The following is a 57022-nucleotide window of genomic DNA, read 5'->3' on the forward strand; positions in this document are numbered from 1 at the left end:
CGGCGCATAGAAGATCGAACGCGTCACTTCGCCGATCTTGACCTTCGTGGCCGATCCGCCGCCCCCGCACCCGGCAAGCGCAACTCCGCAGACAAGGAGCAAGGATAAAGCCAGCCCCCACCATTTTTGACGCTTCATTCGATAACCCTCCATTCCCATAGACCCAATGTTTCTTTTCAGCATATGCAAGCGCCTGCCCAAAGGTTAAACGCCTAGTTAGAGCATGCCGGCAAATTTGGATTGGCTCTACTTATGCAGGGAACGAATAAAAAAGGGACCGGATTCAAAACTCTTCCAAATAAAAGAAGCGCAGCCTCTCGGGCTGCGCTTCTCGTGATCATTACAGTTTGTAGATCTCTTTATATTTTTCTTCGAGATAATCGGCCAGGTAATCCGGATTCAGTTCTTCGCCGGTGACGCGTTCGATGATCTCGGACGGCTTCTCGCTCTTTCCGTATTTGTATACCTTGTCCGTCAGCCACTCCTTGATCGGAGCCAGGTTCCCGGCTTCGATGAGTTGGTCCAGATTCGGCAGCTCTTTGCGCATGGTGTGCAGCATCTGGGCCGCATACATGTTCCCAAGGGAGTACGAGGCGAAATACCCGAAGTCCCCGCCGGACCAGTGAACGTCCTGAAGCACGCCCATCCCATCGTTCGGCGGCATAATGCCGAGGTATTCTTTATACTTCGCGTTCCAGGTCTCCGGAAGATCCTTCACCGCCAAACCTTCGTTAAAGAGTTTCTTCTCGATCTCATAACGAATGATGATGTGCAGGTTATAAGTAAGCTCATCCGCTTCGATGCGAATCAGGGAGTTCTCCACCTTGTTCGCGGCCAGGTAGAAGTCCTCTACGTCCACGTCCTTCAACTGTTCCGGGAAGTGCTGCTGCAAATCCGCGAAATAGCGGCGCCAGAACGGACGGCTGCGGCCGATCATGTTTTCCCACAGACGGGATTGGGATTCATGGATGCCCATGGAGGTACCGCCGGAGAGCGGTGTCCCCGCGAGCTCCTTATCGATATTCTGCTCGTAAAGGGCATGGCCTCCCTCGTGCAGGGAGCTGAATACCGCACTAAGCACATCGTCCGGAAGGTACATGGTCGTAATGCGCACGTCTCCCGGGTTCAAGCCCGTGGCAAAAGGATGCACGCTCTCGTCCAAGCGTCCCGCTTCAAAGTCGTAGCCCATCTGCTCCAGCAGGAACAAGCTGAATTTCTCCTGCTGTTCTTTCGCAAACAGCTGCTTCAAGAAGTCTGCTTTCGGCTTGAAGGGCGATTCCTGGATCGCATGTACCAGCGGAACCAGGCGCGCCTTCAGACGGTCAAAGATGGCATCCACCTTATCCACCGTTAAATCCGGCTCATACATATCAAGGAGCGTATCGTATCTGGTGTTTTTCACGCCCCAATAATCAATAAACTCTTGCTTGAACGCAACGATCTTCGTTAAGTAAGGTTCGAAGCCTTCAAAATCGCTGTTCTTTTTCGCTTCCTCCCACTTCGTCTCCGATTGGGCGGCGAGAATGGAATATTCCTGGAAGCGCTCAGGCGGGATGGACTTGCTCTGGTCGTATACCTTGCGCACCTCTTCAATCATGCGGCGTTTGCGATCATCCAGCTGTTCAGCCTGTTCCGGCTTGGCAAAGAAAGACAACAGCTCTCCCATCTCTTCCGATATTTGCAGTTTAAATGCTTCTGTGGAGAGAACCCCGATCGTTTCCGAGCGGATCTCGGTTCCTTTGCGCGGAGCGCCTGTCCGTAAATCCCAATGAAGTAGGCCAATAGCTTCGTAGTAACTCATGATTTTGCGAACCAATTGTTCAAATTGTTCCCATTGCTGGAAATGTTGTACTGCCATACCGGCACACCTTCTTTTTTTTATGATAGGATTCTTGTTTACTCTATTGATGATACTTTTTACAAGGTATATAATCAACTTCCAGAAAGAATAAATAACAATCTACATATAAAGGAGTGTCAGGATGCCGTGAATATTCAACTCACCCCGCAAGCCGAGCTGAAGCTGAAGGACAAACTCGGGGACAAGCCGGGCGCAATCAGGCTGATCTATGACACGGAGGGATGCGGATGTGCCGTCAACGGCGTCCCAGGCCTGCGTATTGTAGATGAGCCGGCGCCGGATGATCTTGCTGTCGAAACGGACAGCCCGGTAACGTTTATCGTGAACCGCAAGCAAGCTGTTTTTTTTGAAGAGAAGATGAAACTCGATGCCGATCCGGCCGCCTACGCCTTCCGTCTGGACAGCAGCGGACAGCATTATGGCACCAATATCCAGGTAGTGGATACCAGAGCCTAAGCAGCAGCATTCTAAATGAATAATAGATACAAAAGGAGAGAAAAAATCGATGGAAAAACACCTTAACAGCATACTGGAACACAATCGCAGCTTTGTAGAGAATAAAGAATACGAATCCTATCTGACAGGGCGTTTTCCTGAGAAGAAACTCGTGATCATCACCTGTATGGACACGCGCTTGGTCGAACTTCTGCCGAAAGCGATGAATTTCAAGAATGGCGATGTCAAAATCATCAAAAACGCCGGCGCAATCATTTCCCAGCCTTTCGGGAGCGTGATGCGGAGCGTCATGGTTGCGCTATACGAGCTTCACGCGGAAGAAGTCATCGTTGTGGGCCACTACGAATGCGGCATGGCATCCCTGAACGCAGAGGATATGATCCAGCATATGAGAGACCGCGGCATTTCCGATGAAGTGCTGTCCACGCTGGAAAACTCCGGCATCCGGTTATCCAAATGGCTTCGCGGTTTCGATAACATTACGGACGGCGTAAAAAATACGGTCAGCCTGATTAAAAACCACCCGCTCCTTCCTCCAAACGTACCCGTCCATGGCATGGTCATCGACCCCAACACCGGTGCGCTTGATCTCGTCGTGGAAGGATACGAGAACGAATAAATCAACCAAAGTCAAATGGAAGCACAAACGCGCACGCGTTTGTGCTTTTTTAGTCACAATTTTGCCAAAAGCAGAGAGAAAGCCCCCTCCCCCAGTTGTCAAACCATACAGTTTCAGTGTACACTTTTTATCAACCGGACCGATAGGCGGATTATCATTCCTGTCTTGGCGTCCACGATATGCGTTTCAAAGGGAGTTATGTCCATGAATACGTTGTCATACGGCTTGTTAGGATTACTAGCAAGAAGAGAATCATCAGGATACGATTTGATGCTTCGCATACAGCCTTTTTGGCAAGCCAAACACAGTCAAATCTATCCGCTGCTGTCCAGCATGGAGGAGAAACAGCTGTTGTCTTCCCACTGGGTTCAGCAAAGCGATAAACCGGACAAAAAAATTTATGCGATTACAGAAAAAGGCATGCAGAAGCTGCGTGAATGGATGTACCAACCGATTGCGCCTGCAGTCACCAAGGATGAGCTTTCTCTTCGAACCTTTTGCCTGTGGTTGACGGAGATCGGCATCGCCGTCGATATTTTCGAGGACCGCAGAATCGGGTATCTGGAGAAAAAGCGCTACTATGAGCAGATTCTAGCGGGAATTCCGGAGGACTCCCGCGAGATCGGAAGCAAGGCATTCAGCAATTATGTGCTCGCTACCAAAGGACTGATGATGGCTGAAACCGAGCTGAAATGGTGCGATTGGGTACTGGAATTACTGAGACAGCAGCAGCGCGCTACAGCCTCAAACCATGGTCGCACAAATTTTGAAACCTTATCGTGACTCGTCCGTATTACTCTTTATACTCTAATTTAACTGGGAGGTTCGACAGAACACGATGAAAAAAGTATTGACGATTCTAGTAGCGATTACACTGTTTTTTGTAGCGCTGACACCTGATTCCGTAGACGCAAGACGAGGCGGCGGCGGTTTTAAATCCGGAACCAAGTCATACAACAGCACTCCGAAAAAGAATGATACCAATAATGTTCAACAAACAAACAACCGTTCCAATACAGGGGCAGCCGCTAACACGAAAAAACCAGGATTTTTTAGCGGCGGCAGCTTGATGAAAGGACTTATGATCGGTGGTCTCGCCGGATTGCTCTTCGGCAGCATGTTCGCCGGCATGGGCTTCATGGGCGAAATCATGGGACTGCTCATTAACCTGATCGCCATCTGGGCTTTGATTATGATCGTTATGGCTGTTGTACGTGCCGTGAAGAATCGTCGTAAACAAAACGAGCCTCGCGACAACAACAATCACAATAACCGGTACTAATCCATGGTTCTAAGCATGGACGAAATCGTCAATGCGGTCTGCCTTCACCAAGCGGAACGCAGAGGCGTCAAACCAACGGACGTATCGCTTGAGCTTAGCTGGGACGAAGATACGGGATATACGGCCGAAGTTTGGGTCAACGGAAGAACTCAGTATTTGATTGAGGCCAACCTCATCGAGGCCATTCTCCGCTACCTTCACTCCGAGTATAATATCCGCGCATACAGCGAGCAGGTAAGACTTGAGCTGGAAGATGAAATTATCGCCATTGTTCAGCAATAAGGCTATGAATCTAATAAAGCAGCCCTTCGCCATTGTGCGAGGGGCTGCTTTTTGGATTACCAACATGAAGATCCGTTCGTACACCGCATGAAGTATCCGTCCAAGAAAAGCACTTCAACCAAATTGGCACCCCTCTCCTATTCATTATTCGAGTTATACGAACGCCATGATGATTAGCTTCGCTTAGTCTTTACCTGCGTTTCTGCCCGGATCAGGCGACTCAAGCTCGTTCCGCTTGCCCGCCTTATGCCACTGCTCATATTGTCCGCCGATCTGAAGAAAGGATTCATTGATCATGTCCTTCATTTCTTGGATCTCATCCTTGGTATACTTCAAATGGGTGGTTACATTATCCACCTTGTATTTTTCCAGAAGCTTGAGATGGGCAATGGTATGAATGGTATCCTCCAGGATCCAGAAGACCACTTCATCGGGATCCTTGGTCCTCTTGCTGAGCATTTGCACGCCTCTTTCATACATAGCGAGCTCGCAATCCTGCTCTCCGACCCGAACAACCGGACTCAAATCACCGATATATCCCTCTTCAAACGGCAGCGTGGCCACTCTCTCGTATTCAGGATCATATATGGAGGTCTTCTGAATCAGATGAAGGATTCGATCGATTAGTTCTAGTTTTGTAAGCATAATGGACATCTATTCCCCCTCAGGGTCCGCACAAACAAAGCTGGATGGTTTATGGTTTTACCAATGCAAGGGATCTCGGTACTTCCAGAATATCCAGCGTCCTGTTTCGCAAATTGGGGCTGTGCCTATACTGTATTCATCTCGGATGCCGCTTGCCAGGTTCATCCGGTGCAGCATTCCGCCATAGGTGCCGACCAGCAGGAAATTCTCAATCGCGTCGCGATCACCCCGTAAATTGTGCTTCCTACAATTTAACGCCATATTTCTTTACCTTCATGTTGGATATAACGGAGGTATATCAAATACTTTGGTGGTGGTCTGTCTTTATCTCCAGTTTCTATATCGCTCACAGTACTATTGGCTTATAATTCAATGCCTTTTCAACGATTTCCTCAGGTGTAAGATCTTCTTCCGGCCAAAAAATCAGATTGCTGATGTCAGGGTGAGGCACATTCCTTTGCAGCAGATTTATCCATTCCCCTGCCTCTTCCTCGCTGCCTTCCCCATTATACAGTCTTGTCACCAGATCAACGATTTGCGCTTTCGTTAATAATTCGTTCATGTACAGTCCTTTCTAGTAATCGATCCAGCGCCGAATAAATTCCTTCTCAGAGTTATTCAACCGCTTAAGCGAATTTTCATTCCTCTACCATTACACCATTCAAGACATCCCCCGTTTAGAGCACTCCCGTAACAGCTGATTATGGTTAAAACCGTATCAACTGCCTTCATGTTTTTGCCCGGCTAAACCGTAAAAGAAAAGCTCCATTAAGGTCTCCATGCTCCCGTTGACATATTCCCGGTTCCCCGAATCCCAGCGTCGCCCTAGCTCATTCATGAACATCGAGAAGTACTGCATCGCAACCTCTTCGGTTTGGTCCTTATGAATATAACCTTCTTGTTTCCCCAGCGCGACAAACTTCATGAAAAAATCTTTCACCTTCTCTTCACTGTACCGTTGGATGGTCTGACTAATGCCACGTTCCTCGGAGGTTTGGAAATTCCGGAACTCTTCCGACAAAAAGGTCAGATTCTTAGCCTCCAACAGCATGATTTCTCGGGCCTTCTCGGCAAAAGAGCGCGCGGAATCCAGAATGCGCTCATACACCTCCAACTGCTTGTCCGTCCAATACATGATCATTTCCAGATAGAGCTGATCTTTGGTTCCAAAATAGTTATATATCGTCGCAGGTGACACGCCTGCCTGTTGGGCGATTTCGTTAACGCTAACCTTTTGGTAACCGTGCCTTGAAAACAGCTGGAAAGCAGCATCGAAGACCTGTTCCATTTTTTTATGCTTTCTGCGCTCATACCCGTTCATGCGTTCTTCACCTCAAGTGAAGTATATATCAAGTTTTAGAGTATTTCAATGTTTTCACTATAAATCAATTGACAACCACCTATTCGAAGTTATAATCTTTTTGTAGTAAAATGATTTATTCACTACATAATTTTAAACTAAATTACGACGAAATGAGGGCGGTATGTGATGAAAGTAATGAGGATTCCTTCGATTCTGCATGAGGTATTCGGTGAGCAGCAATCCGTTGGCACGATTCTCGTCATCTTGGCGTTCGGCGGATGTCTGACCACAGCAGCAAGCCTTGTTTTTCCGGATATCCTGCATTCTTTGCCTTTATGGCGCGGTATCCTTGCTTTATTGTTTATTTTCGATATTTTCTGCGGCTGTATCGCCAACTTCACTCGCTCGACCAGTAATTTCTATGCAGCCCGTAAAAAACAGCGGATCGTGTTCATCGCCATTCACGTTCATATTCTCCTGGTAGCCGTATTGCTGGATACCGACATGGCGTATGCGGTGGGAATATGGGCTTATACCATCGCTGGAGCTGTGACCGTGAATGCGCTGATCGGGAAGTCATCACAGCCTTTTATAGGAGGCTTGCTTCTGTCGATTGGCATAGGGGTTACATTCTTGCTGTCCAACATCCAGCCCTACATGTTAATGGCCGGCACCCTGTTTATGCTGAAAGTATTGTACAGCTTTGCTATCGACCATTATGGGGGAGCTGTAGAGAAAGCATGAATACTTCATGCAGAGTATCCAAGCTGGCCCAATCGGATAAACTCTTATTTTCATCCATAATGAGCCGGGCATTTGCCCGGGATCCATTGTTCCTGCATGCATTTGGCGATCCAGAGCTTGATCGTAAATCAAGAAGCAGAGCGGCTGCATTTATCTCCTTCATGTTTGATAAAAGCTTTCTGCTGCATGAAGAAATATGGGGCTATTTTGAAAACGAAATCTTGCTCGGCACCTTCATTGTAGAGAAACCCGGCATAAGCAAGCTTAAGCGTTTGAAGGGCGCTTTTTTGCTCATTGGAAGACTCTTGCCGTTGTTATTCCAACTCCCAGTCAAAACATTGAGATTCCTGAATGCCTATATGGGCATTACAAGATCGGCTGCTCCTTCTTCTCCGCACCATTATCTCGTTATGATCGGAGTGAATCCGGAAGTCCAAGGCAGGGGAATTGGAACAGCAATGCTGCGGCACCTGCTTCAAGTGGTTAATTCGGATCACAATTCAGATGGAATCGCGCTCGATACTGAAAATAAGGAGAATGTAAATCTGTATCAAAGGCGGGGATTTGCTTTAAGGCATGAAGCATATATCAACGCCCTGACCGTGTATTGCATGTTCTATCAGAAAGACGATTTTTAATGATGAAGCCATTCTCCCATTCTATATCGGGCGTCATTGACCTGCGCTTCGAGATTGTCGATAATAGTAGAATAAGTTCACTATCTACAAGGGATTGGAGCTATGTAATGAAATATCATAATCTGGAAGAATGCATCATTGATTTGGAGAGGCATGGGCATTTGGTTCGTATACATGAAGAGGTCGATCCTCATTTGGAAATGGCGGCCATACATATGAAGGTTTATGAGGCAGGCGGCCCGGCACTCCTGTTTGAGAATGTAAAAGGTTCAAGGTTCCGTGCGGTATCCAACCTGTTCGGCACGATCGAGCGCAGCAAATTCATTTTTCGGGAAACCTTCGAATCTACGCAAGACGTTATCGCGCTGCGCAACGATCCGATGAAGGCGCTCAAAAATCCTTTTAAATATATCGGGACGGGACTGGCAGCTAAATCTGCACTGCCGATCAAAAAAACAGGTGCCCTGCCACCCGGATTTCAGGAAATCCAAATTTCCGATCTGCCACTCATTAAGCACTGGAAGGACGACGGCGGCGCTTTCGTCACGCTACCCCAAGTGTATTCCGAAGACCCGGAGAAGCCGGGCGTCATGAATTCCAATCTAGGCATGTACCGGGTTCAGCTCACAGGCAATGAATATGAACTGAACAAGGAAGTCGGCATCCATTACCAAATCCACCGGGGCATCGGCATCCATCAAGCGAAGGCAAATAAGCTGGGTCAGCCGCTGAAAGTAAGCTGTTTTATCGGGGGGCCCCCTGCCCATACGATTTCAGCGGTTATGCCTCTACCGGAAGGCATGAGCGAGCTTACCTTTGCGGGACTGCTGTCGGGACGACATTTCCGGTACAGCTATGTGGATGGTTACTGCATCAGCCACGATGCGGATTTTGTTATTACGGGGGAGATCCATCCCGGCGACACCAAGCCCGAGGGACCTTTTGGCGATCATCTGGGTTATTACAGCCTGGTCCATCCGTTTCCCGTCATGCGAGTTCACAAAGTCTATGCCAAGCAGCAGGCCATCTATCCGTTTACGGTCGTCGGGAGACCGCCGCAGGAAGATACGTCCTTCGGGGAGCTGATTCATGAGCTGACCGGCGGGGCGATCCGGCAAGAAATTCCAGGGGTCAAGGAAGTCCATGCGGTTGATGCTGCCGGGGTACACCCCCTGCTCTTTGCCATCGGCAGCGAACGGTATACCCCATATCAACAAGTAAAGCAGCCGGCTGAGCTTCTCACCATCTCCAACCGGATACTGGGCACGGGCCAATTAAGCTTGGCCAAGTATTTATTCATTGCAGCTGAAGAGAAACAGCCTTTAAGCACGCATCGCATCGAGGACTTCTTGACCTATATATTGGAACGCATCGATCTGCAACGGGACATCCATTTTCAGACCAATACCACGATCGATACGCTCGATTATTCCGGAACCGGACTCAACACCGGCAGCAAGGTCGTATTTGCGGCGGTCGGGGATAAAATAAGGGATTTGTGCCAAGCGGTGCCTGAGGCGTTAACGGATCTTCCCGGGTATGCGCCCGCAAAATGGATCATGCCCGGCATTGTCGCCATCCAGGGAGCCCCCTTTACGAGTTATTCGGAAGTGGCACAGGAAATGTCGAGGCTTAGCAATGCCATCCGGGAACGAGGTTCGCTTCCTTCCTGCCCAATGATCATTCTGTGCGATGACAGTGAATTCATGAGCGCAACGCTCAACAATTTTCTCTGGGCAACCTTTACGCGCAGCAATCCTTCCCACGACATTCACGGCGTGAACAGCCGCTATGAGCACAAGCATTGGGGCTGCGACACGGTCATTATCGATGCGCGCACGAAACCGCACCAAGCTCCTCCGTTAATACCGGACGCGGAAGTTGAACGCAGCATCCAGCGTTTGTTTGCGGACAGCGGCAGCTTAAGCCGCATTTCGCTGCGTTAAGAGCTAAGAACCGCGGGTGAGCCTGTACCAGAAGTGAAGGGATGAAATTGTAAAAGGCTGGTCCAACGTCCATTTGACTTTGCGACCAGCCCTTTATTTTTCTATGGAAACAACGCGAATTCCGTGCAATCCTCTTCTCTTAATCAATACAACTTATATAATGAAATCTAATCCATATTAGCCAATACTGTTTATCCAGGGAGGGAGATCATGTTTCCAGAACTAGAGACTCAACGATTAAGGCTGCGTGAAATCCGGCTTCAGGATGCCGAAGCGATCTACAGCTGCTTCTCGCATGAGCAGGTGACCCGCTATTACGGTCAAGACACGTTGACCAGCCCCGAGCAAGCTCGTCGATTCATTGAGCTGTTCGCTAACAACTACGCAGAGCAGCGTGGGATTCGATGGGGCCTCGAAAGGAAAGAAGCCCAAGGCCTGATCGGGACGATCGGATATAACGCATGGTCCCCACGGCATAGAAGAGCAGAAATCGGATATGAGCTTCATCCCGACTTCTGGAGGCAAGGATATGCCAGCGAAGCGGCCTCCGCCATCCTGGCATATGGATTTCAGGAGCTTGGCCTAACCCGCATCGGTGCCGTCGTTTTTATCGAGAACCAGGCTTCCCATGCACTGCTGGCCAAGCTCGGATTCGAAGCGGAAGGAACCCTGCGCCAGTATATCTATCAGAACGGCACGGCACACGATACGCGGGTGTATTCATTGTTACAAGGCTAGCGGAGCTAAGCTTGCGCGCTTCCAAACCTTATTCACCAGAGGATTCCTTCGCATCCAGAAAAGGCTTGTTCACAAAATAATACATAAAACCCATTAATAGAACGCCGCCGATCAAATTGCCGAACGTTACCGGAATCAGATTATGCAATACGCCATCAAACGAAATCGTGCCCGGATGATTCAGCACGAGCGCAATGGCAAAGGTGCACATGTTCGCAACGCTGTGCTCGTACCCGGAGATGAAAAAGCAGAAAACAAACAGCATCATGGCAAACATTTTGGCTCCGTCGCCCTTCAGGGACATGGGGATGAAAAAGGCAAGGCATACGAGCCAGTTGCACAGAATCGCTCGAAAAAACAGCTGCACCGTCGGGGTGGTCATTTTGTGTTCCACCACATTGAGCAGAAATCCGTTCACGGAGGAATCGGTGAATAATCCCGTTAAGAAAATCAACAGCGCAAACGTGCAGGCCCCCAGGATGTTTCCTGCATAACTGAAAATCCACAGCTTGACTACTTCCAGCCACTTTAATTTCTTGCGGAGAGCGGCATACGTGTAATAAAACGTATTCCCTGTAAACAAATCCCCTCCCCCGTACGCGATCAGGATAATCGCCGCGCCAAACGTTAGGGCAGCCATCGGATAAGTCAGAGGGGAATGCTCCAGATAAAAAAAGTTGCCCGTCTTAAAAGCGACAATGACGCCAAAGCCGATAAACATGCTGGCGAGCATGGAGCGGGCGATGTAGCGCAGCTGGCTTTGTTTAAAAATTTTGTGTTTTTTGAGAGCAAGCTGCTCCACCTTGAGTAAGGATTCGGTTTCCATAATTCCTCCTGAAAAAGTCGGTTCTATATAGATTACACGATTTTTCCAAAAATTCATATCACCTCTGTACTATTAACCCATTTTCCGAATAACGCTCAGGTCATCGACGGATTCATCAATGTTCGGCCGATTGGCGTACCCGATTCATCGTTCAAACCATTAGAATCAAGCAAGGCGTCTTATTCCAGGTATCAAATCTGCAATGTCATCTTCATAGAATCGTAACCCATTGCCCTTAAGCATCAACTATCATGGGAAGATAAGTTAGAATCACTTGTTTGATGCGCAGCGCATGTGGTAAGTAGTTGTTACAAAGGAGAGGATGCAACATGAACTTGAAACAACCAGCTAAAAAAGCAATCGTCACCTTGACTATGGCGGGCGTCGTCGGCCTTAGCGCATTCGGAGCAAATCATGCTGTTTTGCCACTGCAGCAGGCTGAAGCCGCCACGGCGGCAAGCGCCGAGGATTATGCTGCCGAGCACGCGCTCAAGACGCTCAACAGCTTTTATAAACCTGCATTGAAGGGACAATTCCCCGGTGCGGTCAGCGGCTTAACGATCGGTAAAAGCACGAAGCAGGACGTGTACAAGGCCATTGGCGAGCCTCCCGTGCCCGGAAAGGATGCCGATGCCTTCGACGTATACGGGGCCAACATGGGGAATCCGGGCTACGCCTTCTCCTACAAGCTGAATAAAATTCGCGAAATGCGTTATTTTGGCACCAATGTGGAACGACAGACGAACATCGGCGGCATCACCATGAAAATGCTGAAGAAGAATTGGTTTGCTCCGGATGCCACCACCACATTCAAGAACGGAAAAACGAAGCAAACCAAGCTGACTTACCATCGTGGAGCATATAAGTTGGAGTTTATCTTCAACAGCAGCACGGACCTGGATCATATTAATCTGCTGAAAAAGTAACAGTTGAATAAATTCATTTTAATTTTCTTGAATAACGGTTCGCCACATTAAGAAAAACCCCGGTCTCTTGAAGAGATCGGGGTTTTTGGTTTACATCAAATACTGTGTTAACACGTCTTCCATCCACGCCTGACTTTGCTCCAGCCGCTTCAATCCGGCTGCCAGCATATCGATCTGCTCCTGCAGCACATGGGAATCATCGGTCCCTTCCCGATAGCGGCTCAAAAAATGCAAGAAAACGTCAACCAAACGCAAGCGCAGCAGTACCGGTATGGCAGCAATCTCCTCTTCGGTCAGCCGTACGCGGCTGGCAAAGCCTTCGCAGAACTGCCGGATGGCGTCCTTCTCCTCCGCCATTCCCAAAAATCCCGAAATGACGACCGCGGGCTCCATCGCCCTGACATCCTTTGTGCAAAACTCGAAGTCAAGCAAAGCGATGACCTTGCCCGATTGTTTCGAATCTACGAGCAGGTTCGAAAAGTTCAGGTCCCCGTGGACCAGCTGCTGCGGCAGATTTTTCAGGGATTCCAGCCTGCCGGATATCTCGGTGTACGCTTCTTGAAGGGTTTGGAGCGCGTTTCCTTGTTCCTGGAACTCGACGGGCGGTCGCTTGCAGAAATCCTGAATGAACGTCCTGCTGCATAAAGGATACGATTGAAGCAGCTCGTAATAGGGCGGATACACCGGCTCCATTCCAATCGAACAAGTCGCAAGTGCACTTACCAGTTCTCCCGTTTTTTCCCCGAAGGAATAAGTCGCTCGAATGCCCTCTTCATCCGGTCGCGCTCCTTCAATGTATGCGAATAGGCAAGCGTATCGATCACTTCCGCCCTGAACCCGAACCATCTTATTGCCAGACGTTGATGGAACAGGCGTTGGGACCTTAAAGCTAAGGGGTACCCGCTGAAGCGAGTCCAAAACCGCGAACTCGAATTCGATCCTTGCCTTGTCACGATGCGTATTGTAAATGCGCATGACCGAACGCCGAAACGGGTTATGAATAAAAAGGGTCGTATTGTTCCAGCCCGTAGGGCCGTTCACCGTATCTCCGTACCACTCGGGCCAATACGATCGCAGAAGCTGCTGAATCATGATCCATCATCCCTCACCACCCGGAAACCGCAGTTGCCCGTCGAGCTGTCGGGTGTATTCCCGCTCCGCGCCGCGACTCGATACCGGTTGCAGTAGGATCTGTGGCACAGGTACGAACCCCCGCGCATCGACCTTCTGCCGGTAGGCTCCCCATAGAACGGATTGTTCGCCGAGGTCTGCTGATGATACGACGGGCTGAACCAATCGCCGCACCATTCCCATACGTTGCCGGACATGTTGTACAGTCCGTAACCGTTCGGTTTGTAGGCATCCACCGGCGCGGTTCCGATGTACCCGTCGCTGGCGTTATTTTTGACCGGAAATTTGCCCTGCCATATGTTGCATTGATGCTCTCCGTCCTGTTTCAGCAGATCTCCCCACGGATAGGTCCTGCCCTCCAAACCGCCGCGAGCCGCATATTCCCATTCCGCTTCCGTCGGAAGCCGCACGCCGGCCCATTGGCAGTAAGCCGCGGCATCGTTCCAAGATATATGTACGACCGGATGGTCCATCCGGCCTTCGATGCTGGAATCCGCCCCCTCGGGCGCTGCCCAGTAAGCCCCTTCGACCACCAGCCACCAAGGCACCTCTTGCGGCACCTGGGCTACTGCTGCCTTCGTTTTCTCCGAAGCCAGCAGTTCAAATACAAACGACCAGCCGAACCGTTCCGCTTCCGTCACATAATCGGTGGCTTCTACAAACCGCTGATATTCTCCATTCGTTACGGCATGGGGCGAGATCTCGAACCCGGAGACGGTTACGCTGCGAGCCGGACCTTCGCCGTCGCGAGGGAAGCCTTCATTCGAATACGTGCCCATCGTAAACGTCCCTCCAGGCAGCATGATCATATCGGTATGAAGATCAGGTTGAGACTGTTCATCATACTTTTCGTCTCCCATGGTGCCAATAAGAGCCTTCTGGCCGGATCCCGCCAACTGCAGGTGCGCTCTGGAGCCTGCGCAGCAGGAATGTGGTTCTCCCATGTTATTTGTTCCTCCTATCCATGAATACGGAGAACAGGACAACCGCTGTCAGAGCGGTTATCCTTCTTCACCTTGCTATTTGCGATTTACACGAACTCCCGAGGATGGCGGCGCATCAGCTCCGGAACCGCTTCTCCCCGGCCCGTGTTCTTCAAACGCTCGATATACCGGGGCAAATGACCTTTGGCGTGGTAAGGTCCCCCCTCTTTCATGACCGTCCACAATGGATCCACGTCGAACGGCATTGTCGACATCATATGATCATGCCACTCATTCAGCAGGTAGACGGCCTCCCGGCAAAGATCCGGTCTTTGAGACGCCTGGTTGTGCTGTTCATAAACGTCCTCGGTGATATGGAACAGCATTTCTTTGTCGAACAGATGAAAGCCGTCATGATAGGTACGAATGTACAGCCAATCTCCAAACCGCACGCTTCGCTGGCAGACGTGTGCACATTGGGATACCACCAGATACTCCCTGCCGCTCTCGCGTCCGCTTTGCAGGGTCTCGGCATAACTGATCCCATCCCAGCTTCTTGCCGGTGCCACGTTCATATATTCCGCCATCGTAGGCAGTAGATCCAGATGATAGTGCAGATTGCGATCCGATATCCCTTGCATGATGCCGGGCCCTCGGATAATCATCGGAATGCGGCAGGTTCCCTGATCCGCCGTGCCATGTTCGCCATATATCCCAAGCTCCCCCATGTTCTCGCCATGATCCGCCGTTATGATTACGATCAAGTCATCCATAACGCCCTTGGATTCCAACAGCTCGAAGATGGCCCCGATATGCTCGTCCATATGCCGAATGCCGCAATCATAGCCGTCCACCATCGTCCGCAAATCCTCCATCGTCCGAATCTCTCCGGGATGGCGCGGGTAATCAGGGGATACATCACTATTATACATGTTAATTTCGTTTACACCATGCGGGCCGACCTTCTTCTGATGCTCCTGAAGCACGTCTTCGGATAACCACTCCGGAAGAGGATCATGCTCGAACGGATTGCCCAGCGACTGAGGTGCACGATAAGGCGTATGCGGATCCCAGAAGTTCACATAGAGCATCCAGTTATCTTCATCGGCGTTGCGATCCAGCCAGTCCAGCACGACCGGAGACACTTCTTCAGCCGACTCCAAGCCGCCTTTGCCTGTATTATACATTTCATTGAAGCCCGCATAGAAGGTCCAGGCGGAATGGCGCTCTCCGAACGGACTGATCAGCGCGGTTTTCATGCCGGCACGGCGGAAAATGGCGGGAAAGCTCACCGAAGCCAGCTTGTCGCGGAAATCCCGCGTAATGCCTTCATGCCGCACGTCCGCTGCCGAGCCTCCATGGCCCACGACCCCATTATGAATGCCGAACTTGCCGGTCATCAGCGCGGTTCTTGATGGAAAACATGGAGCGTCGGAGGTATAGTAATTGTCGAAGCGTACGCCTTCCGCCGCTATCCGGTCAATGTTGGGCGACGTATTCCGATGGTATCCGTAGCACCCTAAATGATCCGGTCTGGTCGAGTCCAAATCCAGCAATAATACTCTCATATACGTATCGCTTCCTTCCTCATCCCTTTTCTCTTATCCTTACATGTCAGCGTTTACAAAATGTCTGCTATTGACAGAAATTATAGGCCAATGCTTCCTGTTGAGTCGATGTACATTTCGTAAATTTGTTGTACGATTCTACTTCGATTTTGGGTATCAGACCTGTAAATACCAACAAAGACCTACTCATTGGAAGCATGAATATGCTAGGCTATAGGTATAAAATCACTGCGAGGTGCTTGTCTGTGATCCAATTAATGAGCGTGAATTTTGATGATCATATCCCGAACTGGCGGACTCAGCTAGAGACGATCCGTTATAACGTGCTTGTAGTGGTAAGAGAAGGCAAAGTGAGGTATGAAATAAATGGGGAGGAGATCATTGCGGAAGAAGAAGACGTGCTCTTCATCCCGCAATCGACGAGACGAAGTGGCGGGAACTGGAATGATATCCTCCATCGGAAATACACCATTCTCTTTACGATGGATCCTCAGGTAACCACAGGCATTCCGTTTCTGGATGGAGGCCAATTCCTCAAATTCAATCTTGCGCATATTCAGTATGCCTACCGCCGCTGCGATCGATTGTTCGAGGAGATGCGCGGCGGCAAAAGCTACCGCTCCATGATCTGTCAGGGCATCATGCAGGAGCTGCTCGGCATGCTGGCCCGGGAACTCGAGAAGACCGAGCTGCCGCCAAGCAAAAGAAATTATGCGGATACCATCAAAACGTATCTGTTGGACCATTACCGCGAACCGATCGAAATCGATAAACTCGCAAAGTTAATCCATCGTTCCCCCAATTATGCCACCGCCCTCTTCAAGGAGGTGTACGGTCATTCCCCGATTCGGTACATGCACCAGCTGCGCGTGCTGGAAGCGTGCGGCCTGCTGCTTCATTCCGACATGACAATCGCTCATATCGCCCACTATCTGGGTTATTATGACACGTCCTATTTTTATCGCATGTTTAAAAAATACACCGGTCTGTCACCCTCCGACTATGTGCAACAGGGCGATCGGTCCGATGTATCCATGCTGTTCACCTAATGCTTACTCGCAAATATTTCATTTGATGGACGGCTTTTGCCCCGCAAACTGAATGACATGGGACAAGCCCTGGTGCCCCTGTCCTTCCTGCCGAACGACCTCACCCATGAAAAAATGGACAATTCGCCAATCCGCAAAAGCTTCGAGGAAATCCCCGGGCGCGTATAAATACTGAGGATCTTGCGGTCCCCCGCTTCGATAAGGAATCTGGTACGGGGAATACACTTCGGTGAGAAAATATCCTCCCGGCTTCACCGCGGTTTTCACGCCTTCCAGCGTCCTTGTTCTCAATTCCTTGGGAAAATGTCCGAATGCGCAAATGATCTCATCCCATTGCTCCTTCGTCCACTGCGCTTCCCCAAGGTCCACAAGCTCGGTGCGAATCTCAACGCCGCTGGCTTCGGCCAGCTTATTGGCTTTGTTCAGGCCGGACTCCGCATAATCCCACACGGTTACGTTCATGCCTTCGCGAGCCAGAAACACCGCATTTCGTCCTTCGCCCTCCGCGATCGCAAGCGCATTACCCGTTAATGCCAACCTCTTATGCATGTCGGCTATAAATACATTGGGCTCGGTTCCGAAGACATAGTCTTCGCCCTGAAACCGTTCATTCCATGGATTCATATTATTGGATCCCCCCTATTGATCATCAGTTACTTGGATAACATTGGGCATATCACCATATTACCATGCCTGTTTCATCCTCTGCAGCATCACGTCTTCCTTAAACGATAGAACCATCATAGAATGTCCAGCCAAATTTTGATAGCCGTTGCCAGGATCAAAACGGCCAAAATGATCTGCAGAATCTTTGTGTTCATTTTCTTGCCCGCGGCCGCACCGAGTGGAGAGGCGATCAAGCTGGCAACAACCATAATAAGGGCCGGAATATAATCCACTTGCCCCGTCGTCAGCTTGCCAACCGTCGAACCGATGGATGAGATGAAGGTAATCGCAAGCGAGGTGGCAATGGTCATCCGCGTTGGTATTTTCAATACAACCAGCATGATCGGAACGAGCAGGAATGCTCCGGCCGCTCCGACGATGCCGGCTCCGATTCCGACCACAAGAGCCAGCGCAGCAGCCAGCCATTTATTGAACTTGACCTGATCCAGGGGAATATCGTCCACCCCTTTGTTTGGGATGAACATCATCACGGCCGCAATCAGCGCCAATATGCCATAGATGAGATTGATGCCGCCTTCGCTCATCATTTTGGAGCCGAAACCGCCGATGAAGCTGCCGAGCAATATGGCCGAACCCATATAGATAATGAGTGTTTTGTTCAGATATCCGCCCTTGCGGTATGCCCACACGCCCCCGATCGTGGCAAAGAATACCTGTACGGCGCTTATGCCCGATACTTCATGCGCGGTGAAAGCCGCAAGGCCGAATAACGACGGGATATACAGCAGCATCGGGTATTTGATGATCGAGCCGCCAATGCCAACCATTCCTGATATATATGAGCCAATGAATCCGATTAAAAATATCGTTATGATGAAAGATATACTTAGTTCCATCGTGCTGCCCCCTTATTTCTCTTTAGAAAAGGGAACCTGTCCGGTTCCCTTGGATCTCTTTATATCTTGTTTCATCCGTTTATATCGATGGCCGATCTTGTTATCGACCCTTGCCATGACTCTTAATCATGAATTATCCTGGCTCTTCATCCGATTGTCATGGTCCAAATTAACGTACGGCACAGCGGTTCGGCCCAATCTCCATCTCACGCTGCCGCTCGGTGTCAGGGTTCATTTTCCCCATGTTGGTTTGACGGATCTCCTGATAGCTGTTAGGCTGCGGCGGCAGATTCTGCGTTACCAACGTTCGAAACTCAGTCTCGTCGGCGATGTTAAGGCCATGGTTTTCCCGGTACAGCTCTCCCAATTTCTTCGCGACCGTCCCGTCCTCGTTCAATTCGTCCATGATCATGAAATGCGCAGGCAGTACGGTGAGATCATCCGATAGACGGGTGTAGCGGGCATAGAGCGTCTCCCGCAAATCGCCGACCCAATCGTCTGCCAGTCCCGCCAGATCCGGACGGCCGATGGAATCGATAAACAGAATATCGCCTGTCAGCAGGTATTGATCATCAATGACAAACGAAGTGGACCCGATGGTATGGCCCGGAGAATGGAGCGCATCGATGCGGATGGTGCTCCCGCCAATCGCCACTTGATCGCCGTTCTTCAATGGCTCGTATTTAAAAACGACCTCGCTGGCATCCTCTGGCGGAAGCCAGTATACGGCTCCTGTCTGCTCAGCAATCATTCGACCGCCGGAAATATGGTCCGCATGGAGATGGGTATCAAACACGTGCTTGATTTGGGCATTCACGCTTTCGGCAAATTCAAGATATACCTCCGTCATGCGGGTAGCGTCAAACAATGCCGCTTCGCCGTTCGATACCGCCATATAAGACAAACAGCCTTTGCCGATACGAACAAACTGATAAAGCGCGCCGCCATCCGCCAAGCTGCCGATCTTCAGCGGGACAAGATGTTCGCTCCAGGCTTTCATTCCGCCTTTCAAATACGCCACATGCCGGCCATGCCCGGCCAGCATCTCGGCCACCATGACCGACGAGCCTTCCTTGGCGCATACAACCAGCACTTCTTGATCCATCGGGATTTGATCCAATATTTCTTCCACGCCGTCAATCAAATCAAAATAAGGGATATTCAAATGCCGAACTCCTTCGCCCTCAATCTTCCAATCTTCAAAATCCGAAGGGTTCCGCACGTCCAATAGAAACAGGCTCTCTTTGCGAATCACCTTCATGGCCACTTCTTGCGCCTGCATTTCTCTTACTGTCATGTTGCTCTTCCTCCTCATAAATTCAGTCATTGGATCTGAAAAGTTGCATTCCTTCCGGCTGCCCATTGTAAATACGAGGTGCTAAGCATGCTTATTGGACAGCCATACTAAGCATCTGCGCCATCCTTCAAGCCAAAAGTTTCTCCACGCCAGCCGCTCATGCCCGGCACCACGTTTATAATGCCTGCATAGCCGTTAGCTGAAAGCTTTTGTGCAGCGAGGTCACTCCTTGTCCCGGTACGGCAGATGACATAGATTTCATCCTCTTTATTCAGCTCCACCATGCGTTCATCCAGTTCGCCAAGCGGAATCGATACGGCATTGCGAATATGACTGAAAGCAAACTCCGCCGCCTCTCTCACATCCAGGACGATGATTGGCGCTCCGGACGCAAGTTTCTCCTCCAGCTGATCATTAGACGCTACATGTGGATAGCTTCGTTCTGCCGTTTCTTCCCCTGACGATTTGCGAAGGTAGTGCTTCAGCACATTCGCCTCTTCAATCGTTCCGAGATATTGATGGCCCGTGCTTTCCGCCCATGCCTGTATGTCGGCCTTGGAACCTTTGTCGGTTGCCTCTACCTCCAGAACATGACCGGCTTCCAGATCCTTCATCGCTTTTTTCGTGCGGACGATGGGCATCGGGCATGCCAGCCCCTTAGCGTCCAGCTTCATGTTCGATTCAATTGCAGCCATATCACATACAACCTCCATTACTATTTTAGTTGGATTTCTCATACCCTTAGGGGTATATTTCATTTCAAAAAAAAGGGTGACTAACACACCCATTCTTTTCACATCGACACGATTACTCTGTTTCGCCCTCCCATGCGAGCATGCCGCCCGTCATATTGATGACTTGATAGCCTTGGCCTTCCAAATATTCAGCTGCACGGCCGCTGCGTCCGCCGGAACGGCATACCATGACATATTCTTTCGACCGATCAAGATCCTGCTTGCGGAATTCAATCAAACCTAGGGGAATGTTGACGGCGCCCGGAATTTTCCCTTCCTCGACTTCTTCCGCTTCTCGCACATCAATGATATTCACGGCTGTCCCGTCACTCAACATCCGCTCTAGATCTTTTGGAGAAATTTCTCTCATAATTGATCAGCACTCCTTTACTTATACTTTTAAGTTTACGACCAGGCATTCATGCCGCCCTTCACATTCGTCACCTTTACAAAGCCTGATTTCTTTAATGTTTTGCTCGCTTTGTTGCTTCGCATACCACTTTGGCAGATCAATACCACTTCCCTCTCTTTGGAGAGCGACTCGCTGCTCGACAAGAGCTGATCCAGCGGAATATTGCGGAAACCCCGAATGTGATTTCCCTTGAATTCTCCCGGCGTCCGGACATCGATGAACTGCTTGTTCGCATTGGCATCCTTAAGCTCATGTTTTAGCTGTGCCGCGGTAATCTGCCTGACTCCTTTGGCCGGGAGAATTCTCCAAACGACAAACAGAATGATAAGTGCAATGAACAATACATTGAGAATATCCATTTTTATTCCCTCTCTTTATAACTGCAACCTTCGCCGCATTTTTCCTTAAATGAACAAGTTAACATTGCCATCCTGAGCGTCGCCCAAATACGCCGCAACGCCCGCATACTCAATACCGTCAAGCAGTTCTTCTTGCTGCAGCCCAAGCAGATCCATCGTCATCGTGCATGCAACCAGCTTCACGTCCTGCTCCTGCGCCATCTCAATCAATTGCGGAAGCGGAACGGCGTTGTGTTTCTTGATTACGTCCTTGATCATTTTGGGACCCATCCCGGCAAAATTCATTTTTGAAAGTCCCATGTGGTTGGATCCGCGCGGCATCATTTTTCCAAACATCTTCTCGATGAAGCTTTTTTTCTTGGGAAGCAGGACATCCTCATCCTTCCGCAATGCGTTAAGCCCCCAGAAGGTGTGGAATATCGTCACCTCATGGTCGTATGCGGCCGCACCGTTGGCGATAATATAGGCAGCCATCGCTTTGTCATAATCGCCGCTGAATAATACGATCGTTGTCTTTTTTGTTTCTGTCACGTCATGATCTCCCCCTGTAATGCGTTTATGAATAAATCCAACACAATGCCGCTCAAATACCCTGATGGGTATTATAACATTCAAAAAAAATTATCCCTTCCTAATCCAAAACTTCAGCACGCCGCCATCCTCTTGATGTTCCAGCATCTCGTTGCCCGTCGATTTAGCCCAAGCCGTCAAATCGCTCTTCGCGCCTTGATCCGTTGCATGAATTTCAAGCACTTGACCTTGTTCCATTTCTTTCATCTGTTTCTTTGTTTTCACGATCGGCATGGGACAGGCCAAGCCTTTAACGTCCAATAGTTTATCCGTGTTCATCATGATTCCTCCTTAAAATGAATGAGTATATGGTTTGAATAGATACCCCTAGGGGTATATTAAGCGATATCGAAGGTCCTGTCAATCTTATTGGTGGATCCTAATATTAAAATGAGGGACACTTCCCCATTATCTGCTCTTAACAAGCAGATTTACCGCTTCAACCACAAGCTTCTCCGTATCCTGCCCGGTCTCTGCGGCCTGCTGCACGCATTCCACAAGATTTGAGCTGACGACAACGCCGATCGTCCGATCGATCGCCGTCCGCGTCGCAGACAGCTGGGTAATCACTTCCTTGCAATCCTGGTTCTCCTCCATCATTTTCAGAATGCCGCGCAATTGACCTTCGATGCGTTTCACTCGATTCTTCATTTGATCATTGTAATCCATCCCGATTCCCTCCTGTCCGTGCACTATTTTTAGGAAGCATGATTTAAATCATATAGGTTTGCATGTCCTTAATATATACCCCCATGGGTATATTGTCAAGTTTCGGCTGCCGCAGCTTCATCGAGATGAGTCTAACTTGCCGCTTAACAGACATGTCTGATATTTGTCACACCTTTTTATGCTGCTCTATGCTATGATACCCCATAGGGTATATATTAATCCATACGTAATTTACACCAACTCAGGGAGGAATATTCGATGGGCAAAAAAATCGTCATTGTCGGCGGTGTAGCAGGCGGTGCCTCGGCAGCTGCCAGACTGCGGAGATTGGATGAGAGCTCTACCATTGTTTTAGTGGAACGCGGGGAATATATTTCGTTTGCCAACTGCGGTCTGCCCTATTATATAGGAGAAACTATAACTGACCGCAATAAGCTTATGGTGCAGACCGTACCCGGTCTTAGCCGCCGCTACGATCTGGATATTCGGAATCTCAGCGAAGTTACGTCCATTCTGCGTGATAAAAAAATGGTTGCGATTAAAAACCTTGCTACCGGCGAAACCTACACCGAGAGCTATAATTATCTGATCCTGTCACCCGGCGCGAAGCCTGTGGTGCCGGATATTCCCGGCTTGTCCGATGCTCGTAACGTATTCACATTGCGGAATATCCCGGACACGGACCGAATCAAGCAGTACGTGGATGATGTCCAGCCGAAGGAAGCCATAATTGTCGGGGGAGGATTTATCGGGCTGGAAATGGCCGAAAATTTGGCGGATCGCGGCGTTCAGGTGACCGTCATCGAAATGGCCAACCAGGTGATGGCTCCGCTGGATTACGAAATGGCCGCGATCATTCAGTCGCACCTTAAAGACAAAGGAGTCCGTCTGATTCTTGAGGATGGCGTAGAAGCGTTTCATGACGGCGGCCAACAAATCGAGCTTTCCAGCGGCAAACGAATATCAACCGAGATGACGTTGCTTTCGATAGGCGTTCGGCCAGAGAGCACGCTGGCGTCAGCTGCCGGACTTCCCGTCAATGATCGCGGCGGGATTCAAGTTAACGAATATATGCAGACCGCGGACCCGAGCATTTATGCCATCGGCGATGCGATTGAGGTAAAGGATTATGTCCTTCAAAGCCAGGCCTTTATCCCGCTCGCCGGTCCTGCCAATCGGCAGGGGCGCTTGGTAGCGGATCACATCTATGGTAAAAGTAATTATTACAAAGGCACGCTCGGTTCGTCGATTGCCAAGGTCTTTGATCTAACGGTTGCTGCGACAGGTGTTAACGAAAAGCGCCTGAAGCAGATGAACCTACCTTATCAAGCCATCCATATTCACCCTTCGTCGCATGCCGGGTACTACCCCGGGGCGTATCCAATCTCCTTGAAGCTGTTATTCCATCCGGAAACAGGTCAAATCTATGGGGCGCAAGCGGTTGGAGCAGATGGCGTGGACAAGCGAATCGATGTCATTGCTACGGCAATCAAGGGAAACCTCAATGTATGGGACTTGACGGAGCTGGAGCTTTCCTATGCGCCCCCTTATTCCTCCGCCAAAGACCCGGTTAACTATGCCGGATATGTTGCCGCCAACATCTTGGATGGCTTGGTTGACACGGTCCAATGGCATGAAATCGACGATCTGGTTGGAAAAGGTGCAACCCTGATCGACGTCCGCGAACCTAAGGAGAGGGAGTCAGGATATATCCAGGGTTCCATCAACATTCCGCTTAACGATCTGCGCAGCCGACTGAAGGAACTGCCTGAGAATGAAACGCTGTACGTGACTTGCCAGGTTGGACTGCGCGGATACTTGGCGGCGCGTATTTTGACAGAGCACGGTTTCCGGGTAAAGAATCTGGACGGCGGCTGGAAAACGTACTCGTCCGCGTATAAACCGTCCTAATCGGTCCCAACTGAAAATGCCTTGAATCGATGGACACAACGATTGCCATTCAGAACAGCATGCAAAAAAGCCCCGCCAAAACGGGGCTTTTCTTCTTAAAATTAAATAATGGCTAAATCAGTTTATGCGCATACCATTTCTTTCCTCGGAAGCGCCATAGGAAGACGGCTCCCCTTACGCCCCATTCGCAGTTCATGGCCAGCCATACGCCGAGAATGCCCCAGCCCAGAACGATTCCCATAATATAACCGAGAATCACCCGGAACAGCCACATGGTCAGCATCGAGGTGATCGACGTAAACCGCGAGTCGCCTGCCGCACGCAAGGCCGATGGCAGGATAAAGCTAATCGACCACAGCGGCACCTGCACAAGCGTGTTGATCAACAGCACCACGAACAGATCGTTCACGATTTCCGGCGGCGGATTGAACAGTCCCACCAACGGCCGGTAGAGCGGCATCAATATCAGTCCCATCAGGGCCAGCGAGAACGCGCCCAGCCAGAGAAAAGATTTGATGAACTTGCGGGCATCGGCAATATCTCCGCGGCCGATGCATTGACCAACAACGGTCACGATCGTTAAGGACAACGCGCTGGCCGGAATTTGGAAGACGGCCGCAAGCGATGACCCGATTGCGTTTGTTGCAATGGCATACGTGCCCAGGCTGACGATAAACACTTGGGTTAACAGCTTTCCTCCGTTAAAGAACATCTGCTCGGCCGCGAACGGAAGCCCGATAAACATAATTTTGCGCAGCATCGATATCGGAAAATGAAACAGGTCCCGCAGGCGGATATGCAGCGTCGCGTCTACTTTAAACAGATAATATAGCGCGCAGGCCGCCCCGGCAAAACGGGCGATGTTGATGGCCAGCGTCATGCCCATAACGCCCATATTCAGCAGCGTGATGAACACGATGTTCAGCAGAACGTAGAGCAGGTTCATGATCAGCGACAACGCCAGTGAGGCGCGGGTCTTGCCAATACCCCTCAGCGCGCCGCAGACCGCCTGCACAATCGCAATCCCGAGAAAGGAAGTGCTGCTTCCGATCAGATAAATCCGCGCACTCTCCAGCACTTCTGGCGACGCTGAGCCGAACAGGAGAGTCAGCACCGGCTGGTGAAGCCCGATGATCAGGAGCGCGATCGCTAAAGCGATCATCGCCACCGAAGTTACCGTGGCGGCGGATGCCCGGGATACCATCATCGCGTTGCCGCTTCCTTTATACTGCGCCACTACGACGGTACCCCCGGTTGCAACCGCCACAAACACATTAATCAAGAAGATGTTCAAGGAGTCCACCATGTTCACGGCGCTGACCGCCGATACGCCGGACGAGCTGATCATGGAGGTATTGACCAGGTTCAAACCGATAATAAACGCCTGGTCGATCAAAATCGGGAAAAATAAAGCGAAGATCTGCCGGTAGTCCATCGACTCTCCGGATAAATGATTGCTGAGCAAACCGTTCATTCGGGTTCGTAATCGAACCAACATCTGTCATCACATTCTTTTCGTTGTAATATAAAAGAAAAAACTCTTCATGCGAAGAGCTTCAGGCTTACGGTATTTAAAAATGGCTGCCGTAACCGTCGCTTGGGAGAGCTCACTCCCTCACCAAGGGGACCGATACGGATGAATTCATTTGATCCCGGATAAACCCCGTCTTTGATTGGAGGATATCACCAGACCCGGGTTCTGTCAACGAATGCAAGGCACAGGAAATGACCGTAAACCGCTGATAAACGGAGCTTCATGGAAGCTTGCAGGTGATAACCCTTTATGTTCCGCTCCCTCAGCTAACATCAATGCTGATTTGGCGGTCCCCGAGCCTTTCCTTGGTCACAACTCCATACCAACACTATCAAGCTGCATATGATATCCAATGATAGATAGGAGGAGGTCTGGTAGCATGACAACCCCAATGGAGTTCGATGCCGTGTTCAGCCTGGGGCACAACTGCCAGGTTGCCGCTCAGCTTAGAAGAAACAACCTGCGTCGCATGGCAGGTCCATGGGACTGGTTCAACTTCGCTTCAACCCGTGAATTTTGCAAAGTCATCCATCAACAATTCAGCGAATTCATGCTCCGGGAAAACCTGGACATCTACGGCAAATCCGTCAACTGTTATTATGTACGCGACAAACGATCCTCTTGTTTATCCTTCCACGACTTCCGGAACGACCCGAAGGAGCAGCCGCTATATGACTACCCTGCTTTCCGCGAACGTCTGGATCGAAGAATCGAGCGTTTTAACCGCTGCTTGAATTCGGATCGGAAGACGCTTCTCGTGCGCATCATCCCGCATAAAAAGGATGCCGAAACGATAGAGCAGGTTATTCGCGAAACATACGCCAACCCGAACGTAACGCTGTTATTTGTCCTGATTGGCGACCATGAACAAATCGTAAATCTTCCCTCGTTCTCGGATCGGGTGCTCATCAAGCAAATCCCGAAGGGGGCGACCTGGGAAGGAAATTCGGATGCGTGGAAGACCCTCCTTGGTGGGTTTTCGCTCACGACAGGGGAATAAACGTTTGACAAAATCAGATTTTTCCCGTATATTTACAAAAAGAAAGTCAAAAACCCTTACGAAGGAAGCACCCGTAAGTCTGGCGTTTATTACGCCTTTCTAACGGGTGCTTTTTGTCGTTGGGGGAGGTTCCCCAGCATGATCTTTTGGGCTGGAATGATAATGAGAGAAGGAGCGATTATGATGTTTAGAAGATTATGGTTCTCAGTCCTTGCCATGGTACTGCTGCTCACCCTTACCCCCATTCCTTTCGCGAATGCTGCAGCCATTGAGTTCACCGATTCGGTTCAAGCTCAATTGAATGCCACGGCAGACCGGGCAGGCGGAACCGTTCGTTCGAAACTGAAGAAGCAGTACGATGATTTTAAGTCGGAACGGAAACAGGCCATGGATTGGGACGATCGAATTTCTACCCTTCGTTATGCGAATGAAGCCAAAGCTTCGGAAACTCGCAAACGAATCAGCGAAATCGACAAGGACAAAATCCGCAGGCTGGAGGATCAGCTCCAAGCAGCCAAATCCAAATACCAGCCGCTGTTTGATACCTATTCCGCGCTCAATAAACAAATCGCCGCAGCCAAAAAACTGAAGGACAAATCGCTATCCAAAATGCTGAAGTCGCAGGCCGGCGGCATGAAGCTCCTGGTTGCCTTGGGACGTGAGGATATTCGAAACAAGCAGGCGGCGCTTACGGCGGCCAAGAAAGAGAGAACCTCCAAAGCGGCTAAAATCCGTTCCATCCTGTCCGAGATCGATCCGTACAAAAGCAAGATCAAAGGCGATAAAAGCGCTATTACTACGCCCAATAAACTAATGACAACCGAATGGAAAAATTTCAAAGCCGCCGTAAAGGCCAATGAATCCGCCAGAACCAGCGATACCCTGTCCAGGCTGCTGACGCTCTCAGGGCAGATCCTGACCAAGAAGAAAAGCATCTTTACTTACGAACAAAAAATCGAGTCCGTCATCGCGCGCGCTAATGCACAATTAAGGTAACGTTTTACCGAGTCCATCCTAGATATAGAGACATTTCGGCAATGCGATGATATAAGAACCCCCTTCCACCATGGGTAGAAGGGGGTGATGTTTTAAATAAAGATTCGCATTTTATAACTCATCGAGCAACCGTTTGGAGAGGGTATTGGCATCCAGCTAATCTGAATTGATCGAGCAGTGGATAATCATATAACATCCCTTCATAGATAACCTCAAACGCCGGATGCTGAAAGAAATCATTCGGCGTTACTGCCGAGGAAGGCCGATCCCATAAATGGATTCTGCTTTGCTTCATCGCTTCCGCGACGAATTGCGAACAGAAATAGGATCGTTCCCTCGTAATATCGAGTCTCATCAGCACGCCGAACATACCGATGAGATTATAGCCATAGGCTTCCTCTTCATCCTGGTAATGCCGGATCACGCGTCTTGCCGCGTCATATTGCTGAGGGGTGACTTCGAGACGAAGCAGAGCGCAGCGCGTGCCGGGGAAGTGGCGAAAAGTTCCTTCATACACATCCTCCTCCACGAATCCTCCGACCCAAGGATTGTTGGCGCACTTTCGTCCGAAACTGAACACTTCATTCAAGTTCTCGTCGAGCGCCAGCGAGGCATGATTATAAGGCGCGGCAGTGATTCGTTTGATCAATTTCGTAAACATCGTTCCCGTATCAGTCAGTAGAACATATATATTTTTGTTATCGGACATTTGGCTTTCCCCCACATACATTGATGAACTATTCATAGAATCCGGATTTCGTCAAATCCTTCGTTAACTTCATTGTAGTTGAGGCAAGCCGTTTCCATAACCGACTATAGGTGTGATTAGGACCTGGACCTAAGTCGAGTTCTTACCTGACCTGATGACGTAATCCATATAACTATACCCCATACAAGCGACGATAGGAAGATGGCGTCATGCCTTCGTGCTCCATAAATCGCTTGTTAAAGTAACTGACGCTCGGGTAACCCGCTTCCACTGCAATTTGTCCGATCGTTTTATCTTTATGATCGAGCAGCCATTGCTTAGCCATCTGAAGACGGCAGCGCGTCACAAAATCCATCGGCGTCATCTCCATGACATTGCGGAATAATTTACAAAAATAGTACGTGGATACGCCTAGCCTAGCCGCCCACTCTTCCAAAATAAACGGCTGTGCAGCTTCCTGCTGCATGATGGGCAGCAGCTCGTGAATCCGGTTCGCCGAATTGTTGGATTTATTATCCGATAAAGAGGAAGCCTGTTCAACGAATACGGCTAACAAGGAATACGTCAAGGTGGACAATTGCGCAGGCTTCAGCATGCGATGGGTTTCCGCCTCAATCAAGAGCGCTTCATGCGCTTCCTCAAAGACCGCCGGCTGCCGAATGCTCCAAAGCTGGCTTTTATGAAATCCGCGCTCGATGAAATAATTCTGCAGGCCGCTTCCATAAAAATGGAACCAGCGGACATCCCAAGGATCGTCCTCGCTGCTGTAATAATGCTGAGCTTGCATGGGAAAATACAGCACAGCTTCCCCTGGGCCGAGCGTATGAACGACATTGTCGATTTCAACATGCCCTTTTCCGGAAGCAACATAGTGAATATTGAAATTGTTTAAAGAACCGGCTGCCCGTGTCACCGTGTGATCCGGCTCATCCCGGTAGATCCCTACCGATTCCGGCAGACAGAAGAACGGCATTTGCGGAAGGGTCAGCAGATGGCTTTGTCGTTTCATCTCCATCCTCCTATAATGACAATATTGTTGTATTACACTACAAAATAATATTATATCAATTTTATTTCCTGTCTTTTATAATCGCAATATAATCTTAATAAGTTGTATAGGAGCTGATGAACATGACTCAAAAACTTCGTTGGGGGATACTTGGTTGCGCCAGCATTGCCAAACGTTCGGTCATACCAGGTCTGCAGCAATCCCGTCTCAATGAAGTCGTTGCCATTGCCAGCCGCGACCAGTCAAAAGCAGAGCAAACCGCCGAGGAACTGAAGATTCCGACTGCATACGGCAGTTATGAGTCCTTGCTTGAGGATTCTTCCATAGATGCGGTCTATATCCCGCTACCTAACCATCTACATAAAGAGTGGAGCATCCGTGCAGCGGAAGCCGGCAAACATATACTGTGCGAAAAACCGCTGGCGCTGACGGAAGCAGAAGCGGCCGAGATGGCTGACGCGGCCGCGACAGCGGGAGTGATTCTCGCCGAAGCCTTTATGTACCGCTATCATCCGCGATACGACGTGCTGAAGGAAGTGATCGACTCCGGTGCCATTGGGGAAATTCGGGGCATTCGCAGCGCGTTTACATTTAACAGCTCGGCCAATCATGGAAACGTCCGGTTTCGCAAAGATTGGGGCGGCGGTTCGATTTATGATGTCGGCTGTTATCCGATCAATGCCGCGCGCATTCTGCTGGATAAAGAACCGGAAGCGGTTACCGTTCAAGCCTTCTTCTCGCCTGAGCATGATCATGTCGACATGATGGCCTCCGGTTTGATCGAATTTGATGGCAACGTTGCCCTGACCTTTGATTGCGGCATGTGGGCGGCTTATCGGAACCCACTTGAAATTGTTGGCACGGATGGCCTGATTGAAGTCCCATACGCCTACAGCCTGCCTGAGAACGGAGCAAACTTCTTCTTAACGACCGGCGATGGACGCAAAGAAATCGAGGTTCCTCATGCAAACGCATACAGCGAACAAGGTGACCGGATAGCGGAAGCCATTATGTACGACAAGCCTCTCCGCTACTCGACGGAGGATGCGGTTCGCAACATGAGAGTCATCGATGCCTGCCTGCAATCTGCCCACGAACGTACGAGAATCGTGCTGTAAATTCACTTAAGGAGGAGATGAACATGAAATATATATCAATCAAGGGATTAAACAAACCCGTCTCTGCGCTCATGAAAGGAACGGACTATTTCTATCATGATTCGTACGAGAAAGCTGCCGCCAATATGGATGCTTACCTTGCGATCGGCGGCAATTCCGTTGATACCGCTCATATATACTGTGGCGGTCAGAGCGAAGAAGTCATCGGCAGGTACATGCAGGAAAGGGGGAACCGGGATCAGCTCGTTATTCTGACAAAGGGGGCTCATCATGACCAAAACGGCCCTCGAGTCAGCAAAAAAGACATCAGAAACGACATCACGACAAGCTTCGAAAGACTCCAGACGGATTTCATCGATCTGTACGCATTGCATCGTGACGACCCTGAGGTTCCGGCGGGGGAAGTCATCGAGGCTCTGAACGAATATATTGCGGACGGCAGTGTAGGCGCCATCGGGGTATCCAATTGGACCTGGGAACGCATTCGGGATGCCAATGCCTATGCCGACGCAAACGGCTTGGTCGGCTTTTCCTTCAGCAGCCCGAACCTCAGCCTGGCCAAGCCGAACGAACCTTTCTGGAAAGGCTGCGTCTCAGCCGATGCGGAGACGATGGCTTGGCATGAAGCCGAGCAGTTTCCGCTGCTCTCCTGGTCTTCCCAAGCGCGAGGATTCTTCACCGGGCGATTCACGCCGGAAATTCGGGACAACGCGGATCTTGTGCGGGTATTTTACAGCGATGCGAATTGGGAGCGGTTAGAGCGCGCCAAACAGCTGGCCGCTTCGAAGAATGTGACAGCCATACAGATCGCGCTCGCTTACGTACTGAACCAGCCCTTCCCTACCTGCGCGCTGATCGGCGCGCAATCGGCCGAGGAATTGAAATCCTGCGACGAGGGTTCGAACATCCAGCTGACTAAGGAAGAATTAGATTGGTTAGACCTGACGATTGATCAACGATCTTGATTCCTAACGATAAAGACGCCTTGAGCCAGGATAACGTCATCCGGCTCAAGGCGTCTTCTATTTTCAATTAACGTCATCAACTCAGGCATGGAGGCCCACTCTGTAATCAGGTGTATGAATCCGCGGTGCCGGGTTCCGCCTACTCCTTCAAACTCCGCAGATATTGTTCATATTCTGCCGTAAATTCGAGCGCCTCCCTAAAGTCCGGCGACTTCAGGGAAAGGACCGCAACGACGTCTTCCTTGCCTGTCTCATGCAAGGCTAGAATACGCGGCTGCCTTGGGACGCGAAACTGGGTATGGTCGTGATATACGATCGTGACGATGGTACCTAGCGGCTTTTCCTCCGGTGACAAAACGGTGCTCCACATCCAGCGCTGCTGGTCGGTTCCTTCCTCGCTTCCCCATTCCCTTGAAATGTCGAAGTCGCCCGGGAATTTCGGTGCGGGACGTATTCCCATTTCCTTGAGCTGCCTGTGTACCGGCAAGAATAACAGGTTTAAATACGTCCCGTACGCCATATCTCCACCCTCGTTGTATGCTCTTAGCAGTTTTTCACGGTTATCGGTAAGCACCTTTTCCCAGTTCTGTTCAATATGTTCGGAAATATAGCTTCCGATGGCTTCGATCGGGTTGTCCTGCTGTGCTTCCAAAAATGCTTGCAGCGGTTTCAATGGATTCATATTAACCCTTTTCCATTTCATGGATTTTTGGATGTACCTCTCCAGCTTACAACATTCATGCAAATTGTAAGATTTGCTGGATATCCGGCCCATATTAGGGGCGAACCTTCTCATATGCTTTAAACCCTTAAACCCTGAATCCCTGCAGCATGCCGGCAATCACATGCATGGTTTCCTCGATGCCTTTATCCGTTTCCGGCATTTGTGCCACCCACAGCGAGCATTCGTTTAAGGCTCCGGACAGGGCATGCGTCAAGGCATCCACCGGAGCGGCCTTCATCATTCCCTGATGCTGCATCGAGGCCAACTGTTCCCTCAGGTGACTCATCGAATTCTGCTCGTCCATCTCGCGCCATGACTCCCAGCCTGCGACACTCGGGCCGTCAACAAGCATAATGCGCTTATTCTGCGGTTCGACCACGGTCGCAATAAAGGCCCGACATCCAAACAGCAGCTGATCCCAAGGATCCACGTAACGGTCGGCTTCTGCCTCCACGCGCTCCCCAATTTCCGTCTGCACTAATTCGAGCACGGCGAGAAACAGCCCTTGTTTATTCTTAAAATGATGATACAGCGCTCCGCGGGTAACATTAGCTTCGTCGGCAATCTCTTCTAAAGCCGCATGGGCATAGCCTTTTTCCGTAAATTGTGCCCTGGCCACCTTTAGCAGCAGCTGTATGGTTTCGTTCGCTTCGCTTTTGGTTCTTCTCATAATTGCGTTATTCTCTCCTATGCATCATTCGGATGCCCTTCTCAAGGACGACGGCCAGCACTTACTGGTCTTACACCCTTCACCGTGGGACTTAGCGAATGCTGACGGATCCATGGTCCGTATAATCAAATGATCCCGGATGTAAAAGTCAGCGGCTTGCGGCTTTTAATAAATGCCCCCAAGGAAGCTCCGGTACATGCGGCTTACCTCGATCTGACAGAATATTCGCAAGCACTCTTACCGAAGTAATCCTTCTGCGCGGAGGATGTACTCATTCGCCAGTGCCGTCATCCTTCGTGGACCACACCTCTTCATTATACTGCTCCATAAAGGCTTGGGAAGGTGGAATGATTTTAATCATATCGATCAGCACCCCATTCGGGTCACTGATAATAAAATGCCGCTGGCCGAATTCTTCATCACGAATGTCCAGATGAAGCGGCAGCTTTTCATGGTTGACCAGCCTTTCGTACTCGGCATCCACATCCTCCACCTCAAAATTGAGAATCAACCCCTGTACACGCTGCTGATAGGCAGGGGGAACCGTCGGATGATCCTTGGACAGGATCGCCAGCTCGTAAGCGATGGGTCCCTCGATTCCCTTCTTCAAGCTTACATACCAATCCGCTTCAAAAACAACCTCAAAACCAAACAACCGTTTGTAAAAGTCTGCGCTTTCGGCAATCTGTTCTGTCATGATGACGGGATAAAATCCTAGAAGTTTCATTTGGAAAACATCTCCTTGTATATGGAATGATCCCAATTTAACATACATACAGTATGTATGTAAACATCATTTTTAAAATTTTCCATAAAAAAAAGAACCTGCGGACCGCAGGTTCTTCGTTTGCTACCACAACAAGCTGACAGCCAATAAATTGAACAATGCTAAAGGCAATATGACGTTAGGATTGGGCCCGTATGGCACAAATGGAGGGTATCCCGGGAAGAAACCTCTGTTGCCTTGTTCTACAAGAATGTACACATTCTTTGCATCGACATTGATGACGATACCTTCAATGGCTTCATCATCCATCGTATGCACTCTTACCTTGCGATTCACCACGTTTTTCATGGCCGAATGGGCGCTTTCTCTATGTTTCTTCATGGAATGCACCAACTGGTGATCGCATTGAAACAGCATTTGCGGTTGAGTTGAATATTGGTTCATGTTGCTCCTCCTTCATTCTCTTCTACCCGCATTGTATGCAATTGCCCTCTCAAGGGTGTTCGCCTATCCGGAATCCGTTTAATGCACCGCCGATACGGGTATAGTACAACCAGATGAAGGAGGTTAAACATCATGGACAAACGAAATATACAAGCGGGCCCAAGCAGCTTTTATATGGAGGACAACGGTAAAAAGGTAGCCGAAATTTCCTACTCCCCGCAAGGAAACGGAGTGATCAGCATCGATCATACCTATATTTCTCCAGGGCTTCGGGGTCAAGGCATTGCCGATGAGCTCGTTCGAAAAGTGATCGGATACGCCAGGGAAGAAAACTTGAAAATCATCCCCGCTTGCTCCTATGCCGGGCATTATTTTGATAAAAACCTCGATGATCGCGTACTACTGCACAAGTAAATATGCTGCGAAAACAACAATGGCAAACATGCATTCAAAAATGAAGCATCTGTTAGCTTGAACTTGGCCAGCCATAAGAATGCTCCCCTTATCGGTTGGCTTTCGCGCGCCCGAATTTCCAGTCAATATTTAACTTTGGTATTTTCTATTGCGATAGAGGGATCCAATCCTCTATGATCAAATGGTATAGCTTAGCTTAGGGAGGCAATTATTAACATGATGCAAACAGCGGAGAATTGGGTCTGGGAACAGATGTTTGACAAATTGCCTTTTGGGGCGATCCTGATTTCTGCGGTTGACGAGCCTGTTGCGATGGTGAACGACCGATTCTGCGAAATAACAGAAACCAAGCGTTCTAACCTGCTTCAACTCAAACCTTCCGAAATTCAAGTTCTATCCAACCTATCTATTCAACAGACTTTAGAATCATTCATATATGACCCAACGTCCACTCTCTCAAGAGATTCTTATTTTATCCGCCAAGACGGGCGCCAAATGCATGTCACTGTGAGGATCTCCCTGCTGGAGCACCCCGCCCAAGACAGGACACCGTGGATCATGTGCTGCCTGGAACCCGGAACCGTGCAGGAGGGGTCGACTTTGCCGGCGATCATCAAGAATGAAGAGCTGCTGGCACTGATTTCGAAAAGTGGACAAGACCTTATATCCATCAGCAGCGCGGACGGCATTATCGAATACATCTCACCTTCTGCCACCGACATACTGGGGTACACCCAAGAGGAGATGATTGGCCAACACCGCGGTAAATACTACCATCAAGTCGATTCCGAGCAAATGAAGGAACCAGGCAAACTATTTTCGGAGAAAGATAGTTTCGTTCGACGCATTCGCCATAAGGAAGGACATTATTTATGGTTTGAAACGTCGTTTCAGCTCATTCGGGGAGCTCAAGGTGAAATTGACAAGGTACTGGCCATAGGACGAAACATAACCAAACGAAAAACGGATGAGGATACGCTGGCCCACGCGCAGCGGATTGCCAAGATCGGTTCCTGGCGCTGGGACTTGATCACGCATACGCTTACCTACAGCGATGAAATGAGGCGAATTTACGGATATCAGATCAATGCCATCGAACCGAATCATGACACGCTGATGTCCCTGGTCATTCCGGAGGATCGCGAACGGCTGGAACAGGTTGTGCGCACAGCCATACAGGGTAAAGCAGACGAAATCATATACCGGATCCAGCTTAAAGACGGACAAACCCGGACCATCAGGGCCCAGTGGGAGGTCTCCGTTACGAACGAAGGAAGACCCATGGAGATGGTCGGCATGGCACAGGATATTACCGAACAGGTGATGATCGAGCAGCAGTCGCTGGAGAATGAGAATAAGTACAAGCTCATCACCGAAAATTCGCTCGATTTCATTTCGCGAAGCACCATCGACTGCTTTACGTTTCTTTACTGCTCGCCTTCCTGCTACGCCCTGCTCGGGTATCGCCCCGAAGAGATGGTCGGCACCAGTTCTTTTGACTACGTATACGCTGAGGATATTGCGCCGCTACAGGACTATTTAGAAAATTGCCTGGAAGGCAAAATGCTCACGCCGATCACCTTCCGCTATATACATAAGGATGGCAGGCACATCTGGTTTGAGGTCAATTGCAAGTACATCAGCACGCAGGACGGACAGAAAAATGAAATTATTTCGATTGCCCGCGACATCTCCGAACGAAAATTAATGGAATTTAAGCTGAAGGAAAGCGAGCAGCGCTACCGCTCCCTGTTCGAGTACAATCCATCCGCCGTATACTCCATGAATTTGGACGGTGATTATATAACGGCCAACCAGAATCTGCAGGAACTGACGGGATATACGTTAGACGAGCTAATCGGGATGTATTTCGGTCCGATTGTGGCGGAAAAAGACATGGCTCGCACGCTGTTTCATTTTAATCAGGCAAAGGAAGGCATACCCCAAAGCTATGATCTGACCATCATTCATAAGGATGGACGTCCCATCGAAATCAATACCATCAACATTCCGATTTTCGTGGAAGACGAAGTCGTCGGCGTTTATGGCATTACCCGGGACATCACCGAACGCATTCGGACGATGGAAGAGATCAAGAAGCTCAGCCGGGAGCTCACCCTGTTGCTGAATACGGTATCGGAGGGCATCATCGGTCTGGACATTCACGGGCAAGTCGCTTTCATCAATCCAGCCGGGGCAGCCATGCTGGATTACGAACCGACAACGACCATTGGACGGCCGTGCGACCAGATCATCAAAGAAATTCGCCATGACGGCACTTTCTATCGGGGGGAAGATTCTCCTCTCGTTCGGGCAGTCAAACAAGGCGTACCGCTGTCCAGAGCCGAAATCGTACTCTGGCGAGGAGACGGTACGAGCTTTTTGGCCGATTATCAGGTCAATCCGATTTGGGATCAAGGAGAGCGCAAAGGCGCCGTCATGGTATTCCGCGATATTACGGACGAGAAAGAGATCATCCGCGCCAAGGAGAACGCCGAACGGGCGGATCAAGCAAAGACGGAGTTTCTCACCATGATGAGCCACGAGCTCCGGACGCCGATGAACGGCATTATCGGGATGATTGAGCTGTTAAGCACGACAGAGCTCGACGAGGACCAACAGAATTATATCCATATTCTCATGGAGAGCAGCGGCTCGCTGCTGCACATCCTGAACGAGATTCTCGATTTCAGTAAAATCGAGACCGGCAATATGACCCTTAATCATGAACCGATTGATTTGCGCTCCTTGCTCGAAGTCGTCGTTGATTTATTCTCGGCCAAGGCCAAGCAAAAAGGATTGTCCTTATCGTTCATCAACAGCGCCAATGTCCCCGACGTGATTATCGGCGATGCCCTGCGGCTGCGGCAGGTGCTTGTGAATCTCATCAGCAATGCCATCAAGTTCACGCATGAGGGCAGCATAACGATGAGCGTGGAAGGACTTCGCAGGACGGGCACCCAGGAGTTCACGCTTGCTTTTCAAGTAAAGGATACGGGAATCGGCATAGCGCCTGAGCTCCAGCATCAGCTGTTCACCTCCTTCTCGCAGCTGCATCCATCCTTGAACCGTAAATATGGCGGTACCGGATTAGGGCTTGCGATCAGTAAAAAGCTGGTTGAGCTGATGGGCGGCGTCATTGGCGTCGAGAGCCGTGAAAATGCCGGTTCTTCCTTCTATTTTACGATTCCGACCCATACGCTGCAGGATGATCACACGGACCAGTGACATTCGGTCACTTTTCGTCCTCAATCTATCTACGTCAAAAAAGGTGATCCACGGCTTCTTATGCTGTGGACCACCTTTTTTTCTCGTTTTCGCACCGAGTGATCGGTTTCGTTCTATTGGTACAGGGACTCCAGTTCGTCTACCAGCCTGCCTACATAAGCCACCGCTTTGGAGATCGGCTCCGACGTGGACATATCGACGCCCGCCATGGCCATCAATTCCAGCGGGCTCTTGCTGCCGCCGGCCTTAAGCACCTCAAGCCAGCGGTCCACGGCCGGTTGGCCCTCCTCGCGGATCAGCTGCGCCGCAGCCGTTGAAGCGGTCAAGCCTGCCGCATAGGTGTAAGGGTAAAGTCCCATATAGTAATGCGGCTGCCGCATCCAGGTAAGCTTCGCGCCTTCGTCCAGTTCAACGGCGTCTCCCCAGAAATCGGAAAGCACTGCGCCTTTCAGCTCGGACAGCTTGTCTGCCGTAATCGGTTCATCGGCCATCGCATGGCGGTACACCCTTCTCTGCATTTCCGCTTCCAGAAGGTGCGTCACGTAATTGTGGTAATAGGTGCTCAGCAGCTGGAGAATGATCCAGCGCCGCATCCGCTTATCCTCGGATTGACTCAGCAAGTGATCCGCCAAGAGAAGCTCGTTCATCGTTGACGGCGCTTCGATAAAATACATGGACGGACGGGCATTGGTGATGCGCTGATAGCGTGCTGCGAGCATCAAATGGCCCGCATGCCCTACCTCGTGTGCTAACGTGAAGGCATTGCGCATATTGTCCGCCCATGCCATCAGGATATAGGAATGCACTCCGTAAACCGAGGAACAGAACGCTCCGGTAGATTTGCCGATATTATCGGCATAGTCCACCCAGCGCTTGGAGAACGCGGATTCAACGATCTCGCCGTATTCGGGACCAAGAACCGACAAGGCGCTGGAAATGGTGGCACAAGCCTCTTCATAGGTTACGCTAGGATTGAAATCTGGATCCATCGGCGCTTTCAAATCGCAAAATAGCATCTGATCCAGACCAAGCTCGCGTTTCTTCAGCTTCATCAGCCTGCGCATATGCGGAGCAAGCTCCTTCAGAATCGTATCGTGGATATGATTGTACATATCCATTGTCACTTGCTGGGGCTTGAGCAGCATGTCCGTAACGGAGTCATACCCGCGAAGCCGGGACAGCACCACCTGTTTCTTCACTTCCGTGGCATACGCCTCGGCAAAAGTGTGACGCGACCCCTGCAGCGACTTCGCAAAAGACGCATAGGCTTCGCGCCGCAGCTCCGTATCCTCGGACATTTCGTAGGAATTCTCGTACAGACGGAACGAGACCGGCTTGGTTTCATCATTCACTTGAATGTCATCAAAGGTCATATCCGACAGCTTGCTGCGCAAATAAATGCGGTAAGGGGAACCGAGCACCTCGCCCAGCGATGCAAGCACGCTCTCCGTCTCAGGACTCAAGCGGTGAGGCTTGGACTCCAGCAGCAGCGTCATGCTTCGGGCATAAGGCGCCAGCCCTTCTTCCTTCGTTATGTAATGCTCGATGGTTCCGTCCTGGAGATCCAGCAGCTCCGATTCAATAAAAGTTAAGGAGGACTGGATGCGGGACAACACATCGCCCGTTTTGGCCGAATTCGCCAGGTTGGACGGATTGGTTCCGTCTTCCGATTGACGCAGTCTGGCATATGCCCCGACTCGGCCGATGCTCTCCATCAACGCTTCCTGTTCATTCAAGCATTCGAGAAGTACAGATGCACCATCGCCTAGCCTGCCCTTAAAACGCGTCAATCGAGCAGCTTGCGATTCAAGCGCTTTGAGACCCATTTCAAATTCTTCTTGCGAGACAAACAAATCATCCAGATTCCAGGTAGCCTCGATTGGAACCTCACTTCGTGTCAGCAATTTCCCCATGGATACAGCTCCTCTCATGTCATAAGCGATCACTGGCTGCTGCACGGCTTAAGGATTAGCAGCAGCGTCACCCTTTCATCTTATCACAGTTTTTTACGGGAAACGCATCCTCATTTAAGCCTTGACTTCCGACCGTGTTTATGGATATAGTTAACCCATACTCTTATCTAAAGGAGAGATTTTGATGTCGGTGGTCGTTCTTAACTAACCCAATTTCATATGGGTCGAAATGTAAAATTCTGGGCATTCCCTGTTTAGGGATATGTTTATTTTTTGATGGATTCTCATTTCGTCCGTTGAATTAGTTAAGAACTGCGGATATCAATTGAAGCCCCTTTAGGGTTTATTCCGATATGATATGGTCATCCGTGCTGAGTTCAGCACGGATTTTTTGGGTCCCCCCTCTTTACTCAGCGGGGTATTTGGAGCTGTCCCACGCCATATCCATCGGAATAACGGTCTTTGGGCGGAAAGCGAACCTGAGTAGTTCGCTTTCCGCCCTTTTTTTGCGTTGTAGTACCTTCCACCATTTTAGTCTAAAGGAGAATGTAACCCATGAAGACATTGGCATTAAACAAATTAGAATATGAGAAAATACGCACCGAACTCGAACGCTTTGCCGTATCCTATCTGGGCATTGCGCACATTCAGAAGATGGCCCCCCTCACCCAGATGAAGGCCATCCGTAATAAGCTCAATGAAACGGAGGAAGCCAAAACCCTGCTGCAAAGCGGGGCTAGCGTGCCTATTCCCTCACTGGAGGGCGTTGAGTTGATCCTGGATTTGCTTGGCACCGGATATGTCCTGTCCGAGCGCGATTTCGGCCATTTGGTCCAGTATCTCAGAAGCTGCCGTCAGCTCATTCAATATATGGCCGCCAAGAGCAGCATTGCTCCGACGATCAGTTCCTACGCCTCTTCCATGCATGAACTGCGCCCGCTCCTGTCCGAAATCGAACGCAGCATTCATGCCGGCCGCGTTGTGGATGGCGCCAGCAAAGATCTGGCGAAAATCCGCAAAAAAATTATCGTAACCGAGGAACGGATCAAGCGTAAGCTCGACAGCCTGATGAGCCGTTACAAAGGGATCATGCAAGAGCACGTCGTCAGCAAACGCGGGGGACGTTACGTGCTGCCTATCAAGAAGGAGCACCGAAAAGCCGTAAGTGGCTCGATTCTGGATGAATCGGCCAGCGGGCAGACGGTATTCATCGAACCAGCCGATATGCAGGGGCTTCAGATGGAACTGAACCACCTGCAAGCCGATGAGGTCCGGGAAGAAACCAAAGTGCTGAGCGATTTGACGGCACTCGTCGAGCAGTATCAATACGAACTGAGAACCAACGCCGATACCGTCGGAATCTACGACTACATCATAGCCAGGGGCAAATACGCGATTTCCATCGGAGGGCGGAATGTGGATCTGAACCAGGAGGGATTCATCCATCTGAAATCCGCGGTTCACCCTCTAATCGGCTCCTCCATGGTACCGCTGGACTTCACCATCGGGAAACGATATAAAACCTTAATCATAACGGGTCCAAATACAGGAGGCAAAACTTCAGCACTGAAGACGGTTGGGCTGATCACCATTATGGTTCAGTCCGGTTTGCTGGTTCCCGTAGCGGAGGGCAGCCATTGCGCCGTTTTTGACGAGGTGTCCGTCGATATCGGAGACGGGCAGAGTTTAGAGCATGCCCTGAGCACATTCTCGGCGCATATCCGCAACATCCGCGACATTTTGCAGACGGCCGGCCGCTCCACGCTGGTATTGCTCGATGAAATGGCTTCCGGAACGGACCCGGGTGAAGGCGTCGGGTTGTCCATTGCCATTCTGGAAGAGCTGTTTCAACGTCAAGCAACGGTCGTGGTCACTACCCACTTTACCGAAATCAAAAATTTTGCCGATCGCACGGCAGGCTTTGAGAATGCCCGCATGGAATTTGATGCCGACACCCTCGAGCCGCTCTATCGCCTGCGGATTGGTGAAGCCGGTCACAGTTATGCTTTTGTCATTGCTGCAAAGCTGGGGATTCCGGAAGCGATCATAGCCAGATCTCGGGAAATCACGGAGGCGGGGACGACAAGAAGTATTGCGGCCTACAGTCATGAGGATAGCTCGGACACCGAAGAACGGGCCGCTGAACCAACCCCGGGTGAATACGATTCCTACCCTATCGAGGGTCCGGATCAACCCTTAAACGACAAGAACAAAGAAGACGAAGCCCCCGCCTCTTCCCTTTATCAGCTTGGAGATCGGGTCTATGTGCCATATTTGAACCGAAGCGGCACCGTTTATGAAACCATGGACGCTAGAGGGCATATCGGTGTCATGATTCAACAGGAGCGATTGAAAATCAACCATAAACGGTTAAAGCCCTACATTGCGGCTAAGGACCTCTACCCGGAGGATTATGATCTGGATATCGTCTTTGAAAGCAAAGAGAACCGGAAGAAGCGCAATTTGATGAAGCGCAAGCATGTTGAGGGATTGCAAATTGAAACGAAGCCGGAGTAGCAATGCCTGACTAAATAGTTTGGAACGATTATACGTACACGGATAATGAAATGAAGAACCATGAACCATATGTTGAAGGAGAGATAACGATGAACATACGTACCGAAACCGAGAATGATTATGAACGGGTCAACGAGCTGCTCACCCAGGCTTTTTCCAGTCAGGAAGAAGCGATCCTGGTACAACGATTGCGGGAAGACGGAGCTTTCGAAAGGGAATTGTCCATGGTGGCTGAAGAGGACGGGATCATCAAGGGGCATATTATGTTCAGCCGGGCCAGCCTTCTTCACGGCGGTCATACCCATCGGGTAGCTGCGCTAGGACCGCTGGCTGTGCTTCCGAAGTATCAACGCCAGGGGATCGGCGGGAAACTGATTGAAGAGGGGAAACGGCGGTGTCTCTCGCATGGCTATCCGCTTGTGTTTCTGTTCGGGCATCCGTCGTATTATCCACGCTACGGTTTTGTCCAGGCCAGAAACCATGGAATCGATATATCCCAATTCGCCGTTTCCGATGAGGTGTTCATGGTCGCCGAGCTTCAGCAAGGCGCACTTCATAACCTTCATGGCGAATTCCGTTTTCATTCCGCATTCGAAAATTTGGGGTAAACCGAAATTCATAGACCCGTATCATCCGAGTGGTTGGGCCCAGGCGGGGAATCCTTGGTGGCATTCAGCTTTCAATATGTTGTACAATAAAGTCTAAATGACTATTTGAAGGATGGTTTTCAACATGTATGTAGCTCAAGGTTGGCAAGATTACGAGGTCATCGACACCGGTGGCGGTGAGAAGCTGGAGCGCTGGGGCGATGTCATTCTAAGGCGTCCGGATCCGCAGATCATTTGGCCGATTGAACGTGAAGACGGACAATGGCGAAATGTACACGGGCACTATCACCGCAGTTCGTCCGGCGGCGGGCAATGGGACATGAAAAAGCAGCTGCCGGATCGATGGACCATCTCGTACGACCAATTGAATTTTCATATCCGACCGACCAATTTTAAACATACCGGCTTGTTCCCGGAGCAGGCTGCGAACTGGCGCTGGATGATGGACAAAATCGCTTCCGCCGGTCGTCCGATCAGCGTGCTGAACCTGTTCGCCTATACGGGTGGAGCTACCGTCGCTGCGGCCTCTGCCGGTGCTCAGGTCGTCCACGTGGATGCTGCGAAGGGGATGGTTCAATGGGCCAAGGAAAACGCGGCATTGTCCGGCCTGGCTGACCGCCCTATCCGTTATATTACGGATGACGTGTTTAAATTCGTTCAGCGGGAACAGCGTCGGGGAAACAAATACGATGCGATTATTATGGATCCTCCCTCTTATGGGCGCGGGCCAAGCGGAGAAACGTGGAAGCTGGAACAAAGCCTGTATCCATTTCTCGAAAGCTGCATGAGCATCGTATCGGATAACCCGCTGTTCATGCTGATTAACTCCTACACGACCGGCATCTCCCCGACCGTTCTGAACAACATGCTCACCATGACCATGAAGCCGAAGTACGGCGGATTGATCAGCGCAGGCGAAATCGGATTGCCGATCACCCGCTCCGGCATGAACCTGCCATGCGGCATCCTGGGCCGATGGGAGTCCTGATTCGATGAGCAGACGGGGACCAGCATCGTATCCGGCCGTGCCGATTCTATTCGAGGATAATCATGTGTTGGGCGTAACCAAGCCGGTCAACATCCCCTCGCAGGAGGATGCTACCGGCGATCCCGACATGCTGACCATTCTGAAACAGGACATCAAGGAGCGTTATAACAAGCCGGGGAACGTTTTTTTGGGATTGGTGCACCGCCTTGACCGTCCCGTGGGCGGAGCGATGGTATTCGCCAAGACGTCCAAAGCCGCATCCCGATTATCGGAGGCCGTCCGCAGCCGCAGCTTCCTTAAGCAGTATGTAGCGGTCGTTCACGGTGTTCCAGCGAAAACTTCAGGCCGGCTCGTGAACATGCTGTACAAGGATGCTAAAACCAACACCGTCCACGTTACCTCCAAAGGGACGGACGGAGCCAAGGAAGCCATTCTGGATTATACGGTGCTCCAAGCAGCGGAAGGCGTAAGTCTTGTCCGGATCGAACTGCACACGGGTAGACCACACCAAATACGCGTACAGCTCAGCCATGCGGGTCATCCGCTGTTCGGCGATCAGAAGTATGGAAGCAAGGTGAACAAGGCCGGCCAACAGATTGCCTTATGGTCCGTATTGGTCGGATTCCCTCACCCTGTTACCAAAGAGGACATCTCCATTCGTTCCATGCCGCCTTCCGTTTATCCCTGGAGTATCTTCAATATGGACCAGCTGGGATCGACATGACGAACCTATCAATAAATGTAAAAAACGAAATCCATCATTGGATTCGTTTTTTTGTATGTTTACGCCTAATGCATGACTATGTAACGAATAACAAATATTGTAATATTTTATCCCTCTATCATAATATATTATCCCTTTACTTTTAACAAAGAATGGCAAAGAATAGTAACTAGAATAGTTTAACATTTTTTAGTTTATTTGTACAATCATGGTATAATCCTCATCTTGGGGTTTATATAGATCACGGCTGCCGAGGAGGAGGATGATCAAGGATAATTCATGAATGGAGTCGCTAGCCGGTTCGGTCCTTCATGTTTTGTGCAGAGCAAGTAAACCCGCAGCATAAGGAGGTTTGATCAGCAACAGGAGTCCGCTGAATTTCAAATTAAATATTCAAGGAGGTATTTGTTATGGATCAGGTTCAGTGTCAAACAAATCACCGCTTGCATTTGAAACCGCTGTGGATTTTTTTAGGAAGCACACTGTTGTTTTTCACCATTATGATCATTACGGCAAGCAGCGTTTCCGCTCATGGTTATATCGAATCACCGGCCAGTCGTGGTTATAAGTGCAAGCTCGGCGAGAACGTCAACTGCGGCAGAATCATTTATGAACCGCATTCCCTGGAAGGGAAAGGAAACTTTCCGATCGGCGGACCGGCGGATGGCCAGATCACCGGTGCCGGTATCTTTACCGAACTGTATGAACAGACGCCAACCCGCTGGAGCAAAGTGAACATGAACGGCGGGCCGAACACGTTTAAGTGGGTGCTGACCGCAGCCCATGCTACATCCGATTGGAAATATTATATTACGAAAAAAGGCTGGGATTCCAGCAAACCCCTCGCACGCGCAGATCTCGAATTGTTCTGCTCCTTCAATGACGGCGGCAAACAACCGCCGAACACCGTAACCCATACTTGTAACGTACCTACCGACCGCACCGGGTACTATCTCATCCTCGCCGTATGGGAAATCGCCGATACGGGCAATGCCTTCTATAACGTGATCGACGTGAACCTGAATAACGGCAGCGGCAATCAGGACACGCAGGCACCGACCGTGCCGGCGAATCTGAGAATCACAGGTGTTACAAGCAGCAGCATTTCGCTTGCCTGGAACGCCTCTACGGATAACGTAGGAGTCACAGGCTATGAAATCTATCGAGGCTCCAATCTAGTGGCAACGGTATCCGGATCCACCCTGAGCCACACCGTTACCGGCCTGCAAGCAGGCACCTCCTATACCTTTACTGTAAAAGCCCGTGACGGAGCAGGCAACGTATCACAGGCGAGCAGCCCGCTAACCGCCAGCACATCAAATCCCGTTCCGGACACCCAAGCTCCGACGGCTCCTGCCAATTTACGATCTGCGGGATCGACGTCCACAAGCGTATCTTTAGCCTGGAACGGTTCCACGGATAACGTCGGAGTAAGCGGCTATGAGGTATATCGGGGCACCACACTGGTTACGACGGTGTCCGGCAGCACGCTATCCTATACAGTTAGCGGATTATCGCCAAACACGACCTATAGCTTTACCGTAAAAGCACGCGATGCGGCAGGCAACGTATCCCCAGCCAGCAATGAGCTGCAAGTCACCACGGCGGACGGCTCTGTACCGGAAACTCCGGCCTGGGCTCCGAATACTTCATACCAGCAGGGAGCTTTGGTCACGTATGGAGGCAAAACCTATGAGTGCCGCCAAACCCATACGTCCCTGCCTGGATGGGAACCCGCTAACGTGCCGGCTTTATGGCTGCTTAAGTCTTAACTTCATCAAAATATGCCAAGATTCATTTTTGATCACGTGACTAGAAAGCAATATTAGCAAAACAATGAAACCGCCCCCAAAGTCGGAGCTGCCACAGGCAGCCAGACATGGGGGCTTCTGTTCGTTCCATGCAGGATGCTGGATCAAAAATGCCTACGCCTCGACCAGAACCTCCTGCGGAGCCGTGCTGATCTTTCCTAACAAATAGACAAGCAGCTGTTGATTATGCGAGGATATGCGGTTCAGAATCCGGGAAAGGTACTCCTCCCTAACCTGTAATCCGCGCGTATATTCCTCGCGTCCTTTATAGGATATCGTCACCCAGACGATCCGTCTGTCATTTGCGTCCCGTTCCCGTTTGATCAATTCGTTCTTCTCCATCCGGTCCAATAGCATCGTTACGGCAGCCGGACTTGTAGCCAGGTAAGGAATGAAATCGGAAGGTTTCATCCGCTTCTGCTCAGCGAGCACTTCCAGCACCATGAGTTGCGACTCCGTCAATGTCGGGGCCAATCCGGCTTCCATATGGAGTTTATAATCCTTGGCCAGCTTGGACCACACCTTGGCGAATTCGGCAGTATGCATGTTTATCCCGTCCCTTCCGTTATGTCTGTCATGATCAAACATCGAAATACCATCTGAGTTTGCCGCACTGTACTCCGATGAATGAACTTCGGTTTGAGCCAGCGTCATGATTTTCATAATAGTTTATAGGATTAACTTTTCGCTGGACGCCAGCCAATATCCTTCTTTTTTCGTTAAAAAATATAATTTCCAATCAAGCGACAAAACCCGTCATGCCTTGTGTGACGGCGTTTCTCAACATTCACCTTACTTCGACAGCGCCAGACATATGTCAAATAGTATAAATTTAAACTTGCGTCATCCAACGCTAAATACAACAAAAGCACCCCGACAACCGTTCATCGAAGGTGCTTTCGTCCATTCATCTCAATTTAATCTGTATCCGAACTAAGGGAAAGGCTCGCTCTTGCCTAACCTTCTTTGCCTGACTCTGCATGAGGGAGACTGACCAAATCGACAATCTGCCCGTTCTTGCCGACATCGGCCAGTAGTTTACCAATCGATTTACGCTCCGCAATCGGAACTTTCTCCGTGTGAATCGGGAAAGCTTGCCCGTCTTCGCTATAAGCGTTAATCTGCAGCGGCTCGCGACAATAGAAAGCGCCGACAATGGCGCTGCCGTTAGGCTTCACCCGCTTGCCTTCCTTGAACTCAAACGTGGCCATGCCTTTTCCGCCGCGGCTTTGGGCCGGATAATCCAACAGCAAGCTTCGTTTGCCGTATCCAAGATCCGTGATGGTCAAAATCTCGCCTTCATCGTTCTCCACCCATAATGCCGCAACGACCTCGTCCCCGTCTCGAAGCTGGATTCCCCGAACCCCGCCGGAAACGCGTCCCATGGCATTGACTTCCTGTTCATTGAAGCGGATGCTCATCCCTTCTTTCGAGATCAGCACGATATCTTTATTGCTGTCACTCATAACGACCTGGATGATGCTGTCTTCCGCAGCTACCTTCGCAGCCGCAACCGCGCCAGACCGTTTGGTTACGTACTCCTTGAGATCTGTCCGCTTCACTTGCCCTTTGCGGCTCACGAAGACAAGCGATTTGCCCGCTTCGTCAAAGTTCGAAACCGGGATGACCGATACGATATGGTCCTCTTTCGGTACCTGGATCACGTTCACGATGGCTGTACCGGCATCTTTCCACTTGTATTCCGGAACTTGATGCACCGGCAATAAGAAGTATTGCCCGCGGCTCGTGAAGATCAGCAGATTCTCCAGGGTATTGACTTCAAACAACCGCGTGATGTAATCCCCTTCCTTGACGCCCGAGCTTTCCAGCTCACCGCCGCTGCGAGTGAAGGATAACATGCTGGTACGCTTGATATAGCCTTCATTCGACAAGGTTACGAGCACATCCTCGGCGTTAACAAGCACTTCAAGATTCACCTTGATCTCTTCCACTTCTTCCTGGATAACCGAACGCCGGTCGATGCCGTACTTCTCCCGAATTTCGATCAGCTCTTTGCGAATGACGCCAATCAGCTTCTTATCGCTGTCGAGAATCGCACGCAAGCCCTCGATTTTCTTTGTCAGCTCGTCCAGCTCTTTTTGCAGGGAATGAATTTCAAGGTTGGTAAGACGGTATAATTGCAGCGTCAGAATCGAGTCGGCTTGTCTCTCCGTGAAACCGAACATCCATTGCAGATTGTTCTGGGCATCCTGGCGATTCTTGGAGGCCTTAATAGCCGCTATCACTTCGTCCAGTATGTTGAGCGCCTTGACGAGGCCTTCCAATACATGAGCCCGATCCTCGGCTTTCTCCAGCTCGAACTGCGTCCGGTGTGTAACGACTTCACGCTGATGGTGGATATAGGCCGACAGCATCGCTTTAAGCCCCAGCTGCTGAGGGGTTTTGTTCACGATGGCAACCATATTGAAATTGTACGTAATCTGCAGGTCGGTTTTCTTGAACAAATAAGCCAGAATCCCGTTCGCGTCGGCATCCTTCTTCAGCTCCACGACGATGCGCAGCCCTTCCCGTCCGCTCTCGTCCCGAACCTCGGCGATGCCTTCGACTTTTTTCTCAAGACGAATATTTTCCATCGCCGTAACGAGTCTGGACTTAACAACCTGATAAGGAATTTCCGTGATGACGATCTGCTGTTTACCACCACGAAGCGATTCAATGTCCGTCTTGGATCGCAGATAGACCCGGCCTTTGCCTGTCCGATAGGCATCCAAAATGCCTTCGCCGCCCATGATGATACCGCCGGTCGGGAAGTCCGGGCCTTTTATGAACGTCATGATCTCGTCCAGCTCGATCTCCGGCTTCTGCATGACGGCAATGCACGCATCGATTACTTCCCGCAGATTGTGAGGCGGGATTTCGGTCGCGAAGCCCGCGGAAATCCCGCTAGCTCCGTTCACAAGCAGATTCGGGTACCGCGAAGGCAGCACAACCGGCTCCTTCGCCGTGTTATCAAAATTGTCCTTGAACAGCACGGTACGCTTCTCGATATCGCGCAGCAGCTCCATAGCAATCGGTGACAGCCTGGCCTCGGTATAACGCATAGCTGCTGCCGGATCATCGTCCTGGGAACCCCAGTTTCCGTGACCGTCCACAAGCACATGTCCCATTTTCCATGGCTGGGCCATCCGAACCATGCCTTCATAAATCGAGGAGTCCCCGTGCGGATGGTAATTACCCATGACATCCCCGACGGTTTTCGCCGATTTGCGGTATGGTTTATCCGGTGTGTTACCCGAATCGTACATGGCGTACAGAATCCGACGCTGAACGGGCTTCAGGCCGTCACGAACGTCCGGGATCGCCCGGTCCTGAATTATATACTTGGAATACCGGCCAAATCGGTCACCTACAACCTCTTCCAGAAATGCCGGCAAAAATTGCTCCGATAAACTCATTCATTCACCTTCTATTCCTCAAACTCCGCGAAGTTGACATTTTCAACGATCCACCGCTTGCGGGGATCTACCTTATCTCCCATCAGCGTAGACACGCGCCGCTCCGCTTTGGCGGCATCTTCGATTTGAACCTGCAGCAAGGTCCGTGTTTCCGGGTTCATCGTCGTTTCCCATAACTGCTCCGGGTTCATCTCGCCCAGTCCCTTGTAGCGCTGCAGCTCAAAATTTTTGAATTCCTTCAAATAATTAGCCAGCTGTTCATCCGTCCAGGCATACCGCACGGTTTCCAGCTTGCCGGATTTACTGGCGATTTTATACAGCGGAGGCTGCGCAAGATAGACGCGGCCTTCATCAATCAATGGCTTCATGTATCTGTAGAAGAACGTGAGCAGCAGCACCTGAATGTGGGCTCCATCCGTATCCGCATCGGTCATGATGATGATTTTCGAATAATTGCTGTCCCCGGCGGTAAACTCCGTGCCGATCCCCGCGCCGATCGCGGATACGATCGCACGGTATTCATCATTCTTCAGGATGTCGGCCAGCTTGGATTTTTCCGGGTTCATCGGCTTCCCTTTAAGCGGCAGGATCGCCTGGATCTTAGAATCCCGCCCCTGCTTTGCCGAGCCGCCAGCGGAGTCCCCTTCGACAATGAACAATTCGGTTCGGGAGAAATCCTTGGACTGAGCCGGCGTCAGCTTGCCGCCGAGATTGGAACTCTCGCTGCGCTTCTTGCCGCTGCGCATCTCATCCCTTGCCTTCCGGGCCGCTTCGCGCGCTTTGGAGGCCTGAATGGCCTTCTTCAGCAGCGTTTGGGCAACCTGCGGATTTTCCTCTAGGAAAATTTGCATCTTCTCGGTAACGATGCTGTCCACCGCGCTCCGCGCAGAGGCGCTTCCCAGCTGGTCCTTCGTCTGGCCCACGAATTCGACCTCAGCCATCTTGACGCTGATCACGGTCATCATGCCTTCCCGGAGGTCATTCCCCTCCAGATTCTTGTCCTTTTCCTTCAGAAGATTGTTCTTCCTTGCATAATCGTTCATGACGCGCGTATACGCCGTCTTGAAGCCCGTCTCATGCGTACCGCCCCCGCGCGTCGGGATGGAGTTAACGAACGAGGCCAGCGTTTCGGTATATCCTGCATTATATTGAAGGGCGATTTCGACTTCGATGTCATCCTTCTCGGCATAAAAATGGATCACATCGTGCAGCACGTCCTTGCCTTCATTCAAGAACTGCACGAACTGGCTTGCGCCGCCTTCATAAAAAAATTCTTCCCCATTCCCGCTCCGCTCGTCTTTCAAAACGATCCGGAGTCCTGAATTCAGGAAGGCAATCTCCTGTAAGCGCTCTGCAAGCGTGTCGTAGTTCAGATGCGTTCCCGAGGTAAATACGCGCGCGTCCGGTTTAAACGTGATTTTCGTCCCTGTTTTGTTCGTATTGCCCAGAACCTCAAGGCCGGTTACCGGTTCTCCGACATGCTCTTTTCCTTTTTTGTCCTGCCAGTATTCGAAGCGTTGGCGATGAATTTTACCTTCGCGGTAAATCTCCACTTCCAGCCACTCGGACAACGCATTGGTTACGGATGCGCCAACGCCGTGAAGGCCGCCGGACTTCTTGTATCCGGAACCGCCGAATTTGCCGCCGGCATGCAAAATCGTGAAGACCACCTGCGGCGTGGGAATGCCGGTCTTGTGCATCCCGGTCGGAATGCCGCGTCCGTTATCGTATACCGTCGCGGATCCGTCTTTATGCAAAGTAATTTCAATTCTCGAGCAGTACTTGGCCAAATGCTCGTCTACGGCGTTGTCCACAATTTCCCATACCAGATGATGCAGACCCGACGAGCTTGTGCTCCCTATGTACATGCCTGGCCGTTTGCGTACCGCAACAAGGCCTTCGAGCACTTGAATGTCGTCAGCATCGTATCCTGAACGGTTAGTACCGCCGTTCTTTGATGACTCTGCAAACATATCGATCTGTTCGACCATTCATGCTCCTCCTTCAATTTCACGTATCTCGTGTTTTCTATTTCTACATTCCAATATTTTAGAAGAACGCGGTTCTCTAAAAAATGCAAACAAATGTTTCATGCTTTGTCCATTTTAATTCAAGATATCCCTTCTCGTAAAGACACTGAATGCAACAATAACCGCACAAATCGCCCAAATGGCTAATACGGCAAGGGAAAAATTCAAGGTCATGCCCTCGATCGGCGGCAAATTGCCCGCTAAATAACTGGTCAAATTCAGGTTTACCATGAACAAATATTTGGCGCTGCTCCATGCCGACGCCATATTCGTCAGAATATTTCCGGCGATCAATGCCGCCATCATAATGACGATGCTGGCCGCCGTGCTTCGAACCAGGACGGATACCATAAAAGCCAGCATACCGACGCATACGCCGACAAACCAGACCAAACCGCCCTGCATCAGCAAATACTTCCACTGGGGCACCGCATGAACGCCGGACATATCCACGTCGGATCCGACAATTTGGAAACCCGTGAATACCGGGATGTCAAACCCCTTGTAGCCGAAAGCGAGACCCGAGATCAGGTAAGCGATGACAAAGGTGGAAACGACAATGAGCGACGTGAACATGATCAAGGCAACCAGTTTGCTCAGCAGCACTTTCCAACGCTTTACCGGCCTTGTCAGGAGCATCTTAATGGTGCCGGTCGTCCGCTCTCCGGAAACGATATCCGAAGCAATGGCCATGATGAGCAGCGGGATAAACAAGGATATTGCATTGTTCAGAAATTCCCGAGTGAACGTTACCCCGTTTGGTTGATTAGGATTCACATCATGCTGCAAATAATACTGCATCTGCTGAATAAAGATTTGCCGATATCGTTTCCATTCATCCGGCACCCTGCCGCTGCTAAGCGAATTCTCATTATCCGTGATCCGCTGCTGAAGCTCAAGCCGCCAGTCGCTGTTAAACTTCTCCCGGCTCCGTTCTGCGGACTTCATTTGGGCGTATGTAAACATGGGCACTAGGACGAGGAGAACCAGAAGAACCACATAAAACCGCTTACGCTTGATAATTTTGATGCATTCGTTCTTGATCAGGGGCAACAGATTACTCAATGCTCTCACCCTCCGTCATCTGCAGGAACAGCTGCTCCAGCGTAGGATTGATCCGATGAACCTCCCGGACCTGCACGCCAGCGCCAACCAGCCTTTCCACAGCCCTTGATGTATGTGCTGCATGCATACGGGTCACAACGGCATCCGGTGACATGCCTGCCAGTACATTATCGTCAAGCACATCCTCCGGGCGGTCCACGATCTCGCAATAATCCAGCTTCTGCAGAATTCGTTTGCCCTGCACGGCGGGATTCAGATCCCAGATGACATGATCGCTGCTGCCGGCAATCAATTCATCGACCTCGCCGACCGCAAGCACCCTTCCGCTGCTGATGATGGCTACCCGATCACATAACAGCTGGATTTCGCTCAGCAGATGGCTGGAAACAAATACGGCCAAGCCCTCCTCGGCCAACTGATGGATGAACTGCCGCATTTCTTTGATTCCCTTCGGGTCAAGACCGTTCGTCGGCTCGTCCAGAATGAGCAGCCTCGGCCTGCCGAGCAAGGCCTGGGCGATCCCCAAACGCTGCCGCATGCCAAGTGAATAAGTGCTTACCTTGTCATGGATTCTTCGATCAAGCCTGACCGTATCCACAACTTCCTGTATCCGCTGATCGTCAATGCCGGGCTGCATTCTCGCAAAATGCTCGAGATTTTCCCAGCCGGTCAAATACGAATACATCTCCGGATTCTCCACGATGGATCCAATATAGCGCAGCGCCTGCTCCTGCTGGCGGTTCACATCGTAACCGCAGACCTCGATCCTGCCGGATGACGGCTTGATCAAATCCACAAGCATTCGGATCGTGGTTGTTTTTCCTGCCCCGTTCGGCCCCAGGAACCCGAATATTTCGCCCGCGCGCACATCGAACGACACATCTTGTATAATCCATTTTCGACCGATTTTCTTTTTTACATGCTGGACGGATAGTACGATTTCCTGCGCTTGTTCATTCATCGATTTCCATCTCCCCACCTGACATCCTCTTCATGCTACAGCATACCTTCTACAATTCGATCCGCGATGGCCTGATATCCTGCCCCGTTCGGATGGAAATGGTCCGTGGACAGATACTCGCTGAGCTTATGCTGAAACAGATCGAATGTCGGGACAAGCGTCATATTGGGATCGCGGTTTACGAGCTCCATGACCGCATGATTCCATGCTGAGACCACGACATTGCCGGGTATCAGCAATTCTTCCAAATCGGAAAAGGGATGATACAAGCCGATATAAACAATTCGGGCATCCGGATTAATGTCCCGAATCTTCTCAAGAATCGTCTGCAAGCGTTCGGAGGCCTGCGGCAATGCGCCCATCAGCATGGCTGGATCGAGCTCCAGCTCGCCGGCATCCGCCGCCCCCTCCATCAGCCCGCTTCCTTGAAAGATATCATTGCCTCCGATAGACAGCATAATGACGTTGGCTTCCTTCAAGGCATACTGTATTCCCTTGTCGTCCAGCTTAGGGAGAAGTCCCTCGGTGGTCATTCCGTTTATCGCCAGATTGGCCAGCAGGCTGGCCGTTCGTCCATCGCCGTTCAATTGTTCGACGCTTCGGCGGACAAAACCGCCCCCGCTACTGTCCCCCGTTCCCTTGGCAAGCGAGTCTCCGATCGCCGTCACTTTCAGATCATTGGGCAGAACCGCTTCCGGAGCCCGTTCCGGCTTCGGCGGCGCAGTCTCTTGGCCTGGAGCGGCGGATTCGCCGCCGGTGAGCAAAGGCTGCCCTTGAGGATCATTAATATCCTTAAACGCATACACGAAACCGAATATAAGCACAATCGTTACGATAATCGACACGGAGGCCGTGATACGCCATATCCATGCAGATGACTTCATGACATTCCCCCTACAAAAAATCCTCATGTACATTACCTTAAGACTTCTATAAAAAATTTGCAAATCAAAACACGCAAAGAAGACTGCCCCGGACGCAGTTTTCTGCGCGCCCGGGGCAGCCCTATCGTGTGAAACAAGATCCGTGCTTATTGGCTGATGAATTCTTGAACCCAGTATCCGTTGTAATATCCCACACCGATCATGGTGAAATTAGGAGACAGGATATTTTCGCGGTGACCTTGGCTGTTCATCCAGGAGTTCATGACTTCCTGCGGCGTGCGCTGTCCTTTAGCGATATTCTCGCCGGCATAGCCGTAAGAAATGCCGTAAGCCTTCATCATGTCGAATGGAGAGCCGTGCGTTGGCGAAGTGTGGCTGAAATAATTGTTATTGCTCATGTCCTTCGCTTTGTCCAGTGCTACCGTTGTCAGCTTGGCATGCACCGTGAGCGGCTTCAGGCCAGCTTTCGAACGCTCTGTGTTCACCAAGTTGACAACTTCGGAAGCAAAATTCGATTGCTCCGTTGTGCCCGCAGATTTGGAAGGCTGGGACGGAGTCGTAGATGGCTTGCTTGCTTCTGGCTTGCTTGCTTCTGGTTTGCTTGCTTCTGGTTTGCTGGTCTCAGGCTTGCTTGTTTGAGGTGTCTCAGCCGGCTTATTCGCCTGAGGCTTTTCCGTTTGCGGTTGTTGGACGACCACCCATTTAAACTGCGACTCCAAGCCTTGGCTCTCCAGGAATTTCTGGATCTTTTGTTGCCAGTTTACATAATTATTGCTATCAGCAGGTGCAGCCGAAGCCGTTGTCGGCAGCATGATGCCGACCGCCAATACAGCCGCGATGCTGCCGCCTGCGATCTTCTTTATCCAATGGTTGTTCATGAATACTCATCTCCTATGCTCATAGTTGTAGAGTTTGCTTGACCGCCGTTCTAAGATGTTGAACTTGAAGGGTGTGGGACGGTCAGGCATTGGTTACATTTTTGTAATCAGCTACGAACACATTGTAACACATTTGATACCTTCGGCAATCCTACAATTGTTGGAAAGGAGTCCTGTGAATTCCTAATTTATGCTCAGGGCCCCAGAAACCAATACCGGTCCTGAACGAATGACTTCCTTGTATCTTTGATAAGCGGGTAAAATCTTCTAAACTTCCATATAATCTAGGTCAAAACAAGAAAAAACCCACCCCGAAAACGGGGTGGGTTAATGAAAAGGCCCAGGCTACAGCTTTTTGCTGAACTGGTAACCAGCCTTTTCAAATCCAATATGTTCATAAAATGCATGTGCGGGAGCAAGTTCTTCCCGGTTGCCGCTTGTGAGAAACAAGAGGTGGCTACCATGCTGTCTTCCCCATGTCTCTGCACCGCGAATCAGTCGTTTGCCAATTCCTTGGCCGCGGTAGCTTGAGGTTACAATAACCGAAGTAATTTGAGTGACCGGTTCGGTCATAGTGAAGGATTTGACTTGACGAAGCATGATCATGCCGACGACGTCTCCATCAACCTCGGCAACCAGGTTGCCGTATAACGGGTTGTCGTTCATGGACTCCATCCGTTCACGCATGACGTTGAGCGTGGTCGGATAATTCAGTTCTCGCATCAAGGATGTGACAGCTTCCAAATCATTCTTCTCAAAGTTTCGAATCAGCAGTGCAGGCGCAGAAATTACGCTTTCGATGCTCATTATACCCTCATGCTTCCCTTCTTCTATGAATTCTGAGTAAACTCTACTTCTATTTTGTAAGTTTATGAAGAAGATTGCAAGTATCAAGCGACATTTTTTTTACATTTGTGTCCGTTTTGTTAAACCTTTGTTAAGCCGTTTTTACAAAAATCGGTATTGTGCTTCGATCAGCCCATGATATGTCCCCTGCTTCTGCATAAGCTGGTCGTGATTTCCTTCTTCGATGATCTTCCCGTGATCCAGCACGACGATATGATCGGCATGACGGATCGTTGACAAACGGTGCGCCACGATGAAGGAGGTACGTCCCTGAAGCAGCACTTTAAGGGCACTCTGGATTTTTAATTCCGTCTCGGTATCGATACTTGCCGTTGCTTCATCCAGAATCAAAATGCGCGGATCCGCAAGGAGCGCCCTCGCAAAGGATAGCAGCTGCCGCTGCCCCATGGACAGCATGTTACCGCGTTCCT

57 protein-coding genes (1 of these 57 cut by a window edge) are annotated in these 57022 nt (G+C 50.4%); 23 read left to right on the forward strand and 34 right to left on the reverse strand.

Annotated features, from left to right (window positions below; genetic code table 11):
• Positions 1-340 precede the first annotated feature (340 nt).
• The gene (locus tag HMPREF9412_RS09940) at positions 341-1858 is read right to left on the reverse strand and encodes a carboxypeptidase M32 (protein ID WP_009591373.1); all 1518 of its coding nucleotides are present in this window, start codon (positions 1856-1858) and stop codon (positions 341-343) included.
• A 129-nt stretch (positions 1859-1987) separates the two neighbouring features.
• Here HMPREF9412_RS09940 and HMPREF9412_RS09945 point away from each other — a divergent pair, with 129 nt between their 5' ends.
• The 5 genes from HMPREF9412_RS09945 (at position 1988) to HMPREF9412_RS09965 (ending at position 4500) form a co-directional block, all read left to right on the forward strand.
• The gene (locus HMPREF9412_RS09945; protein WP_009591367.1) at positions 1988-2317 is read left to right on the forward strand and encodes an iron-sulfur cluster biosynthesis family protein; all 330 of its coding nucleotides are present in this window, start codon (positions 1988-1990) and stop codon (positions 2315-2317) included.
• 49 nt (positions 2318-2366) lie between these two features.
• Positions 2367-2936, forward strand: coding sequence for a beta-class carbonic anhydrase (locus tag HMPREF9412_RS09950; protein ID WP_009591389.1), 570 nt, complete (start codon positions 2367-2369; stop codon positions 2934-2936).
• A gap of 204 nt (positions 2937-3140) precedes the next feature.
• Entirely contained in the window at positions 3141-3719 is a 579-nt protein-coding gene (locus tag HMPREF9412_RS09955; RefSeq protein WP_009591345.1) for a PadR family transcriptional regulator, read from the forward strand.
• A gap of 55 nt (positions 3720-3774) precedes the next feature.
• Positions 3775-4218, forward strand: a complete 444-nt coding sequence (locus HMPREF9412_RS09960) for a membrane protein (RefSeq protein ID WP_009591349.1) — start codon at positions 3775-3777, stop codon at positions 4216-4218.
• A 3-nt stretch (positions 4219-4221) separates the two neighbouring features.
• Positions 4222-4500: a YxcD family protein gene (locus HMPREF9412_RS09965; RefSeq protein ID WP_009591356.1), complete on the forward strand. Its 279-nt coding sequence runs from the start codon at positions 4222-4224 to the stop codon at positions 4498-4500.
• Positions 4501-4683: 183 nt separating this feature from the next.
• Here the strand turns inward: HMPREF9412_RS09965 and HMPREF9412_RS09970 are convergent, their stop codons facing one another.
• The 3 genes from HMPREF9412_RS09970 to HMPREF9412_RS09985 form a co-directional block, all read right to left on the reverse strand.
• On the reverse strand, positions 4684-5154 hold the full coding sequence (locus tag HMPREF9412_RS09970) for an immunity 63 family protein (RefSeq protein ID WP_009591360.1): 471 nt from the start codon (positions 5152-5154) through the stop codon (positions 4684-4686).
• A 337-nt stretch (positions 5155-5491) separates the two neighbouring features.
• Positions 5492-5707, reverse strand: coding sequence for a bacteriocin immunity protein (locus HMPREF9412_RS09980; protein ID WP_009591395.1), 216 nt, complete (start codon positions 5705-5707; stop codon positions 5492-5494).
• Positions 5708-5863: 156 nt separating this feature from the next.
• Positions 5864-6466 (reverse strand): TetR/AcrR family transcriptional regulator, encoded by a 603-nt coding sequence (locus tag HMPREF9412_RS09985; RefSeq protein WP_009591362.1) that lies wholly within the window; start codon positions 6464-6466, stop codon positions 5864-5866.
• Positions 6467-6634: 168 nt separating this feature from the next.
• Here HMPREF9412_RS09985 and HMPREF9412_RS09990 point away from each other — a divergent pair, with 168 nt between their 5' ends.
• From HMPREF9412_RS09990 to HMPREF9412_RS10005, 4 genes are all read left to right on the forward strand, one after another.
• A complete protein-coding gene (locus HMPREF9412_RS09990; protein WP_009591354.1) occupies positions 6635-7192 on the forward strand; it encodes a hypothetical protein in 558 nt (185 codons plus the stop codon).
• Positions 7189-7830 (forward strand): GNAT family N-acetyltransferase, encoded by a 642-nt coding sequence (locus HMPREF9412_RS09995; RefSeq protein WP_009591374.1) that lies wholly within the window; start codon positions 7189-7191, stop codon positions 7828-7830. Before HMPREF9412_RS09990 ends, HMPREF9412_RS09995 begins: the two co-directional genes overlap by 4 nt.
• A 107-nt stretch (positions 7831-7937) precedes the next feature.
• Complete coding sequence (locus HMPREF9412_RS10000) at positions 7938-9776, forward strand: UbiD family decarboxylase (RefSeq protein ID WP_009591398.1); 1839 nt, start codon at positions 7938-7940, stop codon at positions 9774-9776.
• 210 nt (positions 9777-9986) lie between these two features.
• Positions 9987-10514, forward strand: a complete 528-nt coding sequence (locus HMPREF9412_RS10005) for a GNAT family N-acetyltransferase (protein WP_009591390.1) — start codon at positions 9987-9989, stop codon at positions 10512-10514.
• Positions 10515-10542: 28 nt separating this feature from the next.
• Here the strand turns inward: HMPREF9412_RS10005 and HMPREF9412_RS10010 are convergent, their stop codons facing one another.
• Positions 10543-11340, reverse strand: coding sequence for a formate/nitrite transporter family protein (locus HMPREF9412_RS10010; RefSeq protein WP_009591400.1), 798 nt, complete (start codon positions 11338-11340; stop codon positions 10543-10545).
• Positions 11341-11669: 329 nt separating this feature from the next.
• On the opposite strand from HMPREF9412_RS10010, the gene HMPREF9412_RS10015 reads away from it, so the two are divergent.
• Positions 11670-12266, forward strand: a complete 597-nt coding sequence (locus HMPREF9412_RS10015) for a YjgB family protein (RefSeq protein ID WP_009591384.1) — start codon at positions 11670-11672, stop codon at positions 12264-12266.
• Between the two features lie 90 nt (positions 12267-12356).
• Here HMPREF9412_RS10015 and HMPREF9412_RS10020 read toward each other — a convergent pair whose 3' ends face one another.
• The 3 genes from HMPREF9412_RS10020 to HMPREF9412_RS10030 form a co-directional block, all read right to left on the reverse strand.
• Complete coding sequence (locus HMPREF9412_RS10020; protein WP_009591348.1) at positions 12357-13358, reverse strand: phosphotransferase enzyme family protein; 1002 nt, start codon at positions 13356-13358, stop codon at positions 12357-12359.
• The gene (locus HMPREF9412_RS10025; RefSeq protein WP_036671843.1) at positions 13355-14341 is read right to left on the reverse strand and encodes a formylglycine-generating enzyme family protein; all 987 of its coding nucleotides are present in this window, start codon (positions 14339-14341) and stop codon (positions 13355-13357) included. Before HMPREF9412_RS10025 ends, HMPREF9412_RS10020 begins: the two co-directional genes overlap by 4 nt.
• An 86-nt stretch (positions 14342-14427) precedes the next feature.
• Positions 14428-15888, reverse strand: a complete 1461-nt coding sequence (locus tag HMPREF9412_RS10030) for a sulfatase family protein (protein ID WP_009591344.1) — start codon at positions 15886-15888, stop codon at positions 14428-14430.
• Between the two features lie 245 nt (positions 15889-16133).
• Here HMPREF9412_RS10030 and HMPREF9412_RS10035 point away from each other — a divergent pair, with 245 nt between their 5' ends.
• Positions 16134-16937, forward strand: a complete 804-nt coding sequence (locus HMPREF9412_RS10035) for a helix-turn-helix transcriptional regulator (RefSeq protein WP_009591388.1) — start codon at positions 16134-16136, stop codon at positions 16935-16937.
• A gap of 18 nt (positions 16938-16955) precedes the next feature.
• Here HMPREF9412_RS10035 and HMPREF9412_RS10040 read toward each other — a convergent pair whose 3' ends face one another.
• The 9 genes from HMPREF9412_RS10040 to HMPREF9412_RS10080 form a co-directional block, all read right to left on the reverse strand.
• A complete protein-coding gene (locus tag HMPREF9412_RS10040) occupies positions 16956-17561 on the reverse strand; it encodes a class I SAM-dependent methyltransferase (RefSeq protein ID WP_009591363.1) in 606 nt (201 codons plus the stop codon).
• A gap of 116 nt (positions 17562-17677) precedes the next feature.
• Positions 17678-18460 carry a sulfite exporter TauE/SafE family protein gene (locus HMPREF9412_RS10045; RefSeq protein ID WP_009591375.1) on the reverse strand — a complete coding sequence of 261 codons (783 nt, stop codon included), beginning with the start codon at positions 18458-18460 and terminating at the stop codon, positions 17678-17680.
• A 169-nt stretch (positions 18461-18629) separates the two neighbouring features.
• Positions 18630-19757, reverse strand: a complete 1128-nt coding sequence (locus tag HMPREF9412_RS10050; protein WP_009591405.1) for an MBL fold metallo-hydrolase — start codon at positions 19755-19757, stop codon at positions 18630-18632.
• A gap of 107 nt (positions 19758-19864) precedes the next feature.
• On the reverse strand, positions 19865-20452 hold the full coding sequence (locus HMPREF9412_RS10055) for a sulfurtransferase TusA family protein (protein ID WP_009591359.1): 588 nt from the start codon (positions 20450-20452) through the stop codon (positions 19865-19867).
• Positions 20453-20564: 112 nt separating this feature from the next.
• Entirely contained in the window at positions 20565-20861 is a 297-nt protein-coding gene (locus HMPREF9412_RS10060; RefSeq protein ID WP_009591378.1) for a rhodanese-like domain-containing protein, read from the reverse strand.
• Between the two features lie 35 nt (positions 20862-20896).
• Positions 20897-21262, reverse strand: coding sequence for a rhodanese-like domain-containing protein (locus HMPREF9412_RS10065; protein ID WP_009591391.1), 366 nt, complete (start codon positions 21260-21262; stop codon positions 20897-20899).
• Positions 21263-21307: 45 nt separating this feature from the next.
• Positions 21308-21793, reverse strand: coding sequence for a DsrE/DsrF/DrsH-like family protein (locus tag HMPREF9412_RS10070; protein ID WP_015734628.1), 486 nt, complete (start codon positions 21791-21793; stop codon positions 21308-21310).
• 90 nt (positions 21794-21883) lie between these two features.
• Positions 21884-22111, reverse strand: coding sequence for a sulfurtransferase TusA family protein (locus HMPREF9412_RS10075; protein WP_036671846.1), 228 nt, complete (start codon positions 22109-22111; stop codon positions 21884-21886).
• Positions 22112-22240: 129 nt separating this feature from the next.
• Complete coding sequence (locus tag HMPREF9412_RS10080; RefSeq protein ID WP_009591350.1) at positions 22241-22501, reverse strand: metal-sensitive transcriptional regulator; 261 nt, start codon at positions 22499-22501, stop codon at positions 22241-22243.
• 258 nt (positions 22502-22759) lie between these two features.
• Between HMPREF9412_RS10080 and HMPREF9412_RS10085 the strand changes: the two genes are divergently transcribed.
• The gene (locus tag HMPREF9412_RS10085) at positions 22760-24412 is read left to right on the forward strand and encodes a CoA-disulfide reductase (protein WP_009591379.1); all 1653 of its coding nucleotides are present in this window, start codon (positions 22760-22762) and stop codon (positions 24410-24412) included.
• 112 nt (positions 24413-24524) lie between these two features.
• Here the strand turns inward: HMPREF9412_RS10085 and HMPREF9412_RS10090 are convergent, their stop codons facing one another.
• Complete coding sequence (locus HMPREF9412_RS10090) at positions 24525-25910, reverse strand: MATE family efflux transporter (protein ID WP_009591393.1); 1386 nt, start codon at positions 25908-25910, stop codon at positions 24525-24527.
• 415 nt (positions 25911-26325) lie between these two features.
• Here HMPREF9412_RS10090 and HMPREF9412_RS10095 point away from each other — a divergent pair, with 415 nt between their 5' ends.
• Both HMPREF9412_RS10095 and HMPREF9412_RS10100 read left to right on the forward strand, forming a co-directional pair.
• Positions 26326-26946 (forward strand): DUF1796 family putative cysteine peptidase, encoded by a 621-nt coding sequence (locus tag HMPREF9412_RS10095; protein WP_009591397.1) that lies wholly within the window; start codon positions 26326-26328, stop codon positions 26944-26946.
• A 180-nt stretch (positions 26947-27126) separates the two neighbouring features.
• Complete coding sequence (locus HMPREF9412_RS10100; protein ID WP_139083921.1) at positions 27127-27942, forward strand: hypothetical protein; 816 nt, start codon at positions 27127-27129, stop codon at positions 27940-27942.
• Between the two features lie 118 nt (positions 27943-28060).
• Here the strand turns inward: HMPREF9412_RS10100 and HMPREF9412_RS10105 are convergent, their stop codons facing one another.
• Together HMPREF9412_RS10105 and HMPREF9412_RS10110 are read right to left on the reverse strand one after the other, a co-directional pair.
• The gene (locus HMPREF9412_RS10105; protein ID WP_009591401.1) at positions 28061-28651 is read right to left on the reverse strand and encodes a hypothetical protein; all 591 of its coding nucleotides are present in this window, start codon (positions 28649-28651) and stop codon (positions 28061-28063) included.
• Positions 28652-28823: 172 nt separating this feature from the next.
• Positions 28824-29660 (reverse strand): helix-turn-helix transcriptional regulator, encoded by an 837-nt coding sequence (locus HMPREF9412_RS10110; protein ID WP_009591404.1) that lies wholly within the window; start codon positions 29658-29660, stop codon positions 28824-28826.
• Positions 29661-29782: 122 nt separating this feature from the next.
• Here HMPREF9412_RS10110 and HMPREF9412_RS10115 point away from each other — a divergent pair, with 122 nt between their 5' ends.
• Together HMPREF9412_RS10115 and HMPREF9412_RS10120 are read left to right on the forward strand one after the other, a co-directional pair.
• On the forward strand, positions 29783-30778 hold the full coding sequence (locus HMPREF9412_RS10115) for a Gfo/Idh/MocA family protein (RefSeq protein WP_009591371.1): 996 nt from the start codon (positions 29783-29785) through the stop codon (positions 30776-30778).
• A 23-nt stretch (positions 30779-30801) separates the two neighbouring features.
• Positions 30802-31743 carry an aldo/keto reductase gene (locus HMPREF9412_RS10120; RefSeq protein WP_009591366.1) on the forward strand — a complete coding sequence of 314 codons (942 nt, stop codon included), beginning with the start codon at positions 30802-30804 and terminating at the stop codon, positions 31741-31743.
• 139 nt (positions 31744-31882) lie between these two features.
• On the opposite strand, the gene HMPREF9412_RS10125 is transcribed toward HMPREF9412_RS10120, so the two are convergent.
• The 4 genes from HMPREF9412_RS10125 to HMPREF9412_RS10140 all read right to left on the reverse strand — a co-directional run bounded on the left by HMPREF9412_RS10125 (position 31883) and on the right by HMPREF9412_RS10140 (position 34308).
• Complete coding sequence (locus HMPREF9412_RS10125) at positions 31883-32425, reverse strand: DUF6022 family protein (RefSeq protein WP_036671857.1); 543 nt, start codon at positions 32423-32425, stop codon at positions 31883-31885.
• A 127-nt stretch (positions 32426-32552) separates the two neighbouring features.
• Complete coding sequence (locus HMPREF9412_RS10130) at positions 32553-33137, reverse strand: TetR/AcrR family transcriptional regulator (protein WP_009591353.1); 585 nt, start codon at positions 33135-33137, stop codon at positions 32553-32555.
• A gap of 271 nt (positions 33138-33408) precedes the next feature.
• Positions 33409-33864 carry a VOC family protein gene (locus HMPREF9412_RS10135; RefSeq protein ID WP_009591368.1) on the reverse strand — a complete coding sequence of 152 codons (456 nt, stop codon included), beginning with the start codon at positions 33862-33864 and terminating at the stop codon, positions 33409-33411.
• A gap of 123 nt (positions 33865-33987) precedes the next feature.
• Complete coding sequence (locus HMPREF9412_RS10140; RefSeq protein WP_009591369.1) at positions 33988-34308, reverse strand: hypothetical protein; 321 nt, start codon at positions 34306-34308, stop codon at positions 33988-33990.
• A 132-nt stretch (positions 34309-34440) separates the two neighbouring features.
• On the opposite strand from HMPREF9412_RS10140, the gene HMPREF9412_RS10145 reads away from it, so the two are divergent.
• Positions 34441-34722 carry a GNAT family N-acetyltransferase gene (locus tag HMPREF9412_RS10145; RefSeq protein WP_009591380.1) on the forward strand — a complete coding sequence of 94 codons (282 nt, stop codon included), beginning with the start codon at positions 34441-34443 and terminating at the stop codon, positions 34720-34722.
• 216 nt (positions 34723-34938) lie between these two features.
• Positions 34939-37950, forward strand: coding sequence for a PAS domain S-box protein (locus HMPREF9412_RS10150; protein ID WP_009591376.1), 3012 nt, complete (start codon positions 34939-34941; stop codon positions 37948-37950).
• Positions 37951-38063: 113 nt separating this feature from the next.
• Here the strand turns inward: HMPREF9412_RS10150 and pepF are convergent, their stop codons facing one another.
• Entirely contained in the window at positions 38064-39863 is a 1800-nt protein-coding gene (pepF, locus tag HMPREF9412_RS10155) for an oligoendopeptidase F (RefSeq protein ID WP_009591361.1), read from the reverse strand.
• Positions 39864-40418: 555 nt separating this feature from the next.
• On the opposite strand from pepF, the gene HMPREF9412_RS10160 reads away from it, so the two are divergent.
• The 5 genes from HMPREF9412_RS10160 (at position 40419) to HMPREF9412_RS10180 (ending at position 46472) form a co-directional block, all read left to right on the forward strand.
• The gene (locus HMPREF9412_RS10160) at positions 40419-42380 is read left to right on the forward strand and encodes an endonuclease MutS2 (RefSeq protein WP_009591347.1); all 1962 of its coding nucleotides are present in this window, start codon (positions 40419-40421) and stop codon (positions 42378-42380) included.
• A gap of 89 nt (positions 42381-42469) precedes the next feature.
• On the forward strand, positions 42470-42988 hold the full coding sequence (locus HMPREF9412_RS10165) for a GNAT family N-acetyltransferase (RefSeq protein ID WP_009591352.1): 519 nt from the start codon (positions 42470-42472) through the stop codon (positions 42986-42988).
• Positions 42989-43112: 124 nt separating this feature from the next.
• Complete coding sequence (locus tag HMPREF9412_RS10170) at positions 43113-43976, forward strand: class I SAM-dependent methyltransferase (RefSeq protein WP_009591392.1); 864 nt, start codon at positions 43113-43115, stop codon at positions 43974-43976.
• A 4-nt stretch (positions 43977-43980) separates the two neighbouring features.
• Entirely contained in the window at positions 43981-44700 is a 720-nt protein-coding gene (locus HMPREF9412_RS10175; protein WP_009591383.1) for an RluA family pseudouridine synthase, read from the forward strand.
• A 410-nt stretch (positions 44701-45110) separates the two neighbouring features.
• The gene (locus HMPREF9412_RS10180) at positions 45111-46472 is read left to right on the forward strand and encodes a lytic polysaccharide monooxygenase (RefSeq protein ID WP_009591351.1); all 1362 of its coding nucleotides are present in this window, start codon (positions 45111-45113) and stop codon (positions 46470-46472) included.
• Between the two features lie 153 nt (positions 46473-46625).
• Here the strand turns inward: HMPREF9412_RS10180 and HMPREF9412_RS10185 are convergent, their stop codons facing one another.
• The 9 genes from HMPREF9412_RS10185 to HMPREF9412_RS10225 form a co-directional block, all read right to left on the reverse strand.
• The gene (locus tag HMPREF9412_RS10185; protein ID WP_036671860.1) at positions 46626-47057 is read right to left on the reverse strand and encodes a MarR family transcriptional regulator; all 432 of its coding nucleotides are present in this window, start codon (positions 47055-47057) and stop codon (positions 46626-46628) included.
• Positions 47058-47467: 410 nt separating this feature from the next.
• Positions 47468-49927, reverse strand: coding sequence for a DNA gyrase subunit A (gene gyrA / locus HMPREF9412_RS10190; RefSeq protein WP_009591403.1), 2460 nt, complete (start codon positions 49925-49927; stop codon positions 47468-47470).
• An 11-nt stretch (positions 49928-49938) separates the two neighbouring features.
• Entirely contained in the window at positions 49939-51918 is a 1980-nt protein-coding gene (parE, locus tag HMPREF9412_RS10195) for a DNA topoisomerase IV subunit B (protein WP_009591364.1), read from the reverse strand.
• A 114-nt stretch (positions 51919-52032) separates the two neighbouring features.
• The gene (locus tag HMPREF9412_RS10200) at positions 52033-53022 is read right to left on the reverse strand and encodes an ABC transporter permease (RefSeq protein WP_009591382.1); all 990 of its coding nucleotides are present in this window, start codon (positions 53020-53022) and stop codon (positions 52033-52035) included.
• Positions 53015-53983 (reverse strand): ABC transporter ATP-binding protein, encoded by a 969-nt coding sequence (locus HMPREF9412_RS10205; protein ID WP_036671850.1) that lies wholly within the window; start codon positions 53981-53983, stop codon positions 53015-53017. The genes HMPREF9412_RS10200 and HMPREF9412_RS10205 overlap by 8 nt, the downstream gene beginning before the upstream one ends.
• Positions 53984-54018: 35 nt before the next feature.
• Positions 54019-54867 (reverse strand): GDSL-type esterase/lipase family protein, encoded by an 849-nt coding sequence (locus HMPREF9412_RS10210; protein ID WP_009591346.1) that lies wholly within the window; start codon positions 54865-54867, stop codon positions 54019-54021.
• A 146-nt stretch (positions 54868-55013) separates the two neighbouring features.
• Positions 55014-55745 carry a CAP domain-containing protein gene (locus HMPREF9412_RS10215; protein WP_009591387.1) on the reverse strand — a complete coding sequence of 244 codons (732 nt, stop codon included), beginning with the start codon at positions 55743-55745 and terminating at the stop codon, positions 55014-55016.
• Between the two features lie 345 nt (positions 55746-56090).
• Positions 56091-56552 (reverse strand): GNAT family N-acetyltransferase, encoded by a 462-nt coding sequence (locus tag HMPREF9412_RS10220; protein ID WP_009591358.1) that lies wholly within the window; start codon positions 56550-56552, stop codon positions 56091-56093.
• Positions 56553-56693: 141 nt separating this feature from the next.
• Positions 56694-57022 carry the final stretch of an ABC transporter ATP-binding protein gene (locus HMPREF9412_RS10225; RefSeq protein ID WP_009591381.1) on the reverse strand. 1537 nt of this gene lie beyond the right edge of the window, so the window shows 329 of its 1866 coding nt (coding positions 1538-1866); the start codon falls outside the window, past its right edge; the stop codon is at positions 56694-56696.

The organism is Paenibacillus sp. HGF5, from assembly GCF_000204455.1.
Classification (GTDB): domain Bacteria; phylum Bacillota; class Bacilli; order Paenibacillales; family Paenibacillaceae; genus Paenibacillus_AQ; species Paenibacillus_AQ lautus_A.

Excerpts from the sequence above, each read along its gene's own strand:
- HMPREF9412_RS09985 (WP_009591362.1), bottom strand. The coding sequence starts at position 6,466 with ATGAACGGGTATGAGCGCAGAAAGCATAAAAAAATGGAACAGGTCTTC.
- HMPREF9412_RS10210 (WP_009591346.1), bottom strand. The coding sequence starts at position 54,867 with ATGAAGTCATCTGCATGGATATGGCGTATCACGGCCTCCGTGTCGATT.
- HMPREF9412_RS10165 (WP_009591352.1), top strand. The coding sequence starts at position 42,470 with ATGAACATACGTACCGAAACCGAGAATGATTATGAACGGGTCAACGAG.
- HMPREF9412_RS09960 (WP_009591349.1), top strand. The coding sequence starts at position 3,775 with ATGAAAAAAGTATTGACGATTCTAGTAGCGATTACACTGTTTTTTGTA.
- HMPREF9412_RS10045 (WP_009591375.1), bottom strand. The coding sequence starts at position 18,460 with ATGGAACTAAGTATATCTTTCATCATAACGATATTTTTAATCGGATTC.
- HMPREF9412_RS10120 (WP_009591366.1), top strand. The coding sequence starts at position 30,802 with ATGAAATATATATCAATCAAGGGATTAAACAAACCCGTCTCTGCGCTC.
- HMPREF9412_RS10150 (WP_009591376.1), top strand. The coding sequence starts at position 34,939 with ATGATGCAAACAGCGGAGAATTGGGTCTGGGAACAGATGTTTGACAAA.
- HMPREF9412_RS10055 (WP_009591359.1), bottom strand. The coding sequence starts at position 20,452 with ATGGCTGCAATTGAATCGAACATGAAGCTGGACGCTAAGGGGCTGGCA.
- HMPREF9412_RS10000 (WP_009591398.1), top strand. The coding sequence starts at position 7,938 with ATGAAATATCATAATCTGGAAGAATGCATCATTGATTTGGAGAGGCAT.
- HMPREF9412_RS10110 (WP_009591404.1), bottom strand. The coding sequence starts at position 29,660 with ATGAAACGACAAAGCCATCTGCTGACCCTTCCGCAAATGCCGTTCTTC.
- HMPREF9412_RS10170 (WP_009591392.1), top strand. The coding sequence starts at position 43,113 with ATGTATGTAGCTCAAGGTTGGCAAGATTACGAGGTCATCGACACCGGT.
- HMPREF9412_RS10140 (WP_009591369.1), bottom strand. The coding sequence starts at position 34,308 with ATGAACCAATATTCAACTCAACCGCAAATGCTGTTTCAATGCGATCAC.
- HMPREF9412_RS10010 (WP_009591400.1), bottom strand. The coding sequence starts at position 11,340 with ATGGAAACCGAATCCTTACTCAAGGTGGAGCAGCTTGCTCTCAAAAAA.
- pepF (WP_009591361.1), bottom strand. The coding sequence starts at position 39,863 with ATGGGGAAATTGCTGACACGAAGTGAGGTTCCAATCGAGGCTACCTGG.
- HMPREF9412_RS10090 (WP_009591393.1), bottom strand. The coding sequence starts at position 25,910 with ATGTTGGTTCGATTACGAACCCGAATGAACGGTTTGCTCAGCAATCAT.
- HMPREF9412_RS10175 (WP_009591383.1), top strand. The coding sequence starts at position 43,981 with ATGAGCAGACGGGGACCAGCATCGTATCCGGCCGTGCCGATTCTATTC.
- HMPREF9412_RS10220 (WP_009591358.1), bottom strand. The coding sequence starts at position 56,552 with ATGAGCATCGAAAGCGTAATTTCTGCGCCTGCACTGCTGATTCGAAAC.
- HMPREF9412_RS10020 (WP_009591348.1), bottom strand. The coding sequence starts at position 13,358 with ATGATTCAGCAGCTTCTGCGATCGTATTGGCCCGAGTGGTACGGAGAT.
- HMPREF9412_RS10040 (WP_009591363.1), bottom strand. The coding sequence starts at position 17,561 with ATGAATCCATGGAATGAACGGTTTCAGGGCGAAGACTATGTCTTCGGA.
- HMPREF9412_RS10080 (WP_009591350.1), bottom strand. The coding sequence starts at position 22,501 with ATGGATTACAATGATCAAATGAAGAATCGAGTGAAACGCATCGAAGGT.
- HMPREF9412_RS09950 (WP_009591389.1), top strand. The coding sequence starts at position 2,367 with ATGGAAAAACACCTTAACAGCATACTGGAACACAATCGCAGCTTTGTA.
- HMPREF9412_RS10100 (WP_139083921.1), top strand. The coding sequence starts at position 27,127 with ATGATGTTTAGAAGATTATGGTTCTCAGTCCTTGCCATGGTACTGCTG.
- HMPREF9412_RS10005 (WP_009591390.1), top strand. The coding sequence starts at position 9,987 with ATGTTTCCAGAACTAGAGACTCAACGATTAAGGCTGCGTGAAATCCGG.
- HMPREF9412_RS10185 (WP_036671860.1), bottom strand. The coding sequence starts at position 47,057 with ATGCATACTGCCGAATTCGCCAAGGTGTGGTCCAAGCTGGCCAAGGAT.
- HMPREF9412_RS09965 (WP_009591356.1), top strand. The coding sequence starts at position 4,222 with ATGGTTCTAAGCATGGACGAAATCGTCAATGCGGTCTGCCTTCACCAA.
- HMPREF9412_RS09990 (WP_009591354.1), top strand. The coding sequence starts at position 6,635 with ATGAAAGTAATGAGGATTCCTTCGATTCTGCATGAGGTATTCGGTGAG.
- HMPREF9412_RS10015 (WP_009591384.1), top strand. The coding sequence starts at position 11,670 with ATGAACTTGAAACAACCAGCTAAAAAAGCAATCGTCACCTTGACTATG.
- HMPREF9412_RS10025 (WP_036671843.1), bottom strand. The coding sequence starts at position 14,341 with ATGGGAGAACCACATTCCTGCTGCGCAGGCTCCAGAGCGCACCTGCAG.
- HMPREF9412_RS10105 (WP_009591401.1), bottom strand. The coding sequence starts at position 28,651 with ATGTCCGATAACAAAAATATATATGTTCTACTGACTGATACGGGAACG.
- HMPREF9412_RS10060 (WP_009591378.1), bottom strand. The coding sequence starts at position 20,861 with ATGAGAGAAATTTCTCCAAAAGATCTAGAGCGGATGTTGAGTGACGGG.
- HMPREF9412_RS09995 (WP_009591374.1), top strand. The coding sequence starts at position 7,189 with ATGAATACTTCATGCAGAGTATCCAAGCTGGCCCAATCGGATAAACTC.
- HMPREF9412_RS10215 (WP_009591387.1), bottom strand. The coding sequence starts at position 55,745 with ATGAACAACCATTGGATAAAGAAGATCGCAGGCGGCAGCATCGCGGCT.
- HMPREF9412_RS10030 (WP_009591344.1), bottom strand. The coding sequence starts at position 15,888 with ATGAGAGTATTATTGCTGGATTTGGACTCGACCAGACCGGATCATTTA.
- HMPREF9412_RS10050 (WP_009591405.1), bottom strand. The coding sequence starts at position 19,757 with ATGACAGTAAGAGAAATGCAGGCGCAAGAAGTGGCCATGAAGGTGATT.
- gyrA (WP_009591403.1), bottom strand. The coding sequence starts at position 49,927 with ATGAGTTTATCGGAGCAATTTTTGCCGGCATTTCTGGAAGAGGTTGTA.
- HMPREF9412_RS10115 (WP_009591371.1), top strand. The coding sequence starts at position 29,783 with ATGACTCAAAAACTTCGTTGGGGGATACTTGGTTGCGCCAGCATTGCC.
- HMPREF9412_RS10085 (WP_009591379.1), top strand. The coding sequence starts at position 22,760 with ATGGGCAAAAAAATCGTCATTGTCGGCGGTGTAGCAGGCGGTGCCTCG.
- HMPREF9412_RS09980 (WP_009591395.1), bottom strand. The coding sequence starts at position 5,707 with ATGAACGAATTATTAACGAAAGCGCAAATCGTTGATCTGGTGACAAGA.
- HMPREF9412_RS10160 (WP_009591347.1), top strand. The coding sequence starts at position 40,419 with ATGAAGACATTGGCATTAAACAAATTAGAATATGAGAAAATACGCACC.
- HMPREF9412_RS09940 (WP_009591373.1), bottom strand. The coding sequence starts at position 1,858 with ATGGCAGTACAACATTTCCAGCAATGGGAACAATTTGAACAATTGGTT.
- HMPREF9412_RS10065 (WP_009591391.1), bottom strand. The coding sequence starts at position 21,262 with ATGGATATTCTCAATGTATTGTTCATTGCACTTATCATTCTGTTTGTC.
- parE (WP_009591364.1), bottom strand. The coding sequence starts at position 51,918 with ATGGTCGAACAGATCGATATGTTTGCAGAGTCATCAAAGAACGGCGGT.
- HMPREF9412_RS10075 (WP_036671846.1), bottom strand. The coding sequence starts at position 22,111 with ATGAACACGGATAAACTATTGGACGTTAAAGGCTTGGCCTGTCCCATG.
- HMPREF9412_RS10135 (WP_009591368.1), bottom strand. The coding sequence starts at position 33,864 with ATGAAACTTCTAGGATTTTATCCCGTCATCATGACAGAACAGATTGCC.
- HMPREF9412_RS10125 (WP_036671857.1), bottom strand. The coding sequence starts at position 32,425 with ATGAATCCATTGAAACCGCTGCAAGCATTTTTGGAAGCACAGCAGGAC.
- HMPREF9412_RS10130 (WP_009591353.1), bottom strand. The coding sequence starts at position 33,137 with ATGAGAAGAACCAAAAGCGAAGCGAACGAAACCATACAGCTGCTGCTA.
- HMPREF9412_RS10205 (WP_036671850.1), bottom strand. The coding sequence starts at position 53,983 with ATGAATGAACAAGCGCAGGAAATCGTACTATCCGTCCAGCATGTAAAA.
- HMPREF9412_RS10145 (WP_009591380.1), top strand. The coding sequence starts at position 34,441 with ATGGACAAACGAAATATACAAGCGGGCCCAAGCAGCTTTTATATGGAG.
- HMPREF9412_RS09970 (WP_009591360.1), bottom strand. The coding sequence starts at position 5,154 with ATGTCCATTATGCTTACAAAACTAGAACTAATCGATCGAATCCTTCAT.
- HMPREF9412_RS09955 (WP_009591345.1), top strand. The coding sequence starts at position 3,141 with ATGAATACGTTGTCATACGGCTTGTTAGGATTACTAGCAAGAAGAGAA.
- HMPREF9412_RS10095 (WP_009591397.1), top strand. The coding sequence starts at position 26,326 with ATGACAACCCCAATGGAGTTCGATGCCGTGTTCAGCCTGGGGCACAAC.
- HMPREF9412_RS10180 (WP_009591351.1), top strand. The coding sequence starts at position 45,111 with ATGGATCAGGTTCAGTGTCAAACAAATCACCGCTTGCATTTGAAACCG.